The organism is Enterobacter sp. MG-EB028 (assembly GCF_056673305.1).
Window position 1 is genome coordinate 684,773 of the sequence record NZ_CP195079.1, and the last position, 57,671, is coordinate 742,443.

51 protein-coding genes, 1 pseudogene and 1 other annotated feature (2 of these 53 running past the window's edge) are annotated in these 57,671 nt (G+C 55.9%); of the genes and pseudogenes, 36 read left to right on the forward strand and 16 right to left on the reverse strand.

The genetic code is table 11. The features are described 5' to 3' along the window. The 6 genes from ACR42C_RS03205 to ACR42C_RS03230 form a co-directional block, all read right to left on the reverse strand. A protein-coding gene (locus ACR42C_RS03205) for a fimbrial biogenesis usher protein (protein ID WP_479984746.1) crosses the window boundary here: on the reverse strand, positions 1-440 show its start. It extends 1,984 nt beyond the left edge of the window; 440 of the gene's 2,424 nt are visible here — the first part of the coding sequence; its start codon is at positions 438-440; the stop codon falls past the left edge of the window. A 25-nt stretch (positions 441-465) separates the two neighbouring features. After that, a complete protein-coding gene (locus ACR42C_RS03210; RefSeq protein ID WP_479984747.1) occupies positions 466-1,173 on the reverse strand; it encodes a fimbria/pilus chaperone family protein in 708 nt (235 codons plus the stop codon). Positions 1,174-1,251: 78 nt separating this feature from the next. After that, a complete protein-coding gene (locus ACR42C_RS03215; protein ID WP_479984748.1) occupies positions 1,252-1,935 on the reverse strand; it encodes a DUF1120 domain-containing protein in 684 nt (227 codons plus the stop codon). A gap of 54 nt (positions 1,936-1,989) precedes the next feature. Further along, a complete protein-coding gene (locus tag ACR42C_RS03220) occupies positions 1,990-2,688 on the reverse strand; it encodes a DUF1120 domain-containing protein (protein ID WP_479984749.1) in 699 nt (232 codons plus the stop codon). Between the two features lie 238 nt (positions 2,689-2,926). Beyond that, positions 2,927-3,943: a lipoate--protein ligase gene (lplA, locus tag ACR42C_RS03225; protein ID WP_479984750.1), complete on the reverse strand. Its 1,017-nt coding sequence runs from the start codon at positions 3,941-3,943 to the stop codon at positions 2,927-2,929. 39 nt (positions 3,944-3,982) lie between these two features. Next, entirely contained in the window at positions 3,983-4,627 is a 645-nt protein-coding gene (locus ACR42C_RS03230; protein WP_116342397.1) for a YtjB family periplasmic protein, read from the reverse strand. A 117-nt stretch (positions 4,628-4,744) separates the two neighbouring features. Here ACR42C_RS03230 and serB point away from each other — a divergent pair, with 117 nt between their 5' ends. Genes serB through nadR form a run of 3 tightly spaced genes read left to right on the forward strand, consistent with a single transcriptional unit; the run spans position 4,745 to position 8,378 of the window. Beyond that, positions 4,745-5,713 (forward strand): phosphoserine phosphatase, encoded by a 969-nt coding sequence (gene serB, locus ACR42C_RS03235; protein ID WP_116342399.1) that lies wholly within the window; start codon positions 4,745-4,747, stop codon positions 5,711-5,713. A gap of 11 nt (positions 5,714-5,724) precedes the next feature. Next, positions 5,725-7,110 carry a DNA repair protein RadA gene (gene radA, locus ACR42C_RS03240; RefSeq protein WP_003856523.1) on the forward strand — a complete coding sequence of 462 codons (1,386 nt, stop codon included), beginning with the start codon at positions 5,725-5,727 and terminating at the stop codon, positions 7,108-7,110. Positions 7,111-7,145: 35 nt separating this feature from the next. Beyond that, positions 7,146-8,378 (forward strand): multifunctional transcriptional regulator/nicotinamide-nucleotide adenylyltransferase/ribosylnicotinamide kinase NadR, encoded by a 1,233-nt coding sequence (nadR, locus tag ACR42C_RS03245; protein WP_006810194.1) that lies wholly within the window; start codon positions 7,146-7,148, stop codon positions 8,376-8,378. A gap of 106 nt (positions 8,379-8,484) precedes the next feature. Here nadR and ACR42C_RS03250 read toward each other — a convergent pair whose 3' ends face one another. Then, positions 8,485-9,486 (reverse strand): zinc-binding alcohol dehydrogenase family protein, encoded by a 1,002-nt coding sequence (locus ACR42C_RS03250; protein WP_320720986.1) that lies wholly within the window; start codon positions 9,484-9,486, stop codon positions 8,485-8,487. A 108-nt stretch (positions 9,487-9,594) separates the two neighbouring features. Here ACR42C_RS03250 and ACR42C_RS03255 point away from each other — a divergent pair, with 108 nt between their 5' ends. After that, positions 9,595-10,494 (forward strand): LysR family transcriptional regulator, encoded by a 900-nt coding sequence (locus ACR42C_RS03255; protein WP_320720985.1) that lies wholly within the window; start codon positions 9,595-9,597, stop codon positions 10,492-10,494. Between the two features lie 92 nt (positions 10,495-10,586). Here the strand turns inward: ACR42C_RS03255 and ettA are convergent, their stop codons facing one another. Continuing rightward, entirely contained in the window at positions 10,587-12,254 is a 1,668-nt protein-coding gene (gene ettA / locus ACR42C_RS03260) for an energy-dependent translational throttle protein EttA (protein WP_320720984.1), read from the reverse strand. A gap of 226 nt (positions 12,255-12,480) precedes the next feature. On the opposite strand from ettA, the gene sltY reads away from it, so the two are divergent. Then, a complete protein-coding gene (sltY, locus tag ACR42C_RS03265; protein ID WP_233002939.1) occupies positions 12,481-14,418 on the forward strand; it encodes a murein transglycosylase in 1,938 nt (645 codons plus the stop codon). 55 nt (positions 14,419-14,473) lie between these two features. Continuing rightward, complete coding sequence (trpR, locus tag ACR42C_RS03270; protein WP_061099291.1) at positions 14,474-14,803, forward strand: trp operon repressor; 330 nt, start codon at positions 14,474-14,476, stop codon at positions 14,801-14,803. Here trpR and yjjX read toward each other — a convergent pair. Then, entirely contained in the window at positions 14,794-15,309 is a 516-nt protein-coding gene (gene yjjX, locus ACR42C_RS03275) for an inosine/xanthosine triphosphatase (protein WP_163330287.1), read from the reverse strand. The genes trpR and yjjX overlap by 10 nt on opposite strands. Positions 15,310-15,359: 50 nt before the next feature. On the opposite strand from yjjX, the gene gpmB reads away from it, so the two are divergent. Next, positions 15,360-16,007 carry a 2,3-diphosphoglycerate-dependent phosphoglycerate mutase GpmB gene (gpmB, locus tag ACR42C_RS03280; RefSeq protein WP_008502057.1) on the forward strand — a complete coding sequence of 216 codons (648 nt, stop codon included), beginning with the start codon at positions 15,360-15,362 and terminating at the stop codon, positions 16,005-16,007. On the opposite strand, the gene robA is transcribed toward gpmB, so the two are convergent. Then, the gene (robA, locus tag ACR42C_RS03285; RefSeq protein ID WP_116342407.1) at positions 16,004-16,873 is read right to left on the reverse strand and encodes an MDR efflux pump AcrAB transcriptional activator RobA; all 870 of its coding nucleotides are present in this window, start codon (positions 16,871-16,873) and stop codon (positions 16,004-16,006) included. The two genes, gpmB and robA, sit on opposite strands and share 4 nt — an antisense overlap. A 211-nt stretch (positions 16,874-17,084) precedes the next feature. Here robA and creA point away from each other — a divergent pair, with 211 nt between their 5' ends. The 4 genes from creA to creD are packed head-to-tail and all read left to right on the forward strand — an operon-like array spanning position 17,085 to position 21,092. Further along, positions 17,085-17,555, forward strand: coding sequence for a protein CreA (gene creA / locus ACR42C_RS03290; protein ID WP_014882476.1), 471 nt, complete (start codon positions 17,085-17,087; stop codon positions 17,553-17,555). Positions 17,556-17,569: 14 nt separating this feature from the next. Continuing rightward, a complete protein-coding gene (gene creB, locus ACR42C_RS03295; RefSeq protein WP_320720983.1) occupies positions 17,570-18,259 on the forward strand; it encodes a two-component system response regulator CreB in 690 nt (229 codons plus the stop codon). Further along, positions 18,259-19,683: a two-component system sensor histidine kinase CreC gene (gene creC / locus ACR42C_RS03300; protein WP_479984751.1), complete on the forward strand. Its 1,425-nt coding sequence runs from the start codon at positions 18,259-18,261 to the stop codon at positions 19,681-19,683. Before creB ends, creC begins: the two co-directional genes overlap by 1 nt. 56 nt (positions 19,684-19,739) lie before the next feature. Continuing rightward, entirely contained in the window at positions 19,740-21,092 is a 1,353-nt protein-coding gene (gene creD, locus ACR42C_RS03305) for a cell envelope integrity protein CreD (RefSeq protein ID WP_479984752.1), read from the forward strand. Between the two features lie 46 nt (positions 21,093-21,138). Here creD and arcA read toward each other — a convergent pair whose 3' ends face one another. Continuing rightward, entirely contained in the window at positions 21,139-21,855 is a 717-nt protein-coding gene (arcA, locus tag ACR42C_RS03310; protein WP_003856501.1) for a two-component system response regulator ArcA, read from the reverse strand. Between the two features lie 95 nt (positions 21,856-21,950). Between arcA and yjjY the strand changes: the two genes are divergently transcribed. The 6 genes from yjjY (at position 21,951) to thrC (ending at position 28,221) form a co-directional block, all read left to right on the forward strand. Beyond that, the gene (yjjY, locus tag ACR42C_RS03315; RefSeq protein ID WP_085928893.1) at positions 21,951-22,091 is read left to right on the forward strand and encodes a YjjY family protein; all 141 of its coding nucleotides are present in this window, start codon (positions 21,951-21,953) and stop codon (positions 22,089-22,091) included. Between the two features lie 399 nt (positions 22,092-22,490). Next, positions 22,491-23,177 carry a tRNA/rRNA methyltransferase gene (locus tag ACR42C_RS03320; RefSeq protein WP_116342413.1) on the forward strand — a complete coding sequence of 229 codons (687 nt, stop codon included), beginning with the start codon at positions 22,491-22,493 and terminating at the stop codon, positions 23,175-23,177. 211 nt (positions 23,178-23,388) lie between these two features. After that, complete coding sequence (gene thrL / locus ACR42C_RS03325) at positions 23,389-23,457, forward strand: thr operon leader peptide (RefSeq protein ID WP_015572623.1); 69 nt, start codon at positions 23,389-23,391, stop codon at positions 23,455-23,457. Beyond that, positions 23,396-23,513 (forward strand) — a sequence feature (Thr leader region). It overlaps the preceding gene by 62 nt. 24 nt (positions 23,514-23,537) lie before the next feature. After that, positions 23,538-26,000 carry a bifunctional aspartate kinase/homoserine dehydrogenase I gene (thrA, locus tag ACR42C_RS03330; protein WP_479984753.1) on the forward strand — a complete coding sequence of 821 codons (2,463 nt, stop codon included), beginning with the start codon at positions 23,538-23,540 and terminating at the stop codon, positions 25,998-26,000. Position 26,001: 1 nt separating this feature from the next. After that, positions 26,002-26,931: a homoserine kinase gene (thrB, locus tag ACR42C_RS03335; RefSeq protein WP_047957721.1), complete on the forward strand. Its 930-nt coding sequence runs from the start codon at positions 26,002-26,004 to the stop codon at positions 26,929-26,931. A gap of 3 nt (positions 26,932-26,934) precedes the next feature. Next, positions 26,935-28,221: a threonine synthase gene (gene thrC, locus ACR42C_RS03340; RefSeq protein WP_479984754.1), complete on the forward strand. Its 1,287-nt coding sequence runs from the start codon at positions 26,935-26,937 to the stop codon at positions 28,219-28,221. Between the two features lie 116 nt (positions 28,222-28,337). Here thrC and yaaA read toward each other — a convergent pair whose 3' ends face one another. Both yaaA and ACR42C_RS03350 read right to left on the reverse strand, forming a co-directional pair. Beyond that, positions 28,338-29,111, reverse strand: a complete 774-nt coding sequence (yaaA, locus tag ACR42C_RS03345; protein WP_061099284.1) for a peroxide stress protein YaaA — start codon at positions 29,109-29,111, stop codon at positions 28,338-28,340. Between the two features lie 66 nt (positions 29,112-29,177). After that, on the reverse strand, positions 29,178-30,608 hold the full coding sequence (locus tag ACR42C_RS03350) for an alanine/glycine:cation symporter family protein (protein ID WP_479984755.1): 1,431 nt from the start codon (positions 30,606-30,608) through the stop codon (positions 29,178-29,180). A gap of 262 nt (positions 30,609-30,870) precedes the next feature. Here ACR42C_RS03350 and tal point away from each other — a divergent pair, with 262 nt between their 5' ends. From tal to ACR42C_RS03365, 3 genes are all read left to right on the forward strand, one after another. Continuing rightward, entirely contained in the window at positions 30,871-31,824 is a 954-nt protein-coding gene (gene tal / locus ACR42C_RS03355) for a transaldolase (protein WP_474483069.1), read from the forward strand. Positions 31,825-31,934: 110 nt separating this feature from the next. Further along, positions 31,935-32,522 (forward strand): molybdopterin adenylyltransferase, encoded by a 588-nt coding sequence (gene mog, locus ACR42C_RS03360; RefSeq protein WP_479984756.1) that lies wholly within the window; start codon positions 31,935-31,937, stop codon positions 32,520-32,522. Between the two features lie 122 nt (positions 32,523-32,644). After that, positions 32,645-33,967 (forward strand): MFS transporter, encoded by a 1,323-nt coding sequence (locus ACR42C_RS03365; RefSeq protein WP_479984757.1) that lies wholly within the window; start codon positions 32,645-32,647, stop codon positions 33,965-33,967. Here the strand turns inward: ACR42C_RS03365 and satP are convergent. After that, a complete protein-coding gene (gene satP / locus ACR42C_RS03370; protein ID WP_061099280.1) occupies positions 33,944-34,510 on the reverse strand; it encodes an acetate uptake transporter in 567 nt (188 codons plus the stop codon). The genes ACR42C_RS03365 and satP overlap by 24 nt on opposite strands. A gap of 296 nt (positions 34,511-34,806) precedes the next feature. Here satP and dnaK point away from each other — a divergent pair, with 296 nt between their 5' ends. The 4 genes from dnaK (at position 34,807) to nhaR (ending at position 40,260) form a co-directional block, all read left to right on the forward strand. After that, positions 34,807-36,720: a molecular chaperone DnaK gene (dnaK, locus tag ACR42C_RS03375; protein WP_163330292.1), complete on the forward strand. Its 1,914-nt coding sequence runs from the start codon at positions 34,807-34,809 to the stop codon at positions 36,718-36,720. Positions 36,721-36,807: 87 nt separating this feature from the next. Beyond that, positions 36,808-37,953 carry a molecular chaperone DnaJ gene (gene dnaJ / locus ACR42C_RS03380; protein ID WP_008502040.1) on the forward strand — a complete coding sequence of 382 codons (1,146 nt, stop codon included), beginning with the start codon at positions 36,808-36,810 and terminating at the stop codon, positions 37,951-37,953. Positions 37,954-38,126: 173 nt separating this feature from the next. Continuing rightward, positions 38,127-39,302 carry a Na+/H+ antiporter NhaA gene (gene nhaA, locus ACR42C_RS03385; RefSeq protein WP_479984758.1) on the forward strand — a complete coding sequence of 392 codons (1,176 nt, stop codon included), beginning with the start codon at positions 38,127-38,129 and terminating at the stop codon, positions 39,300-39,302. A 58-nt stretch (positions 39,303-39,360) separates the two neighbouring features. After that, a complete protein-coding gene (gene nhaR, locus ACR42C_RS03390; protein ID WP_080328999.1) occupies positions 39,361-40,260 on the forward strand; it encodes a transcriptional activator NhaR in 900 nt (299 codons plus the stop codon). Positions 40,261-40,317: 57 nt separating this feature from the next. Here nhaR and rpsT read toward each other — a convergent pair whose 3' ends face one another. Then, positions 40,318-40,581 (reverse strand): 30S ribosomal protein S20, encoded by a 264-nt coding sequence (gene rpsT, locus ACR42C_RS03395; RefSeq protein ID WP_003856458.1) that lies wholly within the window; start codon positions 40,579-40,581, stop codon positions 40,318-40,320. Positions 40,582-40,682: 101 nt separating this feature from the next. Between rpsT and ACR42C_RS03400 the strand changes: the two are divergent. The 10 genes and pseudogenes from ACR42C_RS03400 (at position 40,683) to ACR42C_RS03445 (ending at position 52,897) form a co-directional block, all read left to right on the forward strand. After that, a pseudogene (locus ACR42C_RS03400) lies at positions 40,683-40,901 on the forward strand (DUF2575 domain-containing protein). Between the two features lie 7 nt (positions 40,902-40,908). Beyond that, positions 40,909-41,835: a bifunctional riboflavin kinase/FAD synthetase gene (gene ribF, locus ACR42C_RS03405; protein WP_116342430.1), complete on the forward strand. Its 927-nt coding sequence runs from the start codon at positions 40,909-40,911 to the stop codon at positions 41,833-41,835. 45 nt (positions 41,836-41,880) lie between these two features. Next, positions 41,881-44,697 carry an isoleucine--tRNA ligase gene (gene ileS / locus ACR42C_RS03410; protein ID WP_479984759.1) on the forward strand — a complete coding sequence of 939 codons (2,817 nt, stop codon included), beginning with the start codon at positions 41,881-41,883 and terminating at the stop codon, positions 44,695-44,697. Beyond that, the gene (lspA, locus tag ACR42C_RS03415) at positions 44,697-45,197 is read left to right on the forward strand and encodes a signal peptidase II (RefSeq protein ID WP_028015470.1); all 501 of its coding nucleotides are present in this window, start codon (positions 44,697-44,699) and stop codon (positions 45,195-45,197) included. Before ileS ends, lspA begins: the two co-directional genes overlap by 1 nt. Positions 45,198-45,249: 52 nt before the next feature. Next, the gene (gene fkpB, locus ACR42C_RS03420; RefSeq protein ID WP_003856450.1) at positions 45,250-45,699 is read left to right on the forward strand and encodes an FKBP-type peptidyl-prolyl cis-trans isomerase; all 450 of its coding nucleotides are present in this window, start codon (positions 45,250-45,252) and stop codon (positions 45,697-45,699) included. A 1-nt stretch (position 45,700) separates the two neighbouring features. After that, complete coding sequence (ispH, locus tag ACR42C_RS03425) at positions 45,701-46,651, forward strand: 4-hydroxy-3-methylbut-2-enyl diphosphate reductase (RefSeq protein WP_316379709.1); 951 nt, start codon at positions 45,701-45,703, stop codon at positions 46,649-46,651. 205 nt (positions 46,652-46,856) lie between these two features. Next, positions 46,857-47,678: a 4-hydroxy-tetrahydrodipicolinate reductase gene (dapB, locus tag ACR42C_RS03430; protein ID WP_163330295.1), complete on the forward strand. Its 822-nt coding sequence runs from the start codon at positions 46,857-46,859 to the stop codon at positions 47,676-47,678. Between the two features lie 454 nt (positions 47,679-48,132). Beyond that, complete coding sequence (carA, locus tag ACR42C_RS03435) at positions 48,133-49,281, forward strand: glutamine-hydrolyzing carbamoyl-phosphate synthase small subunit (protein WP_010427050.1); 1,149 nt, start codon at positions 48,133-48,135, stop codon at positions 49,279-49,281. An 18-nt stretch (positions 49,282-49,299) separates the two neighbouring features. Next, entirely contained in the window at positions 49,300-52,524 is a 3,225-nt protein-coding gene (gene carB, locus ACR42C_RS03440; protein ID WP_008502028.1) for a carbamoyl-phosphate synthase large subunit, read from the forward strand. A 139-nt stretch (positions 52,525-52,663) separates the two neighbouring features. Further along, positions 52,664-52,897, forward strand: a complete 234-nt coding sequence (locus ACR42C_RS03445) for a YgdI/YgdR family lipoprotein (RefSeq protein ID WP_116342438.1) — start codon at positions 52,664-52,666, stop codon at positions 52,895-52,897. 47 nt (positions 52,898-52,944) lie between these two features. Here ACR42C_RS03445 and ACR42C_RS03450 read toward each other — a convergent pair whose 3' ends face one another. Continuing rightward, positions 52,945-55,782 carry an autotransporter family protein gene (locus tag ACR42C_RS03450; RefSeq protein ID WP_479984760.1) on the reverse strand — a complete coding sequence of 946 codons (2,838 nt, stop codon included), beginning with the start codon at positions 55,780-55,782 and terminating at the stop codon, positions 52,945-52,947. A gap of 362 nt (positions 55,783-56,144) precedes the next feature. Here ACR42C_RS03450 and kefF point away from each other — a divergent pair, with 362 nt between their 5' ends. Both kefF and kefC read left to right on the forward strand, forming a co-directional pair. After that, complete coding sequence (gene kefF / locus ACR42C_RS03455; protein ID WP_116342440.1) at positions 56,145-56,675, forward strand: glutathione-regulated potassium-efflux system oxidoreductase KefF; 531 nt, start codon at positions 56,145-56,147, stop codon at positions 56,673-56,675. Continuing rightward, positions 56,668-57,671: the 5' portion of a glutathione-regulated potassium-efflux system protein KefC gene (gene kefC, locus ACR42C_RS03460; protein ID WP_192981971.1), read on the forward strand. It continues 862 nt past the right edge of the window; only the first 1,004 of its 1,866 coding nucleotides appear in the window; its start codon is at positions 56,668-56,670; its stop codon lies beyond the right edge, outside the window. The genes kefF and kefC overlap by 8 nt, the downstream gene beginning before the upstream one ends.

Here is a 57,671-nt window from a genome sequence, read left to right on the forward strand (position 1 = left end):
TTCAGAAAACCGTTATCCAGCGCTTCTGCCGGTAAATAAAACTCCAGCGTTTCGTTGCCGGGCATGGCGTTAATGACGGCAGAGGGATAATCCGCGAGCAAATTGTGGCAGGATTCATTCTTTCCGATGCGCAAGGGCATTAAGCCCATGGCGCTGAGAAAGTCCTCATCAGCGCACACCTGCCCTTTATCTCCAAAAAGCACTGCCAGTGACCCTTTGTCCACGCCGTTAATTTTGACCGAAACGGTATGTCTTCCAGGAAGAAAACGCGGCGCTTCGGCAAAGTAATCCGCCAGGTTTTTACTGATCCCGCGCGTGGCAAGAATATCCGTATCAAAGGTCACTTCCCTCGCCAGCAACGTCGAGCCTGGGATCAGTGAAACTGTCAGCGAGCAGTAAAGTGCTGCTCGAATCAAAGAGGCAAGGTTCAGGTTGTTCACGCATTAACTCTCATTATATTTATTATTATTGGCCTAACGGCGCGGTGAAATCCGGAACGCTAATGCCGTAGCGGCTGGCTGGATAGAAACGCACGGATTTATCACCGGTAATGCCTTTCGCCACGCTGACGTCCAGCGTCTGGCCCGGCAGGATATAGGTTTTCTGCAGCTTCCCTGTGGTATTGGACGGCAGGAAAGTGACGTTTTGCGCCAGGCGAACCACGTAAGCAGACGGGTTTTTCACTTTGATTGTCTGGCCGCTGCCGGACCAGGTCAGCAGCTTCCAGGCATCGGTGACCACGGGCAGGTTTTTAGGGCGAATAAGCACCGGCAGATCCTGGCGCATGTTGAAGCCAATCTTCATGTTTTTATCGGTGCTTTTTGGTGGAATGCCTTCAAACGTCACGCGTTTGAGGTGCTCAACCGTGAGCGGCTGCGTGTTTTGCATAATAAAGCGCAACTGCTGCTGTTGGCCTGGCTCGACGCGTACGACCGGCTGGGTCACGTCCAGCTTGATGCCGGTGTCATCGGGCAGATCGATAATGGTGGTGTACAGCAGCGCAGGGCCGTTATCGGTGTTTTTGACGTTCATCACGCCGCTGTGGGTGGATTCATCAATCACCAGCAGCGTTGTTTCCGGCACCATGCCCGCGGCATTCGCCTGCGTAACAAGGGCAGAAAACAGAAATGGGGCGGCAAGCGCCAGTTTGCAAAGAGAGGATGATATAGACATCGAGATTATTCCTTTAACCTGATAAAAAAGGCCTCCTCAATAAAAGGAGGCCTGGTTCATTCATTATCGCGTTGATAATTAGATATATTTCACGGTGATCGTGGCCTGGCCTGACAAGTTGGTATCATCCGTAATGGCCAGCGTAGTGGTGTCCTCAATCGCCAGAGAAACCTTCAGCGGGAATACTGCAGTGCTGTAAGCCAGAGGTGCAGTGGTACCGGTGGCCGCCACGGTCATCATTTCGGCATTGCCGTTTTTGATGATACCGGTGGTGGATTTCGCCCAGGTCGGAGTGGTTGCCGCACCGAAGATCGGATCCACTCTTACGCCGTCAGCCAGGACGTTGGCGACATCGGTATAAACCGAGTAAGCACCGATTTTCACGTCGCCTGCCAGACCTACGCCGTAAGACTGGTCTGCGCTGCTTACTGAACCGTTTGCGGCATCGCCGTTAGTGATGGTCACGCCAGTTGCGCGAGACGCCGCGCTGTCATCGGTAATGGTCCAGCCCGCTTTCGCACCGGCGTCCGGGCAATTGATGGTCAGGGAGATGTCTTTGGTGCCCAGCTGGTTGTCGGTGGTGGCAGACAGTTCAGACAGGTGGATACGGCCGTAGTCCACTACGCCGCCGCCGCTCAGGGTCGGGGTGCAGGCTTCAACAGAGAGCAGGCCGGTCACTTTCAGTACAGCGGTAGAGGCTGCGTTCGCGCCTGCGGCGGTCAGCGCCATCGCGACGGCACTGGCAAGTAAAATCTTTTTCATCGTTGTTCCTTAACGGTTAATTCATCGCGCCAATATCAGCAGCACGAAAAGGGATTACAGGTAATAAAGCGTAATGGTTGCCTGACCAGCAATTGGGGTATCGTCAGTAATCGCCAGCGTGCTGGTTTTATCCACGGCGAGGGCTACGCGCAACGGGAAGACGGCGTTGGTAAAGGCGATGGGTAGGTGTGCAGGCGTTCCCAGCGAATATACTTGTCCATCATGTGTAACGTAATCCCGGGGGTTACCGTCATAAAAGCCAGACCACCCCATGAAATTAGTGGAGGATGCCGAAATAACGTTCTGCGCGACGCCATCAGCCGTTGAGTTTGCTTTATCAATCGTAACGGCATAGGCGCCAATTTTGACTCCGCCAGTGGTACTGCCTACGCCAAACTGGACATCTGTTTGATCGTCATAAACATCGCCAGCCGTGGTGAAGCCAGGGTTGGTGATGCCTACCGCTGCAGGCGAACCGACGTTATCTTCTATGCCCCAGGCAACTGAGGTTGTGGGGGCCGAGCATGCGATAGACAGCGTGATGTCTTTTTTACCGAGCTGGTTGGTATCCGTTGACGAGAGCGTATCAACGTAGGTGGTGCCGAAATCAACGGTACCGCCGCCGCTCAGCGTTGGGGTACAGGCGTCGTTAGTCAGGACACCCTGAACTTTTAACTGTGCAGTAGAATCTGCAGCGTGTGCAGCCGCAGAAAGCGCCATAGCAACAGTTGTTGCAATTAATAACTTTTTCATCGTTAATCCTTAACGAAATTGTGAGGAGATCGCGGAGTGGATAATTAATATTATCTTGCGAACCTACATTCTCGTTTCGGATGGGGAAAGCATCTAGTTAGATTATTTGAAGCGTGTTTTAAGAAGGGCTAAATAAATAATGGAATGATAAAGTTAATTGTATTGCTGTTATTAAATGTAAATTAAATATAATTACCCCACTAAAGCTATTTCGTAGGCTTTAGTGGGATATTCAGTATTATTGAACCGCATTTATTATCCATTGCGATAATTCTCGCAACTCTTTTTCCTGCTCTGGAAAATCCCCAATCAACGCGTCGCATTCCTGCTGCAGCATATCTGCCCGATACAAACAGCCCTGCAAGCGGGCCGCCAGCGCTTCTAACGGTGCCGGGTTGAGGCTGTCCGTAAATACCTGCGTGCGGGTGATATGGCCTTTCTCCACGTCAAAATGCAGCTCTACACCGCCCCAGGTAAAACGTTCGTCCAGCAGGTGAGAAAACGCGGGGGCCTGACCGAAGTTCCACTCCCAGCTGCTCTGGCGGGCAAAGGTTTCGGCGAAGTTGGGCAGATCCGGGGTTTTATCCGGCGAAATCACTTCCGCATCCACGCGCTCGCCGTAATGTTTAAAGAACGCGTCACGGATCGCGTCGCAAATCTGCTCGTGCGTAATCCCCGGCAGCAGTTCAACCAGATTCGCCACGCGCCCGCGCACGGAGGTGATCCCTTTGGCCTGTAGCTTTTTCTTGTCCGGGTTGAGGTAGTTAGCGAGACGGCTGAGATCGGCGTTCAGCAGCAGGGTGCCGTGGTGGAACCCGCGATCCATGGTTTCGCGGTAGGCGGAGCCGGAGACTTTTCGGTCGCCCTCGGTCGTTTTCACTACCAGGTCGTTCCGCCCCGACGCCTCCGCCGTTACGCCGAGCGAATTCAGTGCGTTTAGCACGATGGAGGTTGAGATGGTTTTATCGTATTCAGGCTTGCCGGCCATAAAGGTAAAGCAGGTATTGCCCAGATCGTGAAACACCGCGCCGCCGCCGCTGCTGCGGCGCGCCAGACGGACGTTGTCCTCTTCCATACGCCGCGTATTGCACTCTTTCCACGGGTTTTGCGCGCGGCCAATGACCACTGTATCGGCGTTGCGCCAGAGAAACAGCACGCGCTGGGTGGCGGGCATCTGGCGGAAGATGCACTCTTCTACCGCGAGATTAAACCAGGGATCATAAGAGTCAGAGATAAGCAGGCGTAACGTCGTCATGGCAGAGTTCCTTTTCCGAATCGTTCGCCTACTTTATCACTATTCTTTCTTCTCGCTCTCTTCGTCTTCGGGAACCGATCTGCTGGCGGTCAGCAGGAACGGCGACTGCTGCCAGCGGGTGCGCTTGCCCTGAAGCAGGGTACGCGCCAGCACGACGCCAATGGCCAGCGAGAGCAGCAGCATCAGGCGCAAAATATTGGTGGTATTATCCACCTGTTTGGCTTCGGTCGGCAGAGTGTGAGTATCGAGCGTCAGGCGGAGATAGCCCAGCGGACCATTCTTGCCCTGAATGGGTTCGACGATCTGCTGGTTAAAATAGCCCCCGGCTTTTTTGCCGTCCAGCGCCAGTCTGTCGCGCACGTCGACGTGCTCTCCGGCGCGGGCAATCAGGTCACCTTTTTCATCGTATACACCCGCATCCAGAATGCGGCTGTTTTCCGTAAGCTGACGCAAGACCTGGCCTATCCGCTTATCGTCCGGCGTCTCGGTGCGCATCAGGGGCGCAACGTTGAGCGTCACCTGACGCGCCAGCGTGCGGGCCAGCTCTTCAAACTGCGGGTTGCGCTGCCGCTGATGGTTCTGACTAAACCACGATGCCCCCTGCATCAATGCCACTAACAGTGCGAGACAGGAAAGGACAATCACGGCGCGATGAAGCCGGAATTTCAGTTTTGCGCGAGCCATATTCCACCTGCTGAAAATTTAGGGCTTAATGTTGCCAGAAGTGATGGTTACAGGGTAGCCTCATGCGTTATTTTCCCTCTGGAACCTTCCGGCGCGAACGAAATTACAGGAGCTTTAATGCCGAACATTACCTGGTGTGACCTGCCAACGGATGTCTCTTTATGGCCAGGATTGCCGCTCTCGTTAAGTGGCGATGAGGTGATGCCTCTGGATTACCACGCTGGCCGTAGCGGCTGGCTGCTGTACGGACGCGGCCTGGATAAGCAACGCCTGACCCAGTATCAAACCAGGCTGGGCGCGGCGATGGTCATCGTAGCGGCCTGGTGCGTGGAAGATTACCAGGTCATCCGGCTGGCGGGTTCCCTGACGCAGCGCGCAACGCGTCTGGCGCATGACGCCGGGCTGGACGTTGCGCCGCTCGGCAAAATTCCGCACCTGAAAACGCCGGGTCTGCTGGTGATGGACATGGACTCCACCGCCATTCAGATCGAGTGTATTGACGAGATTGCGAAGCTGGCGGGCAGCGGCGAGCTGGTGGCGGAAGTCACCGAGCGTGCGATGCGCGGCGAGCTGGACTTCACCGCCAGCCTGCGCCAGCGCGTGGCGACCCTGAAAGGGGCCGACGCCAACATCCTTCGCCAGGTGCGCGACGTGCTGCCGCTCATGCCGGGACTGACGCAGCTGGTGCTGAAGCTGCAGTCCCTCGGCTGGAAAGTGGCGATCGCCTCTGGTGGCTTCACCTTCTTCGCGGATTACCTGCGGGAAAAACTGCATCTGACCACCGTGGTGGCCAATGAACTGGAGATCATGGACGGCAAGCTGACCGGCCAGGTCATCGGCGACATCGTGGATGCCCAGTACAAAGCCAACACCCTGACGCGCCTGGCGGAGAAATATGACATTCCTGTCGAGCAGACCGTCGGCATCGGTGATGGCGCGAACGATCTGCCGATGATCAAAGTTGCTGGCCTTGGCATTGCCTACCATGCCAAGCCAAAAGTGAATGAAAAGACGGAAGTGACTATCCGTCACGCTGACCTGATGGGGGTGTTCTGCATTCTCTCCGGCAGCCTTAATCAGAAATAACGAGGTAAACCGTGGCGAAAGCTCCAAAACGCGCATTTGTCTGTAATGAATGTGGTGCGGATTATCCGCGCTGGCAGGGGCAATGCAGCGCCTGTCATGCCTGGAACACCATCACCGAAGTGCGTGGTGTGGCGGCTTCGCCGAGCGTGGCCCGCAATGAACGCCTGAGTGGCTATGCGGGCAATGCAGGCGTGTCGAAGGTACAAAAACTTTCAGATATCAGCCTGGAGGCGCTGCCGCGCTTCTCCACCGGCTTCAAGGAATTTGACCGCGTGCTCGGCGGCGGCGTGGTGCCGGGCAGCGCGATCCTGATCGGCGGTAACCCGGGCGCGGGGAAATCGACCCTGCTGCTGCAAACGCTTTGCAAGCTCGCCGAACAGATGAAAACTCTGTACGTCACGGGGGAAGAGTCACTCCAGCAGGTGGCGATGCGCGCGCACCGTCTTGGCCTGCCGACCGGTAACCTGAACATGCTCTCCGAAACCAGCATCGAGCAGATCTGCATGATCGCCGAAGAAGAGCAGCCGAAGTTGATGGTGATCGACTCCATCCAGGTGATGCACATGGCGGACATTCAGTCCTCGCCGGGCAGCGTGGCGCAGGTGCGTGAAACCGCAGCTTACCTGACGCGCTTTGCCAAAACGCGCGGCGTGGCGATTGTGATGGTCGGCCACGTGACCAAAGACGGCTCGCTGGCGGGGCCGAAGGTGCTTGAGCACTGTATCGACTGCTCCGTGATGCTCGACGGCGACGCGGATTCCCGCTTCCGCACCCTGCGCAGCCATAAAAACCGTTTTGGGGCGGTGAACGAACTGGGCGTGTTTGCCATGACCGAGCAGGGGCTGCGCGAGGTCAGCAACCCGTCAGCCATCTTCCTGAGCCGTGGCGATGAGATCACCTCCGGCAGCTCGGTGATGGTGCTGTGGGAAGGCACGCGCCCGCTGCTCGTCGAAATTCAGGCGCTGGTGGATCACTCTATGATGGGTAACCCGCGGCGCGTGGCGGTCGGTCTGGAGCAGAACCGTCTGGCGATCCTGCTGGCGGTGCTGCACCGTCACGGCGGCCTGCAGATGGCGGATCAGGATGTGTTCGTTAACGTGGTTGGCGGCGTTAAAGTCACTGAAACCAGCGCAGATCTGGCGCTACTCCTGGCGATGGTCTCCAGCCTGCGCGACAGGCCGCTGCCGCAGGATCTGGTGGTGTTTGGCGAAGTGGGGCTGGCCGGGGAAATCCGTCCGGTGCCGAGCGGCCAGGAGCGTATCTCCGAGGCAGCAAAACACGGCTTCCGTCGGGCTATTGTTCCGGCAGCTAACGTGCCGAAAAAAATCCCGGAAGGGATGCAGGTCTTTGGTGTTAAGAAACTCGCAGATGCGTTAAATGTCTTTGACGACTTATAATTACGTATTCGATTTTGCAGGAGGCACCGTAATTTATGTCATCATTTGACTACATCAAAACCGCAATCCGTCAGAAAGGCTGCACGCTGCAGCAGGTGGCTGACGCCAGCGGCATGACCAAAGGCTACCTGAGCCAACTGCTGAACGCCAAAATCAAAAGCCCCAGCGCGCAGAAGCTCGAAGCGCTGCACCGTTTTCTGGGGCTCGAATTCCCGCGTATGCAAAAGAACATCGGCGTGGTGTTCGGCAAGTTTTACCCCCTGCATACCGGGCATATCTATCTGATCCAGCGCGCCTGTAGCCAGGTTGACGAGCTGCACATCATCATGGGTTACGACGAAACTCGCGACCGTCAGCTGTTTGAAGACAGCGCCATGTCGCAGCAGCCCACCGTGCCGGACCGCCTGCGCTGGCTGCTGCAGACCTTTAAGTACCAGAAAAACATTCGTATTCATGCCTTTAACGAAGAGGGCATGGAGCCGTACCCGCACGGCTGGGACGTGTGGAGCAACGGCATCAAAGCGTTTATGGAAGAGAAGGGCATTGCGCCTAACTGGATCTACACCTCTGAAGAGTCCGACGCGCCGCAGTTCCGCGAGCATCTGGGCATCGAGACGGTGCTGATCGATCCAAAACGCACCTTTATGAACATCAGCGGGGCGCAGATCCGCGAGAACCCGTTCCGCTACTGGGATTACATCCCGACCGAAGTGAAGCCGTTCTTCGTGCGCACGGTGGCTATTCTGGGCGGTGAATCGAGCGGTAAATCAACGCTGGTCAACAAGCTGGCGAACATCTTCAACACCACCAGCGCGTGGGAGTATGGCCGCGATTATGTGTTCTCGCACCTCGGCGGCGACGAGATGGCATTGCAGTATTCGGACTACGATAAAATTGCCCTCGGACACGCCCAGTACATTGATTTTGCCGTGAAATACGCCAATAAAGTGGCCTTTATCGATACCGATTTCGTCACCACGCAGGCGTTCTGTAAAAAGTACGAGGGGCGCGAACACCCGTTCGTGCAGGCGCTGATTGACGAATACCGCTTTGACCTGGTGATCCTGCTGGAAAATAATACCCCGTGGGTGGCCGACGGCATGCGCAGCCTCGGCAGCTCGGTGGACAGGCGAGAATTCCAGTCCATGCTGGTGGAGATGCTCAACGAAAACAACGTTGAGTTTGTGCATGTGGAAGAGTCGGACTACGACTCGCGTTTCCTGCGCTGTGTCGAGCTGGTGAAGGAGATGATGGGGGAGCAGGGGTAGTTTACCCCTCACCCTAACCCTCTCCCCAGAGGGGCGAGGGGATCGAACGGAGCCGTCTTTACCCTCTCCCCTCTGGGGAGAGGGCAGGGTGAGGGGGACCAACCACTCAGAACTCAACCACCACTTTCCCCCGCATATGCCCCTCCAGCACTTTACGGTGCGCTTCGGTAATGCTTTCCACGCTCAGCCCGTGCAGTGTTTCACTCAGCGAACTTTCTACCACGCCGTTATCCACCAACTTCGCCACCTCATTGAGGATCTCACCCTGCCGCGCCATATCAGCGGTCTGGTACATGCTGCGGGTGTACATAAACTCCCAGTGCAGCGCGGCGGATTTGGACTTGAGCTTGTCCTGGTTCAGCGGATGTTCATTCTCAACGATGGAACAGATATGCCCCTGCGGTGCAATCAGTTCGCTGACCGCATCCCAGTGCCCGTCGGTGTCGTTGAGGATGAAAATGTAATCCACAAAGGTGATGTCCTGTTTTGCCAGCTCGCCTTTCAGATCGCGGTAGTTCACCACCGCGTCAGCCCCACGATCGCGGCACCATTGGGCGGAATCTTCTCGTGAAGCGGTTGCGATGACCTTCACTTTGCTGTTGTGCTTCGCAAACGGGATCGCCAGCGAGCCCACGCCGCCCGCGCCGCCGATGATCAGCAGCGTTTTGTCCGCCCCTGCATCCTGAATGTTCAGCCGTTCAAACAGGCCTTCCCACGCGGTGAGCGCGGTTAAGGGCAGTGCTGCGGCAGCCGCCCAGCCGAGGCTGGCAGGCTTGTGCCCGACTATGCGCGCATCGATCAGCTGATGCGTGGTATTGCTGCCCGGGCGGGTGATGTCTCCCGCGTACCATACCTCGTCACCCGGTTTGAATCCGGTCACGCCAGTCCCCACGGCTTTGACGATCCCGCTGGCATCCCAGCCGAGCACGCGCGGATCTTTCAGCCCGTTTTTGGCAATGCCTGCGTGCACCTTGGTGTCTACAGGGTTTATGGAGACGGCTTTCACCTCCACCAGCAGATCGTGCTCGCCGGGCTGCGGCATAGGCGGGGTGATTTCAATGAAGGTGGATGGATTTTCTGGGTTAACGGCAATGGCTTTAACAGACATGGTGTGCTCCTCAATGGCATGCGTTTTGTTGAGGCTAGTCTATTAAGTGGCCAGCTGCATGATAAGATGGACAATCAAGAACTCAGCGTTCGCACAGGATGAACAATCATGTTTAAACAGCTGCAGGATATGGCTCTATTCGCGCTGGTGGCGGAGATGGGCAGCTTTACCGCGGCGGCGCAGAAGGCGGAACTGCCAAAATCCAGCGTGAGCCAGCGGATTAGTCAGCTGGAGCAGCAGGTGGGGATCCGCCTGCTCAACCGCACCACGCGCAGGATCAGCCTCACGTTCGCGGGCGAGCACTATCTGGTGCACTGTCGCGAGATGCTGGCGGCCAGTGAGCGGGCGGAGTACGCCATTCAACGGCTGCGTGAAAACCCCAGCGGGCGACTGCGGATCACCTGTCCGGCGGGGATTGGGGCGACGCTGCTGGCGCATATGAATGCCGAGTTCCAGCTTCGCTATCCTGACGTTTCGCTGGATGTGTCGATCTCTGACGACGTGGTGGATCTGGTCGAGTCCGGCTTTGACGTGGCGCTGCGCACCGGCAGGCCGCAGGACTCCTCCCTGATTGGCCGGATGATCGGGCATTGCCCGCGCTACATGCTGGCCTCGCCGGACTATCTGGCGCGCCGGGAGCCGCTGACGCATCCTCGCCAACTGGTGGATCACCGCAGTATTACGCACCGGGCGTGGTCGGAGTGGCTTCTGCGAAGCGAGGGCGAGGATTACCGCTACCTGCCGAATAACGCCCACTTGACCGATAATCTGGTGTACGCCCGCGAATGTGCGATTGCCGGTGCGGGGATCACGCTGTTACCCGCATTTCTGCTGGAAGATAAGATCGAAAAAGGTGCACTGGTTCAGGTGCTGCCGGAGTGGAGCGTTGAAGGTAACGATCTCTGGCTGGCCTACCCGAGCCGAAAGCTGAACTCGCCCGCGCTGATGAGCTATATCGAGTTTGCGATGCAGTTCGATGAGGTGAAGCGGTATTACGTGGGCAAATAAAAAAGCCGGGTGGCGCTCACGCTTACCCGGCCTACAAACTGCGCAGTACCGTAGGCCGGGTAAGGCGAAGCCGCCACCCGGCACTCAGGCACTTATTTCGCAATACGCTTGTACTTAATACGCTTCGGCTCCAGCGCGTCGGCGCCCAGCGTGCGTTTCTTGTACTCTTCGTATTCGGTGAAGTTACCTTCGAAGAACTCCACTTTACCTTCGTCCTGGTAGTCCAGGATGTGGGTGGCGATACGGTCCAGGAACCAGCGGTCGTGCGAGATAACCATCGCGCAGCCCGGGAACTCCAGCAGGGCGTTTTCCAGCGCGCGCAGGGTTTCGATATCCAGGTCGTTGGTTGGTTCATCGAGCAGCAGAACGTTACCGCCAACCTGCAGCAGCTTCGCCAGGTGCAGACGACCGCGCTCGCCGCCGGACAGCTCGCCCACGCGTTTGCCCTGGTCGGTGCCTTTGAAGTTAAAGCGGCCAACGTAGGCACGGCTTGGCATCTCGGTGTTGCCGATACGCATGATATCCAGACCGCCGGAGACTTCTTCCCACACGGTTTTGCTGTTATCCATCGCGTCACGGAACTGGTCAACGGAGGCCAGCTTCACGGTTTCACCCAGGGTGATAGAGCCGCTGTCAGGCTGTTCCTGACCGGACATCATGCGGAACAGGGTCGATTTACCCGCGCCGTTCGGACCGATGATCCCAACGATAGCGCCTTTCGGTACGGAGAAGCTCAGGTCGTCGATCAGCAGGCGGTCGCCGTAAGACTTGCGCAGGTTGCTGACTACAACCACTTTATCCCCCAGACGTGCTCCAGGTGGAATAAACAGTTCGTTGGTTTCGTTACGTTTCTGGTATTCGGTGTTGTTCAGCTCTTCGAAGCGTGCCAGACGGGCTTTGCCCTTAGACTGACGGCCTTTCGCGCCCTGACGCACCCACTCCAGCTCTTTCTCAATAGACTTACGACGGGCCGCTTCCTGAGAAGCTTCCTGCGCCAGGCGCTGATCTTTCTGCTCCAGCCAGGAGGAGTAGTTGCCTTCCCACGGAATGCCTTCGCCGCGGTCCAGCTCCAGGATCCAGCCTGCGACATTGTCGAGGAAGTAACGGTCGTGGGTAATCGCCACCACGGTGCCTTCGAAGTCGTGCAGGAAGCGCTCCAGCCATGCCACGGATTCCGCATCCAGGTGGTTAGTCGGTTCATCGAGCAGCAGCATGTCTGGTTTTTCCAGCAGCAGGCGGCACAGCGCCACGCGGCGGCGTTCACCACCGGAGAGGTTCGCGATTTTCGCATCCCAGTCCGGCAGACGCAGGGCATCAGCCGCACGCTCCAGCTGCACGTTCAGGTTGTGACCATCGTGCGCCTGGATAATCTCTTCATATTTGCCCTGCTGAGCGGCCAGCTTGTCGAAGTCCGCATCCGGCTCGGCGTATTTGGCATACACTTCATCCAGACCTTTCAGCGCGTTAACCACTTCGGACACCGCTTCTTCAACGGACTCACGTACGGTGTGTTCCGGGTTCAGCTGAGGTTCCTGCGGCAGGTAGCCGATCTTGATGCCAGGCTGCGGACGGGCTTCACCTTCGATGTCTGTATCGATGCCGGCCATGATGCGCAGCAGGGTGGACTTACCGGCACCGTTGAGACCCAGAACACCAATTTTTGCGCCCGGGAAGAAGCTCAGCGAGATATTTTTAAGAATATGACGTTTCGGCGGGACAACTTTGCCGACACGATGCATGGTATAAACGAATTGAGCCACGTGGACTTCGCCTCTTTTATCGTAATGAGAAGGAATTTCAGCCTCGAAGTGTAGCCTTTTTCACGCCCTAATCCCAGCCAGGAACGTCGGGAGTGTTAAAACGCGCAAGAAAGGTAAAAAAGTGTCCATGACGTGGCGCGTTGCAGGATGCCTGGTTAGCATAAGTTGTTGTGACTTTGACGTGGCAAGACGCTGCAATTGACGAAAAAACAATGAGGAAGAGCTTGTGGAAAAAGCCAAACGGGTGGTCTGGCGTCTGCTGGCTGCCAGCGTATGCGTAATGGCGGTAAGCCAGGCGGTGCATGCAGATTCACTGGATGAACAACGTAACCGCTACGCCCAGATTAAACAGGCGTGGGACAACAAGCAGATGGATACCGTGCAGGCGCTGATGCCGACGCTCAAGGATTATCCGCTGTATCCGTATCTGGAGTATCGCCAGATTACCGACGATCTGATGAACCAGCCGACCGTCACCGTGAATAATTTCATTAAGGCGAACCCGACCCTGCCGCCTGCCCGAAATCTCCAGTCTCGCTTTGTGAATGAGCTGGCGCGTCGTGAAGACTGGCGCGGCCTGCTGGCGTTTAGCCCTGACAAGCCGAATACCACCGAAGCGCAGTGTAATTACTACTATGCGAAATGGGCGACCGGACAGCAGGAAGAGGCATGGGCCGGGGCGAAAGATCTGTGGTTGACCGGCAAAAGCCAGCCGAACGCCTGTGATTCCCTGTTTGGCGCATGGCGCGCGTCCGGCAAGCAGGACCCGCTGGCCTACCTTGAGCGCATCCGCCTGGCGATGAAAGCCGGCAATACGCGTCTGGTGACCGCGCTGGCAGGGCAGATGCCGTCCGATTACCAGACTATCTCCTCGGCGGTTATCGCGCTGGCAAACGATCCGAACAGCGTGTTGACCTTTGCCCGCAGCACGGGCTCGACCGATTTTACCCGCCAGATGGCGGCGGTGGCTTTTGCCAGCGTGGCGCGCGACGATGTCGAAAATGCGCGGCTGATGATCCCGCAGCTGGTGCAGGCGCAGCAGCTGAATGAAGATCAAACCCAGGAGCTGCGCGACATCGTGGCGTGGCGACTGATGGGCACGGATGTGACCGACGAACAGGCGCGCTGGCGAGACGATGCCATTATGCGTTCTAACTCCACGTCGCTGGTGGAGCGCCGCGTGCGCATGGCGCTGGGTACCGGCGACCGCCGTGGCCTCAACACCTGGCTCGCGCGTTTGCCGATGGATGCCAAAGAGAAAGACGAATGGCGCTACTGGCAGGCGGATCTGCTGCTGGAGCGTGGTCGTGAAGGCGAAGCCAAAGATATTCTTCACTCGCTGATGCAGCAGCGTGGGTTCTACCCGATGGCGGCCGCCCAGCGTCTGGGCGAAGAGTACACGCTCAGGATCGACAAAGCGCCCGCTAATGCGAACCCGTCGCTGACGCAGGGGCCAGAGATGGCGCGTGTTCGCGAGCTGATGTACTGGAACATGGATAACACCGCGCGCAGCGAGTGGGCCAACCTGGTGACCAGCCGCACCACGGATGAAAAAGCGCAGCTTGCCCGCTATGCGTTTGATAATCACTGGTGGGATCTGAGCGTGCAGGCGACGATCGCCGGTAAGCTGTGGGATCATCTCGAAGAGCGTTTCCCGCTGGCGTATAAAGATCTGTTTGACCGCTACACCAGCGGCAAAGATATCCCGCAAAGCTACGCCATGGCGATTGCTCGTCAGGAGAGCGCCTGGAACCCGAAAGTCCGTTCCCCGGTGGGCGCCAGCGGTCTGATGCAGATTATGCCGGGCACGGCAACGCACACGGTGAAGATGTTTAATATCCCTGGGTACAGCAGCCCGTCACAGCTGTTGGATCCGGATACCAACATCAACATCGGCACCAGCTACCTGCAGTACGTGTATCAGCAGTTCGGCAATAACCGTATCTTCGCGTCGGCGGCGTATAACGCCGGCCCGGGTCGCGTGCGCACCTGGCTTGGCAATAGCGCCGGACGCATCGACGCCGTGGCGTTTGTCGAGAGCATCCCGTTCTCGGAAACGCGCGGCTACGTGAAGAACGTGCTGGCCTATGACGCCTACTATCGCTACTTCATGGGGCAGAAAGATACCCTGATGAGCGATGCTGAGTGGCAGAGACGTTACTGATCGGCATGGGTTGTGTTATGCTGTACTCGCTAATGAGTACAAGAGGCAGCATAACATGACCCAGCATTCCCCATATTCCTCGGCGATGGCCGAACAGCGTCACCAGGAGTGGCTTCGTTTTGTGGAGCTGCTTCGCCAGTCTTACGAGCAGGATTTGCACCTACCCCTCATGCAGCTGATGCTCACGCCGGACGAGCGTGAGGCGCTGGGCACGCGCGTGCGCATCATTGAAGAGCTATTGCGCGGTGAGATGAGCCAGCGCGAGCTGAAAAACGAGCTGGGCGCGGGCATCGCGACGATAACCCGTGGATCGAACAGCCTGAAGTCTGCGCCGGTCGAGCTGCGTCAGTGGCTTGAGTCAGTCTTATTGGGCGATCAACGATAAATGGCGTTATGAAACGGGCTTAACGCCAGGATCACCGCCTGATGGTAAACCCCTGAACGCGTGAGCTTACCCGCCGTAAAGACGCCAATTGCCCCTTCTTTACGGCCAATCTCATCAATGCCGGTGTAGTGCGACATTACCGGCCCGAGCGCTTCACCTGCGCGGACTTTTTCCAGAATGATCTCCGGCAGCGGCAGGGTGGCCGAGCGTGCTTCGCCGCGCTGCTCGCGGCTTTCAATCACCACCCAGCTAAAGGTTGCGCCTTCGTCGATGCCTGCTTCTATGGCGACCCAGAAGTCAGCCTTCGGGGCCGCGGCTTTTGCATTTGCCACGCGATTTCGTGCGCCAGCGCGCGTTTCCTCGCTGCCAAACGGCTGTTCAGGTACGCCACTCTCGACGCCGATGGCCTCAATATGGCAGGATCCTTCGCCGAAAATCTCTTCAAAAGCCTTTAGAATTGCCTGAATTTTGGCAGGATTGGTGGTAGCAGAGACAACATGGTGCATAATTAAGCTCGATTCAAAAAAAACTCATCGCAGTATAACGGAAAAAAAGCATGTTACAGGTATACCTTGTTCGCCACGGTGAAACGCAGTGGAACGCCGAGCGACGTATTCAAGGCCAGTCAGACAGTCCTCTCACCGAGAAGGGTGTGCAGCAAGCGTGGCAGGTGGCGGAACGCGCCAGAACGCTGGGCATTACCCACGTTATTACCAGCGATTTAGGTCGCACACAGCAGACGGCGCGCATCATTGCAGACGCCTGCGGCTGCGATGTGATGCTTGAGCCGCGCCTGCGCGAGCTGGATATGGGCGTGCTGGAAAAGCGCCATATCGATACGCTGACGGAAACGGAAGAGGGCTGGCGTCGCACACTGGTGAACGGTACCGAAGATGGCCGTATTCCTGAGGGCGAATCCATGCAGGAGCTGAGTGTGCGTATGCATGCGGCACTGGCGGAATGCCTCAAGCTTCCGGCAGGCAGCCGTCCGCTGCTGGTGAGTCACGGTATCGCCCTGGGCTGCCTGGTGAGCACCATTCTGGGATTGCCGGCTTATGCCGAGCGCCGTTTGCGTCTGCGCAACTGCTCCATTTCCCGGATTGATTACCAGGAAAGCGCGTGGCTAGCGTCGGGCTGGGTGGTGGAGATGGCAGGGGACATTTCGCATCTCGATGCCCCTGCGCTTGACGAACTGCAGCGTTAACGACGGATCGGAATCAAGAATTCCATACGCAGATTGATTGGGCCTTCTTCCGGTTTGGCATCCTGCGCCGGGTAGTAGCGCTCAATATCCTGACCTTTACGGCGATTCAGATTCAGCATTGGCATGCAGGTTCCGTAAACGGTCAGGATAAACTCCTGGACGCCCGTTCCTAAACCCTCGTATGAGAACATCACATACTCGCCGCCTTCCAGTACGACAGGTTTAGAGCCCTGAATGTAGCCGTTGGCCATGTCAGGGGTGAGGGCGGTGGTGTAAAACACCTCCTGCTCGTCGTCTTTTTCCTGGCTTGGATGCGTTTCGTTGAGGCCATACAGGATCGGCGGAATGGCCGGCGCATGGCTCAGAAAATCGCGCCAGAACTGGACGCGCATCTGATGACGGAACTCAGAAATCTGCTCCAGAGAGCAGGAATAGCTCTGGGTCGTACCGATCAGATGGGTTTCCGGCAGAGTGACCATTTCGTATTTCGGCATTGCGAACTCGCCCAGACGCAGCGGCGGACGCATACCAAACGAGCTCCAGTCAGGCGAGCGGCGATAGAGCGCTGGCGTCAACGAGAACTGTTTTTTAAAGGCGCGGGTGAAGGTCTGCTGCGAATCAAAACGGTACTGCAAAGCAATATCCAGAATGGGCCGCGCCGTCAGGCGCAACGCTACAGCAGATTTCGATAAACGACGTGCGCGAATATAGGCCCCGATAGCATGACCGGTGACATCCTTGAACATCCTTTGCAGATGCCACTTGGAATAGCCCGCTTTAGCCGCCACATTATCCAGTGACAAAGGCTGGTCGAGATGACCTTCCAGCCAGGTGAGCAGGTCGCGAATAATTCCAGCCTGATCCATATACTATCCTCATCCTTAAAACAGCAGGTGCCTGATAACAGGTTAGCGGATAATAGCATTTTTTGATGTTTTAGCATTCAGTGTTTTTTTTGCGCATTAATGCCTTTTCTCCTTCGTTTTGGGTGAATATATTCTAATCCTGTGATCTTGCTACATTTTTGACTAACGTGTTGAATAATTGCTCAGTGCAATTTTAAAGAATGGTAACAATATGAAATACAAGACTTTGCTTCTTACTGCCCTGTTGCTGGTAGCGGGCCGTGCGGCGCAGGCGGAACAGATTGGTTCTGTCGATACCGTGTTCAAAATGTTCGGTCCGGACCACAAAATTGTGGTGGAGGCGTTTGACGATCCGGACGTGAAAAACGTCACCTGCTACGTTAGCCGTGCGAAGACGGGCGGTATTAAAGGCGGCCTGGGGCTGGCGGAAGACACTTCCGATGCGGCGATCTCCTGTCAGCAGGTGGGGCCGGTTGAGCTGAGCGATAAAATCAAAAACGGCAAAGCGCAGGGCGATGTGGTATTCCAGAAACGGACTTCGCTGGTGTTTAAAAAGCTACAGGTGGTGCGTTTCTATGATGCCAAACGCAACACCCTGGCCTACCTGGCGTATTCCGACAAAGTCGTGGAAGGCTCACCGAAAAACGCGATCAGCGCGGTGCCGATTATGCCGTGGCATTAATGCAGGGATGAACCATGCAACAACCTGTGGTCTGGCTGGTTGAAGACGAAACCAGTATCGCTGATACGCTTATCTACATGCTTCAGCAGGAAGGGTTTGCGGTAAAGGCGTTTGAACGAGGGCTACCGGTGCTGGAGGCGGCGCGGCGGCAGGTTCCGGCGCTCGCCATTCTGGACGTCGGGCTGCCGGACATCAGTGGATTTGAGCTTTGCCGCCAGCTGCTGGCGCAGCATCCCTCACTGCCCGTGCTGTTTCTGACGGCGCGCAGTGATGAGGTAGACAAGCTGCTTGGCCTGGAAATGGGCGCTGATGACTACGTTGCGAAACCTTTCTCACCTCGTGAAGTCTGCGCCCGGGTGCGGACGATTTTACGGCGCATGCAAAAATCCGCCGCACCATCAGAAACGTTGCGTATCGGGCAGTTTGAACTGAACGAACCTGCAGCCCGAATCAGCTGGTGCGGTGAAGCATTGCCCCTGACTCGCTACGAATTCTTGCTGCTCAAAACCCTGTTACAGGAGCCCGGACGAGTATTTTCTCGCCAGCAACTCATGGACAAGGTATGGGGTGAAGACGGGGACAGTTTCGATCGTACCGTGGATACCCACATCAAAACCCTGCGCGCCAAGCTGCGGGCGGTGAACGAGGAACTTTCACCCATCAGCACCCATCGCGGTATGGGCTATAGTCTGGGCCTTTACTGATGCGCATTGGGATGCGGTTGTTGCTGGGATATTTCCTCATCGTGGCCATCGCCGCGTGGTTTGTGCTGTCGATCTTTGTTCAGGAAGTGAAGCCCGGCGTGCGCAGGGCAACCGAGGGCACGTTGATCGATACCGCGACCTTGCTCGCCGAAGTCGGGCGTGAGGATCTTCTTTCGGGCAATGCGCAGCAGGGCAAACTGGCGCAGGCCTTTTCCCAACTCCATCAGCGGCCTTTCCGCGCCAATATCGGCGGCATTCATAAGGTGCGCAACGAGTATCACGTCTATATGACCGATGCGCAGGGTAGAGTGGTTTTTGATTCCGCCGGTCTGGCCGTGGGGCAGGATTACTCTCGCTGGAACGACGTTTGGCTGACGCTTCGCGGCGAATACGGCGCGCGCAGTACTCAGATCAATCCCGAGGATACGGAGAGTACGGTGATGTATGTTGCCGCGCCGGTTGTGGAGCAGGGCAAAATCATCGGCGTGCTGTCGGTAGGGAAACCTAACAGCGCGATGGCACCGGTTATCCATCGCAGCGAGCGGCGAATTCTGTGGGCAGGCGGGGCGCTGCTCGGCATTGCTTTGCTGATCGGTCTTTTTGTCGCCTGGTGGATCAACCGTTCCATCAGTACGTTATCGCGCTACGCCGACTCGGTGACCACTGACACGCCTCTCCCGCTGCCCAATCCAGGTAGTAGCGAACTGCACAAGCTGGCCCTGGCGCTGGAAAATATGCGCATTCGCCTCGAAGGGAAAAACTATATTGAACGCTATGTCCATGCGCTCACCCACGAGCTGAAAAGCCCGATCGCCGCCATACGCGGCGCGGCGGAAATACTCGCCGAGCAGCCGCCGCCGCAGGTGGCTGCTCGTTTCATCGATAATATTCTGGTACAAAACGCGCGAATGCAGTCGCTGGTTGAAAAACTGCTCGCTCAGGCTCGGCTTGAAAATCGGGTCGAGATTACGCCCGAGGCCGTCCGGGTCGACTCGCTGTTTACCCGGCTTGCCGACGCGCGATCGGCGCAGCTGGCGACAAAAGAGATTGCGCTGACCCTCCAGCCTGCTTCGCTTTATGTTGAAGGCGATCCCGATCTGCTCGAACAGGCGCTCGGCAATTTACTGGATAACGCTATCGATTTTACGCCGCAGGGCGGATCCATAGAACTGGCGGCCCGGGAAGAGCGCGGGCAGATACAGCTGATCGTCACCGACAGCGGAAGCGGGATCCCGAATTACGCGCAGGATCGTATTTTTGAACGCTTCTATTCCCTGCCGCGGGAGAACGGGTTTAAGAGCAGCGGGCTTGGGCTGGCCTTTGTCCGGGAGGTGGCTCGTCTGCATCAGGGAGACATTACATTGCGCAATCGTGATGAAGGTGGCGTGATGGCCACGCTGACACTTCACCGTCCCTTCACATAACTTCAAACTGCCCCCACACAGCCTGGTTACGCTCTCCTCATCACAAAGGAGACGTAATGATGAAATCCCCCCTGTTCTGGAAAGTAAGCACCCTGCTGGGGTGCATTCTGCTGCTGTTAGTTCCGCTGTTTATGGTGAGTAACCTCATTTCAGAGCGTGAAAGCTACCGTAACGATGTCGAAAATACGCTTCGCCAGAGTACCAGTGGACCGCAAAAACTGGTCGGCCCACTGATTGCGATCCCGGTGACGGAGGTCTTCTACAAGTTAGAGGATGAGAAGAACGTCGAATACAAGAAAAGCTATATGCGCTTTATTCTGCCGGAGTCTCTGCTGGTTGAGGGTAACCAGCACGTTGAGTCCCGAAATATCGGTATTTATGACGGGCAGATCTGGAACACTAAACTCAACATAAAAGCACGGTTCAACACCGAAAAAATCACGCAGCTGAAAGGGGAGGCGATGACCCTGGGGCAGCCGTTTATCGTTGTTGGCGTGGGCGACGCTCGCGGTATTGGCACGGTGAACGTCTCCAGTATCAACGGTGAGACACTGGGCGTAGAGCCGGGTTCAGGCGTGTATGGGGGGCTTTCAGGGATTCATATCCCGCTGACGGACAAAGCGCTGGAGCCAAAAACGTTTGTCATGGAGATGTCGCTGAATCTGGCAGGGACGGGAAGCTTTGCCGTGGTGCCTGTGGGACGTAACAGTGAAATGGCGCTGAACAGCAACTGGCCACATCCAGGCTTTATGGGTAACTATCTGCCGGTGAAGCACAAAATTGGTGATTCCGGTTTTCAGGCGAACTGGCAGAGCAGCTGGTTTGCGAACAACCTTGAGAGCTGGTTCAACGGCAGTGAATCTCCGGCGTGGGAGTCGATCCCCGCTTTCAGCGTCACGGTAGCCACGCCCGCCGATCAGTATCAACTGACTGACCGGGCGATCAAGTACGCTATTTTACTGATTGCTCTGACGTTTATGGCCTTCTTTGTTTTCGAAACTCTGACCGGGCTGCGCCTGCACCCGATGCAGTATCTGCTGGTGGGGCTGTCGCTGGTGCTGTTCTATCTGGTGCTGCTGGCGCTGTCAGAACACGTCGGCTTTACGCCAGCCTGGGTTGTTGCAAGTCTGGTTGGCGCGGCGATGAACGGGATGTACCTGCGGGCTGTGCTGAAAAGCTGGAAGCGTAGCGGGCTGTTCGTGCTGGCCCTGCTGGGGCTGGACGTGGTGATGTGGTTCTTGCTGCGCTCGGAGGATAGCGCGCTGCTGTTGGGGTCAGCGGTGCTGGCGCTGGCACTGTTCGCCGTGATGTACCTGACCCGACATCTCGACTGGTATTCACTTTCACAGCCGAAGCGCCCTGAGCCACCTGCATCGCCGGATGACGGTACGATGCGGATCTGGAAATAAAAAAAACGGCGCAAATGCGCCGTTTTTTCATGCGTAAACTGCCGGATTACTCCTGCAGGTCTCCGCAGAAGCGGTACCCTTCGCCGTGGATCGTGGCGATAATTTCCGGCGTATCAGGCGTAGATTCGAAATGTTTACGAATACGACGGATGGTCACGTCTACGGTACGGTCATGAGGCTTCAGCTCACGGCCGGTCATTTTCTTCAGCAGCTCTGCACGGGACTGAATTTTGCCCGGGTTTTCGCAGAAGTGCAGCATCGCGCGGAATTCACTGCGCGGCAGTTTATACTGCTCACCGTTCGGGCTAATCAGCGAACGGCTATTGATATCAAGTTCCCAGCCGTTGAATTTGTAGCTGTCGACGCTACGGCGCTCTTCGCTGACCGTGCCCAGGTTCATGGTGCGGGACAGCAGGTTGCGTGCACGAATGGTTAACTCGCGAGGATTGAACGGCTTGGTGATGTAGTCATCCGCACCGATTTCCAGGCCAAGGATCTTATCAACTTCGTTGTCACGGCCCGTCAGGAACATTAACGCGACGTTCGCCTGCTCGCGCAGTTCGCGCGCCAGAAGAAGACCGTTTTTGCCCGGCAGGTTGATATCCATGATCACCAGGTTGATATCATTTTCAGAAAGGATCTGATGCATCTCTGCGCCATCGGTCGCTTCAAAGACATCGTAGCCTTCTGCTTCGAAAATGCTCTTTAACGTGTTGCGTGTTACCAACTCGTCTTCAACGATAAGAATGTGCGGGGTCTGCATGTTTGCTACCTAAATTGCCAACTAAATCGAAACAGGAAGTACAAAAGTCCCTGACCTGCCTGATACATGTCGCAAATTAACATGATCGGCTTAACGTGACTAAAGTACGTAATTGCGTTCTTGATGCACTTTCCATCAACGTCAACAACATCATTAGCTTGGTCTTGGGTACTTTCCCTTTGGACCCGACAGTGTCAAAAACGGCTGTCATCCTAACCATTTTAACAGCAACATAACAGGCTAAGTGACACCAGACACCCAATAAAACTACGCTTCGTTGACATATATCAAGTTCAATTGTAGCACGTTAACAGTTTGATGAAATCATCGTAGCCGAATGCTAGCCTTTGTCACAATTTTTCAATAAACCAACTAGTTGCGGAGATTGATTTATAAACGAAGCGAATCCAATCAGAATAGGGTATTCATGTTGCCATTATCATTATAAAACATAGGGATAATAGGCTCCTGTTAACATTCTAACTGATTGTTCAGACACAAAATAGTTTAGCGTCTTTAATTTATTATGAAACGCTATTTCGGTGATTTGTGTTGCAAATTTGTAAATTCGCGCTGCGTAATATGTTGAAGTGCATCACATTTTTACCCGCTAACTGATTAAAAAGAGAGCATAAATGCATCTGTCGATTGTACTGGTCGCTCCAGCCAGAGCCGAAAATATAGGCGCTGCGGCGCGCGCCATGAAGACCATGGGTTTTACCGATTTACGTATTGTGGACAGCACTGCGCACCTGGAGCCTGCCGCCCGCTGGGTGGCGCACGGTTCGGGTGATATTCTCGATAATATAAAGACTTACGCTACGCTTGCCGACGCGCTGCACGATATTTCGTTTACCGTTGCGACCACCGCACGCAGCCGGGCGAAGTTCCACTACTACGTCACGCCTGCTGAACTGGTACCCATGCTGGAGGAGAAAAGCCAGTGGCTGGAGAAAGCCGCGCTGGTATTTGGTCGCGAAGATTCCGGGCTCACCAACGAAGAGCTTGAGCTGGCGGACGTTCTCACCGGTGCGCCGATGGTAGCCGATTATCCTTCCCTGAATTTAGGCCAGGCGGTCATGGTCTATTGCTATCAATTAGCCTCCCTAATGCAAATCCCCCAACCTCAGGCAGAAGCGGCAAATGAAAATCAGCTGGCCGCGCTTCGTGCTCGCGTGGAGAGTCTGCTATCGAGCCTTGGCGTTGCGGACGATCAAAAAATGGCCGACTGGCTACAGCAGCGCCTTGGACGTCTTGAGCAGCGGGACACTGCCATGTTGCACCGTTTGCTGCACGATATTGAAAAAAAATTGGCCGAGTAAAATGCTGCCATAAGTTTTTAGTATGGCGAAAAGGTCTGTCGTGGAGGGTTGCAGTTGGGGGATTCGGATGAAAATAAAACGGCGCGCAGCGTGACGTGAACGTCTGCGGAATTGTGATCAAATTAAAAATTCATTGACTTAAGGTGCCCGATCCTTTAACCCTAAAAGAATACAGCACAGACAGATAATAATGACAGAGTACACAACATCCATGAAACGCATCAGCATTACCACCATTACCACAACCATCATCATTACCACAGGTAACGATGCGGGCTGACGCGTACAGGAAAAACAGAAAAAAGCCCGCACCTGAACAGTGCGGGCTTTTTTTTCGGCTAAAGGAAACGAGGTAGAACCATGCGAGTGTTGAAGTTCGGCGGTACATCAGTGGCAAATGCAGAACGCTTTCTGCGTGTTGCCGATATCCTGGAGAGCAACGCCAGGCAGGGGCAGGTTGCGACCGTCCTCTCTGCCCCGGCAAAAATCACAAACCATCTGGTGGCGATGATTGAAAAGACCATCGGTGGCCAGGATGCACTCCCGAACATCAGCGACGCAGAGCGTATCTTCGCTGAGCTGCTGCAGGGGCTGGCAGAGGCACAGCCTGGTTTCCCGCTCGCGCAGCTGAAGTCTTTCGTTGAGCAGGAGTTTGCTCAGATCAAACATGTGCTGCACGGCATCAGCCTGCTGGGCCAGTGCCCGGACAGCGTCAACGCGGCGCTGATCTGCCGGGGCGAAAAACTCTCCATCGCCATCATGGCGGGTGTGCTGGAAGCGCGCGGCCATAGCGTGACCGTTATCAACCCGGTTGAGAAACTGCTGGCGGTGGGTCACTACCTCGAATCTACCGTTGATATTGCCGAATCAACCCGCCGTATTGCCGCGAGCAAAATCCCCTCTGACCATATGATCCTGATGGCAGGTTTCACCGCCGGAAATGAGAAGGGTGAACTGGTGGTGCTGGGCCGCAACGGCTCCGACTACTCTGCCGCCGTGCTGGCTGCCTGTTTACGCGCGGACTGTTGTGAGATCTGGACTGACGTCGACGGCGTCTATACCTGCGACCCGCGCCAGGTGCCGGACGCCAGGCTGCTGAAGTCGATGTCGTATCAGGAAGCGATGGAGCTTTCTTACTTCGGCGCCAAAGTGCTTCACCCGCGTACCATCTCCCCGATTGCCCAGTTCCAGATCCCTTGCCTGATTAAAAACACCGGTAACCCACAGGCGCCAGGCACGCTGATTGGTGCCAGCAGCGATGAAGATGGCCTGCCGGTGAAAGGTATTTCCAACCTGAACAATATGGCGATGTTCAGCGTCTCCGGTCCGGGGATGAAGGGGATGGTCGGCATGGCGGCGCGCGTTTTTGCGGCCATGTCACGCAACGGTATCTCGGTGGTGCTGATCACCCAGTCCTCTTCCGAGTACAGCATTAGCTTCTGCGTGCCGCAGGTCGACTGTCTGCGCGCCCGCCGCGCGCTGGAAGAAGAGTTCTACCTGGAGTTGAAAGAGGAACTGCTGGAGCCGCTCTCCATTCAGGAGCGCCTGGCCGTGATCTCTGTGGTCGGTGACGGTATGCGCACTCTGCGCGGTATCTCCGCCAAATTCTTTGCCGCGCTGGCGCGGGCCAATATCAATATCGTGGCGATTGCCCAGGGCTCGTCCGAGCGTTCAATTTCCGTTGTTGTGGATAACGACGATGCGACCACCGGCGTTCGCGTGGTGCACCAGATGCTGTTCAACACCGATCAGGTGATCGAGCTGTTCCTGATTGGCGTGGGCGGCGTAGGTGGCGCATTGCTGGAGCAGGTGAAGCGCCAGCAGGAGTGGCTTAAGAAAAAGCATATCGACCTGCGCGTCTGCGGTATCGCCAACTCCAGGGCGCTGCTGACCAACGTCCACGGTCTTAACCTGGAAAACTGGCAGGCGGAGCTGGAGGAGGCGAAAGAGCCGTACAACCTGGGGCGCCTGATCCGTCTGGTGAAAGAGTATCACCTGCTTAACCCGGTGATCGTTGACTGTACCTCAAACCAGGCTGTGGCCGACCAGTACGCCGACTTCCTGCGCGAAGGCTTCCACGTGGTGACGCCGAACAAAAAGGCCAACACCTCGTCGATGGATTACTATCACCAGATGCGTCTGGCGGCGAGCAAGTCGCGCCGCAAGTTCCTCTACGACACTAACGTCGGTGCCGGCCTGCCGGTTATCGAAAATCTGCAAAACCTGCTGAACGCGGGCGACGAACTGCAGCGTTTCTCCGGCATTCTCTCCGGCTCCCTGTCGTTTATTTTCGGCAAGCTGGATGAGGGCATGAGCCTCTCGGAAGCGACCCGTGCCGCGCGCGAGCTGGGCTATACCGAGCCGGACCCGCGTGACGATCTCTCCGGTATGGACGTGGCGCGTAAGCTGCTGATCCTGGTGCGTGAAACGGGGCGCGAGCTTGAGCTTTCCGATATCGTGATTGAACCCGTGTTGCCAGCCGAGTTTGACAGCAGCGGCGATGTCAGCACCTTTATGGCGAATTTGCCCCAGCTTGACGACGCTTTTGCCGCGCGAGTGGCGAAAGCCCGTGATGAAGGTAAGGTATTGCGCTATGTTGGCAACATTGAAGAAGATGGCGTGTGCCGGGTGAAGATTGCCGAAGTGGATGGCAACGACCCGCTGTACAAAGTTAAAAACGGCGAAAACGCCCTCGCGTTTTACAGCCACTATTATCAGCCATTGCCGCTGGTGCTTCGCGGCTATGGCGCAGGGAACGATGTTACGGCGGCGGGTGTGTTTGCCGATCTGCTGCGTACCCTGTCATGGAAGTTAGGAGTTTAACATGGTCAAAGTTTATGCCCCGGCTTCCAGCGCCAATATGAGCGTCGGATTTGACGTGCTGGGTGCGGCGGTGACGCCGGTAGATGGTTCGCTGCTGGGCGATACGGTCACGGTTGAAGCGGCAGAGAGCTTCAGCTTGAATAACGTGGGCCGCTTCGCCAGCAAGCTGCCGTCTGAGCCGCGCGAGAATATTGTCTATCAGTGCTGGGAACGCTTCTGTCAGGAGATCGGCAAAAATGTGCCGGTCGCCATGACGCTGGAAAAAAGTATGCCGATTGGCTCGGGCCTGGGCTCCAGCGCCTGTTCGGTGGTTGCCGCACTGGTGGCGATGAACGAGCACTGCGGTAAGCCGCTGAATAACAGCCGTCTGCTGGGGCTGATGGGCGAGCTCGAAGGACGCATCTCCGGCAGTATTCATTACGATAACGTGGCGCCGTGCTTCCTCGGCGGCATGCAGCTGATGATCGAAGAAAATGGCATCATCAGCCAGCAGGTGCCAGGGTTTGATGAGTGGCTATGGGTGCTGGCGTATCCGGGCATTAAGGTCTCTACCGCGGAAGCGCGTGCGATCCTGCCTGCGCAGTATCGTCGCCAGGACTGCATCGCCCACGGGCGTCATCTGGCGGGCTTTATCCACGCCTGCTACACCCGTCAGCCGCAGCTGGCGGCGAAGCTAATGAAGGACGTCATTGCCGAGCCGTACCGCACGAAGCTGCTGCCCGGCTTTAACGAGGCGCGACAGGCCTCGATGGATATCGGCGCGCAGGCGTGCGGCATCTCCGGCTCCGGCCCGACGCTGTTCGCCCTGTGCGATAAGCCAGACACCGCGCAGCGCGTGGCGGACTGGCTCTCTAAACACTACCTGCAAAATCAGGAAGGCTTTGTTCATATTTGCCGTCTGGACACGGCTGGCGCACGAGTACTGGGATAATTAATGAAACTCTACAACCTTAAAGATCATAACGAGCAGGTCAGCTTCGCGCAGGCGGTGACTCAGGGGCTGGGCAAAAATCAGGGACTGTTTTTCCCGCATGACCTGCCGGAATTTCAGCTGACCGAGATTGACGAACTGCTGAAACAGGATTTTGTCACCCGCAGCACCAAAATTCTTTCCGCATTTATCGGCGATGAAATCCCGCGGGAGCTGCTGGAAGAGCGCGTGCGCGCGGCGTTTGCTTTCCCGGCTCCGGTTAAGCAGGTGGAGCCTGACGTTGGCTGTCTGGAGCTGTTCCACGGCCCGACCCTGGCGTTTAAAGATTTCGGCGGCCGCTTTATGGCGCAGATGCTGACCCACATCAGCGGCGACAAACCGGTGACCATCCTGACCGCCACCTCCGGCGATACCGGCGCGGCGGTGGCGCACGCGTTCTACGGCCTGAAAAACGTCCGCGTGGTGATCCTCTATCCAAAAGGCAAGATCAGCCCGCTGCAGGAAAAACTGTTCTGCACCCTCGGCGGCAACATTGAAACCGTGGCGATCGACGGCGATTTCGATGCCTGCCAGGCGCTGGTCAAGCAGGCGTTCGATGATGAAGAGCTGAAGGCCGCGCTGGGGCTGAACTCGGCGAACTCCATCAATATCAGCCGTCTGCTGGCGCAGATCTGCTACTACTTCGAAGCGGTGGCGCAGCTGCCGCAGGAAGCGCGCAATCAGCTGGTAGTTTCCGTACCAAGCGGTAACTTTGGTGACCTGACGGCGGGCCTGCTGGCGAAATCTCTGGGGCTGCCGGTCAAACGCTTTATCGCTGCTACCAACGCCAATGACACCGTGCCGCGCTTCCTGAAAGACGGCAAATGGGCACCTAACGCCACGCAGGCCACGCTCTCCAATGCCATGGACGTGTCACAGCCGAACAACTGGCCGCGCGTGGAAGAGCTGTTCCGCCGTAAGATCTGGCGTCTGGGTGACCTGGGCTACGCCGCGGTGACGGACGAAACCACCAAAGCCACCATGCGCGAGCTGAAGGCGGTGGGGTACACCTCTGAGCCGCACGCGGCAATTGCCTACCGCGCGCTGCGCGACCAGCTTAACCCGGGTGAATATGGCCTGTTCCTGGGCACCGCGCATCCGGCGAAGTTCAAAGAGAGCGTGGAAGCGATCCTGGGCGAAACGCTGCCGCTGCCGAAAGAGCTGGCCGAGCGTGCTGACCTGCCGCTGCTGTCTCATGAGCTGCCGGCGGACTTTGCGGCGCTGCGTAAGTTGATGATGACGCGCGCGTGATTGTGTTGCCCGGTGGCGGCTACGCCTTACCGGGCCTGCAACGACCGCGACCACCGTCCGGGACCGGACTGGAAACACCATTAACGCAAAACCCCGCCAGCAGGCGGGGGTGTGTTTTACTGCTCGTGGCGCTTAAACACCAGTTCGCCTTTCCCCGACGCCTCTTCGTCAAAGAAATACCCTTCACTGTTAAACCCGGTCAGCTGCTCCGGCTTCGTCAGGCGGTTCTGAATGATGTAGCGGCTCATCAGGCCACGCGCTTTTTTGGCGTAGAAGCTGATGACCTTGAACTTGCCGTTCTTCTCATCAAGGAAGACCGGCTTAACGATCTCCGCGTTCAGCTTTTTCGGTTTCACCGACTTGTAGTACTCATCGGATGCCAGGTTAACCACCACGTTATCGCCCTGAGCGTGCAGCGCCGCGTTCAGCTTGTCGGTGATGATGTCGCCCCAGAAATGGTACAGGTCTTTGCCTTTGGCGTTTTCCAGGCGAATCCCCATCTCCAGACGATATGGCTGCATCAGATCCAGCGGGCGCAGCACGCCATACAGACCCGACAGCATGCGCAGATGCTGCTGGGCAAAATCAAAGTCGGCTTCGCTAAAATCTTCCGCCTGCAGGCCGGTGTAGACATCGCCCTTAAACGCCAGGATCGCCTGGCGCGCGTTGGCGGGGGTGAAATCCGGGTGCCACTCATGGAATCGGGTCGCGTTAAGGTCTGCCAGCTTGTCGCTGATGCTCATCAGCGAGGCGATTTGCGGCGCCGAGAGCTTACGCGCTTCGCGGATCAGCTGTTGCGAGTAGTCCAGCAGTTCTGGCTGGGTATAACGCTCGGTGGCGAGCGGGCTCTGGTAGTCGAGCGTTTTTGCAGGTGAAATCAGAATCAGCATATCCAGTCCTTGCAGGAAATTTAGAGCGACTTTAACAAAAAATCGCCCTGAATTGATCGATAGCTGTTATCGCCGGGGCAAATCATCCCAGGTGCCGGGGGCGAGTTGTGACTGAATTTCGGGATAGCGTGCGGCATCAAAAACCGGGGGGACGCCCAACTTGCGCTGGCGCAGATAATCCCTGGCAATAAGGTTCACAACGGGCGAGAGCAGCAGGATCGCCGTCAGGTTAGTGATTGCCATTAGCGCCATAATGACATCCGCCAGCTGCCAGACCAGCGGCATGTTCAGAAGGGAGCCCGCGATCACCATCAGTATCACGCCCAGGCGAAGCAAGAGGATGGCCGGACGAGAGTCGAATTTCAGGAAGATGAGGTTGTTTTCGGCGTACAGGTAATTCACCACAATCGAGCTGAAGGCGAATAGCATCAGAATGAGCGAGACAAATCCTGCCCCCCTGCCTCCAGTAAGATTCACCAGCGCCTGCTGGAGAAATTGGATCCCGACGGCGTCCGAGGTATGGGGTACCGGGCCGGCCAGCAGGAGGATCATGGCGCTGGCAGAACAGATAATAACGGTATCCATAAAAACGCCTATCATCTGCACGATACCCTGCGCTGCCGGGTGTGGCGGCCAGGAAGAGGCGGCCGCGGCGGCGTTGGGAGTGGAGCCCATTCCGGCTTCATTGGAGAACATGCCTCGCTGAAAACCTGCCATCAGCGCCTGGCTCAGGGTGTAACCCAGGGCGCCAGACGCGACCTCACGCCAGCCAAAGGCGCTTTTAAAGATGGTCGCAATCACGCCCGGAACCTGGTCGGCATGCAGCGCAGCGACGACCAGACTCGCGGCAACCCAGAGCAGCGCCATGATGGGAACCAGCCACTGCATCAGACGGGCGACGCCTTTGATGCCGGCAGAAATGGTGAGCAACACAAAGAGGGCTAAAACGATGCCGGTGATCCACTCCGGGCAGGAGAAGGTATAGCGCAGGGCATGGGCGACGGAGTTTGACTGCACGGTATTAAAGATTAGGCCGTACGCGAGAAGTAAAAAAAGCGAGAACAGAACGCCCATCCAGCGCATTCCTAAGCCACGCGCCATATACCAGGCCGGACCGCCGCGAAACTGCCCGTTTCTGTCTTTCTCTTTGTAAAGCTGCGCCAGCGAGCTTTCGGCAAAAGAGGTAGCCATTCCGAGAAGCGCCGTGACCCACATCCAGAACACCGCGCCTGGCCCACCGGCGCTGATGGCCAGCGCAACGCCCGCCAGATTACCGCTGCCAAGGCGTGCCGCCAGGCTGGTACAGAGCGCCTGGAACGACGTTAATCCCCCCGGCTGGGGCGTGACGCTGTTTTTCAGACTTCTGCCAAACTTGCGGATATAACGAAACTGGATAAACCCACTGCGTAGCGTAAACCAGATACCTGCTCCCAGAAGCAGGTAGATCATTATCGAACCCCAGAGGACTTCGTTAATAAAGAAAAAGAAATCAGGCATTAACGTCCCTCTTGTTGATGCCAACGTGAATATGTAAGCGCTACCACTGATTGGGCATGCTGTTGCTTAGCAGCCTGTTAATATTCTGAGTTTATCATACTCTGCCTAAGCGCACTGTCTGCGGTTGCGCTACCCCTCCGTCGTGTTATCATCAGGGCAGACCGGTTACATCCCCCTAACAAGTAAACCTGTCATTTTTCCGCTGCAGGCATGCTGTCGGTAGCGTGAATTATCCAGGGCACGTTAAAAGAGAAACACTATCATGACGGATAAATTGACCTCCCTTCGTCAGTTCACCACTGTCGTAGCTGACACCGGAGATATCGCGGCAATGAAGCTGTACCAGCCGCAGGATGCCACAACTAACCCTTCTCTGATCCTTAACGCCGCACAGATCCCTGAGTATCGCAAACTGATTGACGAGGCTGTGACCTGGGCGAAAGCACAGAGCAATGACCGCGCGCAGCAGGTTGTGGATGCTACTGATAAACTGGCAGTGAACATCGGTCTGGAAATTCTGAAGCTGGTTCCGGGCCGTATCTCTACCGAAGTGGATGCACGTCTCTCCTACGACACCGAAGCGTCAATCGCGAAAGCAAAACGCCTGATCAAACTTTACAACGATGCGGGTATCAGCAATGACCGTATCCTGATCAAACTGGCGTCGACCTGGCAGGGCATTCGCGCTGCTGAGCAGCTGGAAAAAGAAGGCATCAACTGTAACCTGACCCTGCTGTTCTCCTTCGCACAGGCACGTGCGTGTGCGGAAGCAGGCGTGTACCTGATTTCTCCGTTCGTGGGCCGTATTCTGGACTGGTACAAAGCCAACACCGATAAGAAAGAGTACGCACCGGCTGAAGATCCAGGCGTGATTTCTGTGACTGAAATCTACGAATACTACAAACAGCATGGCTATGAGACTGTGGTTATGGGCGCAAGCTTCCGTAACGTCGGTGAAATCATCGAGCTGGCTGGCTGTGACCGCCTGACCATCGCGCCTGCGCTGCTGAAAGAGCTGGCAGAGAGCGAAGGTTCCCTGGAGCGTAAACTGTCCTACACCGGTGAAGTGAAAGCACGCCCAGAGCGCATCACCGAATCCGAGTTCCTGTGGCAGCACAACCAGGATCCAATGGCCGTAGACAAACTGGCGGACGGTATCCGTAAGTTTGCTGTTGACCAGGAAAAACTGGAAAAAATGATCGGCGACCTGCTGTAATCATTCTGCGTGACCGGGCTCCCGGTCACGCGTCTTCTTCTGATCCCTGTCTGAATTTTCCCTCTGCGTGTATCATTCCCTTTAATCAGTACTTTTTGAATGGAATGGATATGAATACCTTACGCATCGGCTTAGTGTCGATTTCTGACCGCGCCTCCAGCGGCGTTTACCAGGATAAAGGCATCCCCGCTCTGGAAGCGTGGCTGGCGAGTGCGCTGACCACCCCGTTTGAGATCCAGACTCGCCTTATCCCCGACGAACAACCGATCATCGAGCAGACCTTGTGTGAGCTGGTGGATGAGATGAGCTGTCACCTTGTGCTGACCACGGGCGGAACCGGCCCCGCGCGCCGGGATGTGACGCCAGACGCGACGCTGGCTATCGCCGATCGTGAAATGCCGGGCTTCGGTGAACAGATGCGCCAGATCAGTCTACACTTTGTCCCGACGGCGTTCCTTTCCCGGCAGGTGGGGGTGATCCGCAAGCAGGCGCTGATTCTGAACCTGCCGGGACAGCCGAAGTCGATCAAAGAGACGCTGGAAGGATTAAAAGCCGAGGACGGCAGCGTCATTGTGCACGGCATATTTGCAAGTGTACCGTATTGTATACAGTTGCTTGATGGGCCGTACGTGGAAACTGACGACAAAGTGGTAGCAACATTTCGTCCTAAAAGCGCACGCCGCGAGACAATCTCCTGAAATTAACTAAAATGTGACATTAGCGCCAGCCGCAGTAGCGTGTAAATGGATTTACGATATAGTAATTTTTTATTTACGATTGCTGTAAAAAATAATCCACAACACATGCACAATGGTTCGCTATGTCACATAACACCCGACCTCTGAATCGACAGGACTACAAAACCCTCACGCTCGCCGCCTTAGGCGGCGCGCTGGAGTTTTACGACTTCATCATCTTTGTCTTCTTCGCCGCCGTGGTGGGGGCGCTCTTCTTCCCGGCTGATATTCCGGAATGGCTGCGTCAGGTGCAAACCTTCGGCATTTTTGCTGCCGGGTATCTGGCGCGTCCGCTGGGCGGCATCATCATGGCCCACTTTGGCGATCTTGTCGGGCGTAAGAAGATGTTTACCCTGAGCATCCTGCTGATGGCGGTGCCGACGCTGGCCATTGGCCTGCTGCCAACTTATACCTCAATGGGCATTCTCGCCCCACTATTGCTGCTGCTGATGCGCATTCTCCAGGGCGCGGCTATCGGCGGGGAAGTGCCGGGGGCCTGGGTGTTTGTGGCGGAGCACGTTCCTGCCCGCCGCATCGGTATCGCCTGCGGAACGTTAACGGCGGGGCTGACCGTCGGGATCCTGCTGGGGTCGGTGGTGGCGACGATAGTCAACACCAGCATGACGCAGCAGGCCGTGCACGACTGGGGCTGGCGTATTCCGTTCCTGCTGGGTGGGGCGTTTGGCCTGGTGGCAATGTACCTGCGTCGCTGGCTGCAGGAGACGCCTATTTTCCTCGAAATGCAGCAGCGCAAAGCGCTGGCGCAGGAGCTGCCGGTCAAAGCCGTCGTGGTGCGTCATAAAAAAGCGGTGGTGGTGTCGATGCTGCTCACCTGGCTGCTGTCGGCGGGCATTGTGGTGGTGATTTTGATGTCGCCGGTGTGGCTGCAGAAACAGTACGGTTTCGCCCCTGCCGTGACCTTACAGGCGAACAGTATCGCGACAATCATGCTCTGCTTTGGCTGTCTGGCCGCCGGGCTGGCGGCGGATCGTTTCGGTGCCAGCCTGACTTTTATTGTCGGCAGCCTGCTACTGGCCGCGTCGAGCTGGGCGTTCTACCATCTGGCGGGCACTCATCCTGAACAGCTGTTCCTGCTGTACGGTATCGTGGGGCTGTGCGTGGGCGTAGTGGGTGCTGTGCCTTACGTCATGGTGCGCGCCTTCCCGCCGGAGGTTCGCTTCACCGGGATCTCGTTCTCTTATAACGTCGCGTATGCCATTTTCGGCGGGCTGACGCCGATAGTGGTCACGGTGATGATGGGGGTGTCGCCGATGGCGCCTGCCTGGTATGTACTCGCGCTCTCGCTGATGGGGCTGGGATTAGGCGTTTGGCTTCGTCAGGCGGGAGAATATCGTGCCCGCGAGGCGGGCACGACAGAGGGCTCAGTGTTTTTCACCAATCGGTAAAATGGTGCGGTCAAACTGTTCGTTCAGCACTTCACCCATTGCCAGGTAAATAGCGCTTGCGCCGCACACCAGGCCAATCCAGCCTGCTACGTGAACGATGCCTTCGTTATCCGCCAGGTGGCCAATCGCCAGCAGGGCGAACAGCACGGTCAGGCTCAGGAAGACGAACTGCAGCGCGCGGTTGCCTTTCAGGGTGCCGAAGAACATGAACAGGGTGAAGACGCCCCACAGGCCCAGGTAGACGCCCAGGAAGTGGGCGTTTGCCGCGTCTGCCAGGCCCATTTTAGGCATCAGCAGGATGGCGACCAGGGTCAGCCAGAACGAGCCGTAAGAGGTGAAGGCGGTTAAGCCGAAGGTGTTGCCTTTCTTATATTCCAGCAGGCCCGCGAAGATTTGCGCGATACCGCCGTAAAAAATGCCCATCGCCAGGATAATGCCGTCCATCGGGAACATCCCGATGTTGTGCAGGTTCAGCAGAATGGTGGTCATGCCAAAACCCATCAGGCCCAGCGGAGCCGGATTAGCCAACTTAGTGTTGCCCATAAGTCCTCAAAAAAATCATCATTAATATGGTGAAATGGTTAAACCCGCGTCAATTCTCCCTGACGGGGCGCGGCATCATAATGGGCGGCATCGACGCCGTCTATGATCTCATCAGGGTGAAATTAAAATTTTTTTTATCGCTCCCCCTTGATGGATGCCGTCGCGACCCCATCTTGTAGTCAACCGCAGTGTGTGGACCTGAAAAAAATCAAATCTGGGCAGTTGAAAAAGCACGTTCTGCCCTTATTACAGGTACACAACCACATGTTGACTGAATTTTTAGTGGAGACGTTTAGATGGGTAAAATTATTGGTATCGACCTGGGTACTACCAACTCTTGTGTAGCGATTATGGACGGCACTACTGCACGCGTGCTTGAGAACGCCGAGGGCGATCGCACCACGCCTTCTATCATTGCTTATACCCAGGATGGTGAAACTCTGGTTGGTCAGCCGGCTAAACGTCAGGCAGTGACAAACCCGCAAAACACCCTGTTTGCGATCAAACGCCTGATTGGCCGCCGCTTCCAGGACGAAGAAGTTCAGCGTGACGTTTCTATCATGCCTTACAAAATCATCGCGGCAGATAACGGCGATGCGTGGCTTGATGTGAAAGGCACCAAAACGGCGCCACCGCAGATTTCTGCTGAAGTGCTGAAAAAAATGAAGAAAACCGCTGAAGATTATCTGGGTGAGCCGGTAACTGAAGCTGTTATTACCGTTCCTGCGTACTTCAACGATGCTCAGCGTCAGGCAACTAAAGATGCTGGCCGTATCGCAGGTCTGGAAGTAAAACGTATCATCAACGAACCAACCGCGGCTGCGCTGGCTTACGGTCTGGATAAAGAAGTCGGCAACCGTACTATCGCGGTTTACGACCTGGGTGGTGGTACCTTCGATATCTCTATTATCGAAATCGACGAAGTTGACGGCGAAAAAACCTTCGAAGTTCTGGCAACCAACGGTGATACCCACCTGGGTGGTGAAGACTTCGATACCCGTCTGATCAACTACCTCGTTGACGAGTTCAAGAAAGATCAGGGCATTGACCTGCGTAACGATCCGCTGGCAATGCAGCGCCTGAAAGAAGCCGCTGAGAAAGCGAAGATCGAACTGTCTTCCGCTCAGCAGACCGACGTGAACCTGCCGTACATCACTGCAGACGCGACCGGTCCTAAACACATGAACATCAAAGTGACCCGTGCGAAACTGGAAAGCCTGGTAGAAGACCTGGTGAACCGTTCTATCGAGCCGCTGAAAGTTGCACTGCAGGATGCTGGCCTGTCTGTATCTGATATCCAGGACGTTATCCTGGTGGGTGGTCAGACTCGTATGCCAATGGTTCAGAAGAAAGTGGCTGAATTCTTTGGTAAAGAGCCACGTAAAGACGTGAACCCGGACGAAGCGGTTGCTATCGGTGCTGCGGTTCAGGGCGGCGTTCTGACCGGTGAAGTGAAAGATGTACTGCTGCTGGACGTTACCCCGCTGTCTCTGGGTATCGAAACCATGGGCGGTGTGATGACTGCGCTCATCAACAAAAACACCACCATCCCAACCAAGCATAGCCAGGTGTTCTCTACCGCTGAAGACAACCAGTCTGCGGTAACCATCCATGTGCTGCAGGGTGAGCGTAAGCGTGCGTCTGATAACAAATCTCTGGGTCAGTTCAACCTGGATGGTATTAACCCGGCACCGCGCGGCATGCCGCAGATCGAAGTCACCTTCGATATCGATGCTGACGGTATCCTGCACGTGTCTGCGAAAGACAAAAACAGCGGTAAAGAGCAGAAGATCACCATCAAGGCATCTTCTGGCCTGAACGAAGCGGAAATCGAAAAAATGGTTCGTGATGCCGAAGCTAACGCGGAATCCGACCGTAAGTTCGAAGAGCTGGTTCAGACCCGTAACCAGGGTGACCATCTGCTGCACAGCACCCGTAAGCAGGTTGAAGAAGCGGGCGATAAACTGCCAGCGGAAGACAAAACTGCTATCGAAGCTGCACTGAGCGCGCTGGAAACGTCTCTGAAAGGCGAAGACAAAGCGGATATCGAAGCGAAGATGCAGGAGCTGGCACAGGCTTCCCAGAAGCTGATGGAAATCGCTCAGCAGCAGCACGCACAGCAGCAGGCGGGCGCTGACGCTTCTGCGAACAACGCGAAAGACGACGACGTTGTCGACGCTGAGTTCGAAGAAGTTAAAGACAAAAAATAATCGCCCTGATGCAGGGTAATTAATCGGCACGGGCGTAGGAGAACTCTCCACGCCCGTGCTCGCATGTTAAGGGGCTTAAAAAAACCAATGGCAAAGCAAGACTATTACGAGATTTTAGGCGTTCCGAAAACTGCGGAAGAGCGTGAAATCAAAAAGGCGTATAAGCGCCTGGCCATGAAATTCCACCCGGACCGTAACCAGGGTGACAAAGAGGCTGAAGCAAAATTTAAAGAGATCAAAGAAGCCTACGAAGTCCTGACCGATGCACAAAAACGTGCGGCCTATGACCAGTACGGCCACGCAGCCTTTGAACAGGGCGGCATGGGCGGCGGTGGATTCGGTGGCGGCGGCTTTGGCGGCGGTGCGGATTTCAGCGACATCTTTGGCGATGTGTTCGGCGATATCTTTGGCGGCGGTCGTGGTCGTCAGCGCGCGGCGCGCGGCGCAGACCTGCGCTACAACATGGATCTCACTCTTGAAGAGGCCGTTCGTGGCGTCACGAAAGAGATCCGTATTCCGACGCTGGAAGAGTGTGATGTTTGCCACGGCAGCGGCGCGAAGGCGGGTACCCAGCCACAGACCTGTCCAACCTGTCACGGCTCCGGCCAGGTACAGATGCGTCAGGGCTTCTTCGCGGTACAGCAGGCCTGTCCGCACTGTCACGGTCGCGGTACGCTGATTAAAGATCCGTGCACCAAGTGTCACGGCCATGGTCGCGTTGAGAAAACCAAGACCCTGTCCGTTAAGATCCCGGCTGGCGTTGATACGGGCGACCGCATCCGTCTGGCGGGTGAAGGTGAAGCAGGCGAGCACGGCGCGCCGGCAGGCGATCTGTACGTTCAGGTACAGGTGAAACAGCACGCCATCTTCGAGCGTGAAGGCAACAACCTGTACTGTGAAGTGCCGATCAACTTCGCGATGGCGGCTCTCGGCGGTGAAATCGAAGTGCCGACGCTGGACGGTCGCGTCAATCTGAAAATCCCTGGCGAAACCCAGACCGGCAAGCTGTTCCGCATGCGCGGCAAAGGCGTGAAATCCGTTCGCGGTGGTGCTCAGGGCGACCTGCTGTGCCGCGTCGTCGTGGAAACGCCGGTTGGCCTGAACGACAAGCAGAAACAGCTGTTGAAAGAGCTTCAGGAGAGCTTTGGCGGCCCAACGGGTGAGAAAAACAGCCCGCGCTCCAAAAGCTTCTTTGATGGCGTCAAAAAATTCTTCGATGATTTGACCCGCTAGCTCGTTAGCTGGTGTTCATCTTCAAAAAGCCCGGAAGCGATTCCGGGCTTTTTTTATTTGCCGATATAGATCGGTAAAACTGAGTCTATACTCAATATTAATCTGTTTTTGCCGAGTTATTTGGCTTGGTATTATGGTTTTATCGAGGTATTGTTGTAAAAGAGAGAACATAAATGAAATTACTACACCGTTTCTTTAGCAGTGAGGCGTCTGGTGGTGTGATCCTGATTATTGCCGCGGCGGCCGCGATGGGGCTGGCTAACCTGGGCATGACCCGCGATCTCTATCACGCATTTCTGGAAACACCCGTCGAGCTGAAGGTCGGGGCGCTGGAAATTAACAAGAACATGCTGCTGTGGATCAACGATGCGCTGATGGCGGTGTTCTTCCTGTTGGTAGGACTGGAAGTTAAGCGCGAGCTGGTGCTCGGCTCGCTCGCCAGCCGCCAGCGCGCGGCGTTTCCGGTGATCGCTGCCATTGGCGGGATGGTCGTTCCGGCGCTGCTCTTCCTCGTATTTACCTGGCAGGATCCTGTCGCGCGTGACGGCTGGGCTATCCCGGCCGCAACGGATATCGCCTTTGCGCTCGGTGTCTTAGCCCTGCTCGGTAGCCGTGTTCCGGTTGCGCTGAAAATCTTCCTGATGGCGCTGGCGATTATTGATGACCTGGGCGCCATTGTGATTATCGCGCTGTTCTACACCAGCGATCTGTCGATCCTGTCCCTGAGCGTGGCCGCCGGGGCGATTGCAGTGCTGGCGCTGCTGAACATCTTCAATGTTCGCCGCATCGGTATCTATATTCTGGTGGGGATGGTGCTGTGGACGGCAGTGCTGAAATCCGGCGTGCACGCCACGCTGGCAGGCGTGATTGTCGGCTTTTTCGTGCCGCTTAAGCCGCAGGACGGAAAGTCTCCCGCTAAACAGCTGGAACACGTACTACATCCGTGGGTCGCCTTTATGATCCTGCCGCTGTTTGCGTTTGCCAACGCGGGCGTTTCCCTGCAGGGCGTTACGCTGGACGGGCTGACGTCTGTCCTGCCGCTGGGCATTATTGCCGGGCTGTTTATCGGTAAGCCACTAGGGATCAGTCTCTTCTGCTGGCTGGCGCTGAAGATGAAGCTGGCGTCGTTGCCGAACGGTACAAGCTTTGGTCAGATTATGGCCGTCGGCGTGCTGTGCGGCATTGGATTTACCATGTCGATCTTTATCTCGACGCTGGCGTTTGGCGCAAACGCGCCTGAGCTCATCGTCTGGGCGAAGCTCGGCATTCTCATCGGGTCATTACTGGCCGCAGTGATTGGCTATACCTTGTTGAAGGTGAAGTTGTCCGGACAGGCCGTCCAGGCATAGCGGAACACCGGGAGGAGGCGATCCTTCTCCCGATACACACTCAGGGAGAGAAGACGCGATGTCTCATTTAAATTACAACCACCTGTACTACTTCTGGCACGTCTATAAACAGGGCTCGGTCGTGGGGGCCGCAGAGGCGCTTTACCTGACGCCGCAAACCATCACCGGGCAAATTAAAGCCCTGGAAGAACGTCTGCAGGGTAAGCTCTTCAAGCGAAAGGGCCGTGGGATTGAGCCGAGCGAGCTGGGTGAACTGGTTTTCCGCTATGCGGACAAAATGTTCACCCTGAGCCAGGAGATGCTGGATATCGTCAACTACCGCAAAGAGTCGAACCTGCTCTTTGACGTGGGCGTGGCGGATGCGCTCTCCAAACGGCTGGTGAGCGGCGTGCTGGATGCCGCTGTGGTAGAAGATGAACAAATCCACCTGCGCTGCTTTGAATCCACCCACGAGATGCTGCTGGAGCAGCTGAGCCAGCATAAGCTGGACATGATTATCTCGGACTGCCCCATCGACTCCACACAGCAGGAGGGGCTGTTCTCAGTGAAAATTGGCGAATGCGGCGTGAGCTTCTGGTGCATCAATCCGCCGCCGGAGAAACCTTTCCCGGCCTGTCTCGAAGAGCGTCGCCTGCTGGTGCCGGGAAGGCGTTCCATGCTGGGACGCAAGCTGCTGAACTGGTTTAACTCACAGGGGCTGAACGTGGAGATCCTCGGTGAGTTTGACGATGCTGCGCTGATGAAAGCCTTCGGCGAAGCGCATAATGCGATCTTCGTGGCACCAACGCTCTATGCGCACGATCTCTATTCAGACGATAAGATCACGGAGATTGGCAGGGTAGATAACGTGATGGAAGAGTACCACGCCATATTCGCCGAAAGGATGATTCAGCATCCGGCGGTGCAGCGAATCTGCAACCGTGACTACTCGGCGCTATTTACGCCACCGGCATTCTGAAGACATAAAAAAACCCGCGTTAAGCGGGTTCTTTAAACAAGCAACAACAAGTGGCGATTAAGCCAGTTTGTTGATCTGCGCGGTCAGGTTTGCTTTATGACGCGCTGCTTTGTTTTTGTGGATCAGACCTTTAGCAGCCTGACGATCCACGATTGGTTGCATTTCGTTAAATGCGTTCTGCGCTGCAGCTTTGTCGCCAGCTTCGATTGCTGCGTATACTTTCTTGATGAAAGTACGCATCATAGAGCGACGGCTTGCGTTGTGCTTACGAGCCTTTTCAGACTGAACGGCACGTTTCTTAGCTGATTTGATATTAGCCAAGTCCAACTCCCAAATATGTTCTATGTGGACAATTCAAAGGCCGAGGAATATGCCCTCTTTGCCTTCTTTTGTCAATGGATTTGTGCAAATAAGCGCCGTTAATTAGCGACGCTACGTTACGTAGTGATGGCGCAGGATTCTACCAGCTTGTCTTTCGTGAATACAGCCTTTCGGCGTAAAAATCGCAGTTCACGGGCAGATTTTTTCGCTGTGAAAGGTCAGCCTGATGAAATCATTACGGCTTTCTGTTTTGCGCGAACAATCGCCGGTTAACCTTAACCGCTGTACAAGGTATACTTTGGCGATTTTCACTGTTTTGAGCCAGACATGAAGCTGATACGCGGCATACATAATCTCAGCAGAGCCCCACACGGGTGCGTGCTGACTATTGGTAATTTCGACGGCGTGCATCGTGGTCATCAGGCGCTGTTGCAGGGATTGCGTAAAGAAGGGGAGGCCCGTGGCCTGCCCGTTGTGGTGATGATTTTCGAGCCACAGCCGCTGGAGCTGTTCGCGGGCGATAAATCTCCCGCCCGCCTCACTCGCCTGCGCGAAAAGTTGCGCTACCTGGCAGAGTCCGGCGTGGACTACGTATTGTGCGTGCGTTTCGATCGTCGCTTTGCCGCACTGACAGCACAAAATTTCGTCAGCGACCTGCTGGTTAAGCGTCTTGGCGTACAGTTTCTCGCCGTGGGGGATGATTTCCGCTTTGGCGCTGGTCGTCAGGGCGATTTCTTGCTATTACAGAAGGCTGGTCTGGAGTACGGTTTTGACGTCACCAGCGCGATGACCTTCTGTGAAGGCGGCGTGCGCGTCAGCAGCACGGCGGTGCGTCAGGCGCTGGCTAATGATGAACTGGAGACGGCAGAAACTCTGCTGGGACATCCATTTACCATCTCTGGCCGCGTGGTCCATGGCGACGCGCTGGGCCGCACGATAGGTTTCCCGACGGCGAATATACCGCTGCGTCGTCAGGTTTCCCCGGTTAAAGGGGTCTATGCGGTGGAAGTAGCAGGACTTGGCGATAAGCCGTTTTACGGCGTTGCCAACATTGGCACGCGTCCGACCGTTGCAGGTGTGCGTCAACAGCTAGAAGTGCACCTGCTGGACGTTGTAATGGACCTTTATGGTCGCCATATAGATGTGATACTGCGTAAAAAAATACGCAACGAGCAGCGATTTGCTTCGCTGGATGAACTTAAGGCGCAAATCGCGCGAGATGAATTGACGGCCCGCGAGTATTTTGGGCTATAGAACCGGCTTAACTGCCTACGTGATAAATACGGAACCGAGAATCTGATGAGTGACTATAAATCAACCCTGAATTTGCCGGAAACAGGGTTCCCGATGCGCGGCGATCTCGCCAAGCGCGAACCGGGAATGCTGGCGCGTTGGACCGATGATGACCTGTACGGCATCATTCGTGCAGCTAAAAAAGGCAAAAAAACCTTCATTCTGCATGATGGCCCTCCATATGCGAATGGCAGCATTCATATTGGTCACTCTGTAAACAAGATTCTGAAAGACATTATCGTGAAGTCCAAAGGACTCGCGGGATATGACTCGCCTTACGTTCCGGGCTGGGACTGCCACGGTCTGCCCATTGAGCTGAAAGTGGAGCAAGAGTTTGGCAAGCCTGGCGAGAAGTTTACCGCTGCAGAGTTCCGCGCGAAGTGCCGCGAATACGCTGCCACCCAGGTTGAAGGCCAGCGCGCTGACTTTATCCGTCTGGGCGTGCTGGGCGACTGGTCGCACCCGTACCTGACCATGGACTTCAAAACCGAAGCCAACATCATCCGTGCGCTGGGCAAAATCATCGGTAACGGCCACCTGCACAAAGGCGCGAAGCCGGTGCACTGGTGCGTGGACTGCCGCTCTGCGCTGGCAGAAGCGGAAGTGGAGTATTACGACAAAACTTCACCTTCTATCGATGTGGCCTTCGAAGCGGTCGATCAGGATGCCATTAAAGGTAAATTCGGTCTGCCTGGCGTTAGCGGCCCGATCTCTCTGGTGATCTGGACAACTACCCCATGGACGCTGCCAGCCAACCGTGCAATCTCGCTCTCCGGCGAGTTCGAATACGCGCTGGTGCAGATTGATGGCCGCGCGGTTATCCTGGCGAAAGATCTGGTTGAAAGCGTGCTGAAACGCGCGAATATCACCGACTACACCGTGCTGGGTACCGTAAAAGGCGACGCGCTGGAGCTGATGCGCTTCAAACACCCGTTCCTGGACTTCGACGTTCCGGCGATCCTGGGCGACCACGTGACGCTGGACGCGGGTACCGGTGCGGTACATACCGCCGGTGGCCACGGTCCTGACGACTACAACATCAGCCTGAAGTACGGTCTTGAAATCGCCAATCCGGTTGGCCCGGACGGTTCTTACCTGCCTGGCACCTATCCGGCGCTGGACGGCATCAACGTCTTCAAAGCGAACGACATTATCGTTGACATGCTGCGCACCAGCGGCGCGCTGCTGCACGTCGAGAAAATGCAGCACAGCTATCCGTGCTGCTGGCGTCACAAGACGCCAATCATCTTCCGTGCGACCCCGCAGTGGTTCGTTAGCATGGATCAGAAAGGCCTGCGCGAGCAGTCTCTGAAAGAGATCAAAGGCGTGCAGTGGATCCCGGACTGGGGCCAGGCGCGTATCGAATCCATGGTGGCTAACCGTCCTGACTGGTGTATCTCCCGTCAGCGTACCTGGGGCGTGCCGATGTCTCTTTTCGTGCATAAAGAGACGCAGGAACTGCATCCGAACACCCTGGAACTGATTGAAGAAGTGGCGAAGCGCGTTGAAGTTGACGGAATTCAGGCGTGGTGGGATCTCGACGCCCGTGACATCCTGGGCGCGGACGCGGACAACTACGAGAAAGTGCCGGATACCCTGGACGTGTGGTTCGACTCCGGGTCTACTCACGCCTCCGTGGTCGATGTGCGTCCGGAGTTTGCCGGTCACGCTGCCGATATGTATCTGGAAGGCTCTGACCAACACCGCGGCTGGTTCATGTCATCTTTGATGATCTCCACCGCGATGAAGGGTAAAGCGCCTTACCGTCAGGTACTGACTCACGGCTTCACCGTGGATGGACAGGGCCGTAAGATGTCCAAATCCATCGGTAACACCGTCTCTCCGCAGGACGTGATGAACAAGCTGGGCGCGGATATCCTGCGCCTGTGGGTAGCCTCTACCGACTACACCGGCGAAATGGCGGTATCTGACGAGATCCTGAAGCGTGCTGCTGACAGCTATCGTCGTATCCGTAACACCGCGCGCTTCCTGCTGGCGAACCTGAACGGTTTTGATCCAGTGAAAGACATGGTGAAACCGGAAGAGATGGTCGTGCTGGACCGCTGGGCGGTAGGCTGCGCGAAAGCGGCACAGGAAGACATCGTTAAGGCGTATGAGTCCTACGACTTCCACGAAGTGGTGCAGCGCCTGATGCGCTTCTGCTCCATCGAGATGGGCTCGTTCTACCTCGACATCATCAAAGACCGCCAGTACACCGCGAAGGCGGACAGCGTGGCGCGCCGTAGCTGCCAGTCCGCGCTGTTCCATATCGCAGAAGCGCTGGTGCGCTGGATGGCGCCGATAATGTCCTTCACCGCAGATGAAATCTGGGGCTATCTGCCTGGCGACCGTGAGAAATATGTCTTCACCGGCGAGTGGTATGAAGGTCTGTTCGATCTCTCCAGCACCGAAGCAATGAACGATGCCTTCTGGGACGAGCTGCTGAAAGTGCGTGGCGAAGTGAACAAGGTGATCGAGCAGGCGCGTGCTGATAAGAAAGTTGGTGGCTCTCTGGAAGCGGCAGTGACTCTGTACGCCGAACCTGAGCTGGCGGCGAAGCTGACCGCGCTGGGCGATGAATTGCGATTTGTCCTGTTGACCTCCGGTGCAAAAGTTGCGGATTATGCCGAGGCTTCTGCTGATGCTCAGCAGAGCGAGCTGCTCAAAGGGCTGAAAGTCGCGCTGAGCAAAGCCGAAGGTGAGAAGTGCCCGCGCTGCTGGCATTACACTACCGATATCGGCCAGGTGGCGGAACACGCAGACATCTGCGGACGCTGTGTAAGCAACGTCGCCGGTGACGGCGAAAAACGTAAGTTTGCCTGATGAGTAAAACTCTCTGTTCAACAGGACTGCGCTGGCTGTGGCTGGTTGTGGTGGTGCTGATTATCGATCTGGGCAGCAAGTTCCTGATCCTCCAAAATTTTGCTCTGGGGGAGACGGTTTCGCTGTTCCCGTCGCTTAACCTGCACTATGCACGCAACTACGGCGCGGCGTTTAGCTTCCTTGCCGACAGCGGTGGCTGGCAGCGCTGGTTCTTTGCGGGTATCGCTCTCGGTATCTGCGTGGTGCTGGCCGTGCTGATGTACCGCTCAAAGGCCACGCAAAAGCTGAATAACATTGCCTACGCGCTGATCATTGGCGGCGCGCTGGGCAACCTGTTTGACCGCCTGTGGCACGGCTTTGTGGTCGATATGATCGACTTCTACGTCGGCGACTGGCACTTCGCGACCTTTAACCTGGCCGATACCGCAATTTGCATCGGTGCGGCGTTAATCGTGCTGGAAGGCTTCTTGCCTAAACCGGCCGCGAAAGAGCAGGCGTAACACACTCGCCCGGTGGTGTAATGCCACCGGGCAAAACAAGCGAGCAATTTGCATGTCTAAATCCGTACAGAGCAACAGCGCGGTTCTCGTTCACTTCACGCTGAAGCTGGATGACGGCTCCACCGCCGAATCCACCCGCAATAACGGCAAACCTGCCCTGTTTCGTCTCGGCGATACCTCCTTGTCTGAAGGTCTTGAGCAGCAGCTCCTGGGCCTGAAAGAGGGGGAGAAAAAAGCGTTCTCGCTGGAGCCGGATGCCGCGTTTGGCGTGCCAAGCCCGGACCTGATCCAGTATTTCTCGCGCCGCGAGTTTATGGACGCGGGCGAACCGGAAATCGGGGCGATTATGCTCTTTACCGCTATGGACGGCAGCGAAATGCCTGGCGTGATCCGCGAGATTAACGGCGACTCTATCACCGTTGACTTCAACCATCCGCTTGCCGGGCGTACCGTTCATTTTGATGTTGAAGTGCTGGAGATCGATCCGGCACTGGAGGCCTGAAATGCAGATCCTGTTGGCTAACCCGCGCGGCTTCTGCGCCGGTGTAGACCGCGCTATCAGCATTGTTGAAAATGCGCTGGAGATTTACGGCGCGCCAATTTACGTGCGTCACGAAGTGGTGCATAACCGCTACGTGGTGGACAGCCTGCGCGAGCGCGGCGCTATTTTCATCGAGCAGATCAGCGAAGTGCCGGACGGTGCGATCCTGATCTTCTCCGCGCACGGCGTCTCTCAGGCGGTGCGTAACGAAGCGAAAAGCCGCGATTTAACCGTTTTCGACGCAACCTGCCCATTAGTGACGAAAGTGCATATGGAAGTGGCGCGTGCCAGCCGTCGCGGAGAAGAGTCGATTCTGATTGGCCATGCGGGTCATCCGGAAGTCGAAGGTACCATGGGCCAGTACAGCAATCCGGAAGGGGGAATGTATCTGGTTGAGTCGCCGGAAGATGTCTTTACGCTGAACGTGAAAAATGAAGCCCGTCTGTCGTTTATGACCCAGACGACGCTCTCGGTTGATGATACCTCGGATGTGATTGACGCCCTGCGCCAGCGCTTCCCGAAAATCGTCGGGCCGCGTAAGGATGACATCTGCTACGCGACCACCAACCGCCAGGAAGCGGTGCGTGCGCTGGCTGAACAGGCGGACGTGGTGCTGGTGGTCGGCTCCAAAAACTCGTCTAACTCCAACCGTCTGGCCGAACTGGCGCAGCGCATGGGTAAAGCGGCGTTCCTGATCGACGACGCGGCGGACATCCAGGAAGCGTGGGTTAAAAATGCGGTCTGCGTTGGCGTTACCGCAGGCGCTTCCGCGCCGGATATCCTGGTGCAGAACGTGATAACCCGTCTGCAGGAGCTGGGCGGTGGCGAAGCGGTTCCGCTGGAAGGACGCGAAGAGAATATCGTCTTCGAAGTGCCGAAAGAGCTGCGTATCGACGCCCGCGAAGTGGAATAACCCCTAAACAGCGAAAAGGCCAGCATCTCATGTGCTGGCCTTTTTTTTGCCCCGTACTTTATCGTGACCACAAAATCATGTCTTTTACTGATATTTAAGTCGGTTTCACGTTAAATTCTAATTATTGGTGTTTTCAGTTGGCAGCCTCCGCGAAGGCTGGTTAATCTGAAAACGATTTACATCATTTTAACGTAAGAGAATAACTATGCATGATGCACAGATCCGTGTCGCCATTGCGGGCGCGGGTGGACGTATGGGCCGTCAGCTGATTCAGGCGGCACTTCAGATGGATGGCGTAGCGCTGGGCGCGGCGCTGGAGCGTGAAGGCTCATCGCTTTTGGGGGCCGACGCAGGTGAACTGGCGGGTGCAGGAAAGACGGGCGTTACTGTCCAGAGCAGCCTGGATGCGGTTAAAGATGACTTCGATGTGTTTATCGACTTTACCCGCCCGGAAGGTACGTTGACGCACCTGGCATTTTGCCGCCAGCACGGCAAGGGGATGGTGATCGGCACCACCGGTTTTGACGACGCGGGTAAGCAGGCCATCCAGGACGCATCAAAAGAGATCGCGATTGTCTTCGCGGCGAACTTTAGCGTGGGCGTTAACGTCATGCTCAAGCTGCTGGAGAAAGCAGCGAAGGTCATGGGCGACTATACCGATATTGAAATTGTCGAAGCCCACCACCGCTACAAGGTAGATGCGCCGTCAGGCACGGCGCTGGCGATGGGCGAGGCGATTGCTCATGCACTCGATAAAGATTTAAAAGACTGCGCGGTTTATGCCCGCGAAGGTCACACTGGCGAACGCGTACCGGGCACTATTGGTTTCGCAACGGTACGTGCGGGTGACATCGTCGGCGAACATACGGCGATGTTCGCCGATATTGGTGAACGCGTGGAGATTACTCATAAAGCCTCAAGCCGCATGACGTTTGCCAACGGCGCGGTACGTTCCGCTTTGTGGCTTAAAAACAAGAAAGATGGACTTTTTGATATGCGAGATGTGCTCGATCTCAACAATTTGTAAGTATTATTACCCATCGTGATGTGGTTATTGCAGTCGTAATTCTTTGATTGCATAGGGCAATATTTTATTGCCCTTATATTTTACCTGTTTAGCTCTTGTTTTGTTTGTTGAGCCATGAAAACACAACTATTCTTCCTGGTTTTCGTTACTGAAATGTAAATTTTGACCATTTGGTCCACTTTTTGATGCTGTGTCGACTCATTTTTCATTAAATTCGGCGCGCAAGCGTTTTCCGCAGTGATTTACCTGATCTTTTTGTCGCTTAAGCTTCACTCGCCTCACCAGATGCGCAAAAGACTAAACAAAATATCCGTTTTAAGTTGACTTTTACCCACCAAATCTCCAGAATGCCGCCGTTTGCCAAAAATCCGCTGGCAACACATTTGCATTGATCCATGACATGGTTATGAATTAATATGCAAATAAAGTGAGTGAATATTCTCTGGAGGGTGTTTTGATTAAGTCAGCGCTATTGGTTCTGGAAGACGGAACCCAGTTTATCGGTCGGGCCATAGGGGCAACGGGTTCGGCGGTTGGGGAAGTCGTTTTCAATACTTCAATGACCGGTTATCAAGAAATCCTCACTGATCCTTCCTATTCTCGCCAAATCGTTACTCTTACTTATCCTCATATCGGCAATGTCGGCACCAACGCGGCTGACGAAGAATCTTCTCAGGTACATGCGCAAGGCCTGGTCATTCGCGACCTGCCGCTGATTGCCAGCAACTTCCGCAATACCGAAGACCTCTCTTCTTACCTGAAGCGCCATAACATCGTGGCGATTGCCGATATTGATACCCGTAAGTTAACGCGTCTGCTGCGCGAGAAGGGTGCACAGAACGGCTGCATCATCGCGGGTGATAACCTCGATGCGACGCTGGCGCTGGAAAAAGCGAAAGCCTTCCCGGGCCTGAACGGCATGGACCTGGCGAAAGAAGTGACGACCGCGGAAGCCTACAGCTGGACACAGGGTAGCTGGACGCTGGAAGGCGACCTGCCGGAAGCGAAAAAAGAGAGCGAGCTGCCGTTCCACGTGGTGGCCTACGATTTTGGCGCCAAGCGCAACATTCTGCGCATGCTGGTTGACCGCGGCTGCCGCCTGACGGTGGTGCCGGCTCAGACCTCTGCCGAAGACGTATTGAAGATGAATCCGGACGGTATTTTCCTGTCCAACGGTCCTGGCGACCCGGCACCGTGCGATTACGCCATCGCCGCCATTAAGTCCTTCCTGGAAACCGACATCCCGGTATTCGGCATCTGCCTCGGCCATCAGCTGCTGGCGCTGGCGAGCGGTGCGAACACCGTTAAGATGAAGTTCGGCCACCACGGTGGTAACCACCCGGTGAAAGACATCGATAACAACACGGTAATGATCACCGCGCAGAACCACGGCTTTGCCGTCGATGAAGCCTCAATGCCGGCTAACCTGCGCGTGACCCATAAGTCGCTGTTCGATGGCACCCTGCAGGGGATTCATCGCACCGATAAGCCAGCATTCAGCTTCCAGGGTCACCCGGAAGCCAGCCCGGGCCCGCACGACGCCGCGCCGCTGTTCGATCACTTCATCGAACTTATCGAGCAATACCGTAAGACCGCTAAATAATCAGGAGCCGAGAAGACCATGCCAAAACGTACAGACATAAAAAGCATCCTGATCCTTGGCGCTGGCCCGATTGTCATCGGCCAGGCCTGTGAATTCGACTACTCCGGCGCTCAGGCGTGTAAAGCCCTGCGTGAAGAGGGCTACCGCGTTATCCTGGTGAACTCTAACCCGGCAACCATCATGACCGACCCGGAAATGGCCGATGCAACCTACATCGAGCCGATTCACTGGGAAGTGGTGCGTAAAATCATCGAGAAAGAGCGTCCGGACGCGGTCCTGCCAACCATGGGCGGCCAGACGGCGCTGAACTGTGCGCTGGAGCTGGAGCGTCAGGGCGTGCTGGCCGAGTTCGGCGTAACCATGATTGGTGCGACCGCCGACGCGATTGATAAAGCAGAAGACCGTCGCCGCTTCGACGTGGCGATGAAGAAAATCGGCCTCGACACCGCGCGTTCCGGTATTGCACACAACATGGAAGAGGCGCTGGCCGTTGCGGCTGAAGTGGGTTATCCATGCATCATCCGCCCATCGTTCACCATGGGCGGCACCGGCGGCGGTATTGCCTACAACCGCGAAGAGTTCGAAGAGATTTGCGAACGCGGTCTGGATCTTTCCCCAACCAAAGAGCTGCTGATTGATGAATCGCTGATTGGCTGGAAAGAGTACGAGATGGAAGTGGTGCGTGATAAAAACGACAACTGCATCATCGTCTGCTCCATCGAAAACTTCGATGCGATGGGTATCCACACCGGCGATTCCATCACCGTTGCGCCAGCCCAGACGCTGACCGACAAAGAGTATCAAATCATGCGTAACGCCTCGATGGCGGTACTGCGTGAAATCGGCGTGGAAACCGGCGGCTCTAACGTGCAGTTCTCCGTTAACCCGAAAACCGGCCGTCTGATTGTTATCGAAATGAACCCGCGTGTGTCCCGCTCCTCCGCGCTGGCCTCCAAAGCGACCGGCTTCCCGATTGCGAAAGTGGCGGCGAAACTGGCGGTGGGTTATACCCTCGACGAGCTGATGAACGACATCACCGGTGGCCGCACCCCTGCGTCCTTCGAGCCGTCCATCGACTACGTTGTGACTAAAATTCCTCGCTTTAACTTCGAGAAGTTCGCAGGCGCGAACGACCGTCTGACCACCCAGATGAAATCCGTCGGTGAAGTGATGGCGATTGGCCGCACGCAGCAGGAATCCCTGCAGAAAGCGCTGCGCGGCCTCGAAGTGGGCGCGACCGGCTTTGACCCGAAAGTGAGCCTGGACGACCCGGAAGCGCTGACCAAAATCCGCCGCGAGCTGAAAGACGCGGGCGCGGAGCGCATCTGGTACATCGCCGATGCCTTCCGTGCTGGCCTGTCCGTCGACGGCGTGTTCAACCTGACCAACATCGACCGCTGGTTCCTGGTGCAGATTGAAGAGCTGGTGCGTCTGGAAGAGAAAGTGGCAGAGCTGGGCATCAACGGCCTGGACGCAGACTTCCTGCGCATGCTGAAGCGTAAAGGCTTCGCCGACGCGCGTCTGGCTAAGCTGGCGGGCGTGCGCGAAGCGGAAATCCGTAAGCTGCGCGACCAGTATGACCTGCACCCGGTTTACAAGCGCGTCGACACCTGTGCGGCAGAGTTTTCTACCGACACCGCGTACATGTACTCCACCTATGAAGACGAGTGCGAAGCGAATCCGTCCGTCGACCGCGACAAGATTATGGTGCTGGGCGGCGGTCCAAACCGTATCGGCCAGGGCATCGAGTTTGACTACTGCTGCGTACACGCCTCGCTGGCGCTGCGCGAAGACGGTTACGAGACCATCATGGTCAACTGTAACCCGGAAACCGTCTCCACCGACTACGACACCTCTGACCGTCTCTACTTCGAGCCGGTTACCCTGGAAGACGTGCTGGAAATCGTGCGCATCGAGAAGCCAAAAGGTGTTATCGTGCAGTACGGCGGCCAGACCCCGCTGAAGCTGGCGCGCGCGCTGGAAGCGGCAGGCGTGCCGGTTATCGGCACCAGTCCGGATGCGATTGACCGTGCGGAGGACCGCGAGCGTTTCCAGCAGGCGGTTGACCGTCTGAAGCTGAAACAGCCTGCGAACGCCACCGTGACCGCTATCGAACAGGCTGTCGAGAAGGCGAAAGAGATTGGCTACCCGCTGGTGGTGCGTCCTTCCTACGTACTGGGCGGCCGCGCGATGGAAATCGTTTATGACGAAGCCGACCTGCGACGCTACTTCCAGACCGCGGTGAGCGTCTCCAACGATGCGCCTGTGCTGCTCGACCGCTTCCTCGACGACGCGGTAGAAGTGGACGTGGACGCCATCTGCGACGGCGAAATGGTGCTGATTGGCGGCATCATGGAGCACATCGAGCAGGCGGGCGTACACTCCGGCGACTCCGCCTGCTCTCTGCCAGCGTACACGCTGAGCCAGGAAATTCAGGACGTGATGCGTCAGCAGGTGCAAAAGCTGGCCTTCGAACTGCAGGTCCGCGGCCTGATGAACGTTCAGTTCGCGGTAAAAGACAACGAAGTTTACCTGATTGAAGTGAACCCGCGTGCGGCACGTACCGTACCGTTCGTCTCTAAAGCCACTGGTATTCCGCTGGCGAAAGTGGCGGCACGCGTGATGGCAGGCCAGACGCTGGCTCAGCAGGGCGTGACAAAAGAGATCATCCCACCGTACTACTCGGTGAAAGAAGTGGTGCTGCCGTTCAACAAATTCCCGGGCGTTGACCCGCTGTTAGGGCCAGAAATGCGCTCTACCGGGGAAGTGATGGGCGTGGGCCGCACCTTCGCAGAAGCGTTCGCGAAGGCGCAGCTGGGCAGTAGCTCCACCATGAGAAAATCAGGCCGTGCGCTGCTCTCCGTTCGTGAAGGTGACAAAGAGCGCGTGGTTGACCTGGCCGCCAAGCTGCTGAAACAGGGCTTCGAGCTGGATGCAACCCACGGTACGGCGATTGTGTTGGGCGAAGCCGGCATCAACCCGCGTCTTGTGAACAAGGTGCATGAAGGTCGTCCGCACATTCAGGATCGTATCAAGAATGGCGAATACACCTACATCATCAACACCACCGCAGGCCGCCAGGCGATTGAAGACTCCAAGCTGATTCGCCGCAGCGCGCTGCAGTACAAAGTGCACTACGACACCACCCTGAACGGCGGTTTCGCGACGGCCATGGCGCTGAACGCGGACGCCACCGAGAAGGTGATTTCGGTGCAGGAAATGCACGCGCAGATTAGCAAGTAAGACAAATTGCCCGGTGCCGTTCGGTAACCGGGCATTCTTCCTCTCTTCAGAACCTTCTGGTTTTTCATCCGCTTTCAGTCAGTTAGCCTAAAATAGTTAGGTCGATAACGAAATTCATCTGAGAGCAGGGGAAAACACCATGCAAAATAAATTACTGATCGCTTCCGTTCTGGCTGCCACGACAATGTTTACCGTGGCGGGCTGTTCGTCTAATCAGGCCGTAAAAACCACCGATGGCAGAACCATTGTCACCGACGGCAAACCGCAGGTGGATGACGATACCGGTCTGGTGTCTTACAAAAACGCTGAAACCGGCCAAACTGAGCAGATTAACCGTGACCAGGTTAAATCGATGGGCGAACTGGATAATTAAAAAAAAGCAGTGGCATCAGCCACTGCTTTTTGCTTCGCGCTGACAGATTACCAGCGGTGATTTAACAGAATATGACCGCCGTAAGCGGCATAGCTGTTTTCGCCCCATTCGCCGCTGGCACGCAGGGAGATCGTCGTGGTTTCGTTCAGGTTGCCGGTGACGCCCAGCTCTAACTGACCACGATCTTCTGGCGTATCGTTACTGACGGTTTCGTCGTTGAATGCCAGATCGTTTTGACCAGCACCTTTCAGCCAGTTAACCGCAACGTACGGCTGCCATGCGGTGACGTCTTTCTGCTGGAAGTAACTGGATTTCACGCCCAGACGACCGAAGACGCTGTCATTGTCCAGCGTGGTGACGCGAACGCCGTCGCGATCGGTATGATTTTCCTGATCGAGATAGCTGTAGATCACCTGCGCCTGCGGCTCGATCTTCCAGGTACGTTCGTTTTCAGACTGGATAACCCACGCGTGACCGACTTCAACAGACGCGGCAAAGCCTTCGCTTTCGTAGTCTTCATCGTTGCGATTGCTGGTCACTTTGTTGTTATACCAGCTATATGCGGCCCAGGTATCAATGTAGCTGCCAAGACGTAATTTCTGATCTTCCTGCCAGGTGGCGTACATCCCAACGTTGAAACCATCTACCTTGCCCTGCGCATCACGCACGTTGTGCTTCGCATCAGAGTGGGTTTTCGCCTGGCCAGCACCGAACATGCCGCCGGCTCGCAGGATACCGTTGTCCATCGGCTTGCTCATAAAATCGCTGCCGACTTGCAGAACGGTGGTGGTGGTGTCGTAGCTGACCTTATCGCCACCTGCGTCGTTCTCATGATAACGGCCTTTAACGTACATCCAGGTGTTTAGATCGTCTTCATTGCGGAAGGTGATCTGGTCACGGTCATCACGCTTATGCAGGAACATGCTTTGTGCGGCAAGGTAGTTGCCTAAATAAGCTCCCACTTCAGGGGCCATGACTTCCGGAGCATTGCTACCGTCGCTATCGGTGTTGCCGCCGTTGTCTGGGTTGCCACCGTTGTCGGTATTATCGGTGTTGTCGCCATCCGCGTTTCCACCTTCATCGGTATCATCTGCCGGTTCATCAGAAGGGGTCGCTTTTGATTCCAGATACCAGTTGCCGTCGCCGTGCTGATAGAGATTGTATTCATAAGCCCCGGCAACAACCGGTGCTGCCAGCGTCAGCTCGGCTTCAGAACTGCCGCCGACGCTCACAATTTCCATACCATTTACCGTCTGCGCACCCAAACCGCCTATATTCGTGACGCTAACACCAGACTGACCAAAGCTGCTGCCTGTAATAGTGAGATGGTCGGTTGGAGAGTTATCTTCACCAACGCTGCTGTTCAATACGATCTGGCTACCAGACGAGCCGGTGTAGTCACCGTTAATCGTAAAATTATTGCCAACGCTATTATCAGCCGCACTGAGCAACAGCGTGCCGCTATTTGTGACGTTGCCGTTTACGGTATCGATCCCGGAAACGCTTAACGTTGAGTTACCCTGAACGGCATTCCATGCTGCCAGCGTACCGCCGGTAAGAATCGCGATATTGTTGTTAACTTCGCCTGCGGTAGCAAAAGTCGCACCATTTTCAACGGTGACGGTGGCGTTACTGCCTTTGACACCGAGCGTTGCTCCGGTAGAGACCAGCGTGGTTCCGCTGTGCAGGACCGTATTTCCTGTATAGCTATTTTTGCCGGTCAGCGTCAGAGTATTGGAGTCCGTTTTTTCTACGTTACCGCTACCTGTCATGCTGGTGGCGAAGGTGGAATCGCTGCCCTGATTAAAGATGACGGTACCGTTGTTGGTCAGTCCACCGCTGAGCGTCGCTGTTTTTTGGCTATCACCCAGCTGCAGCGATGCGCCTTTTGCAACGAGGGTATTACCCGTATTGGATACCGCGCCCGACAGGGTTAACGTGCCGGTTTCTACCTGCAGAGAATCACCAGAGCCGATAATGTCGAGATTGCCCGCCAGCGTCCAGCTTTCTCCTTCCATTTTCACGCTGGCAAAGCCGTCGCCCTCATTCAGGCCAACGAAGTTGCTGTCTTCCGTGCCGGTGCCGACCAGTGTGAGGGTATTTCCTTTTGAACCAGTGGAAATAACGTCACCCTCCAGGGAGGAACCCGTGTCGAGAACCAGTGTGTTATTTTTATCGCTGGCAAACGTAATTGCGTTGGTATCACCGCCGATCGTTCCGCTATTCGTAATATCTACTTTTGCAGTATCTTTAACGTTAATACCATTTTGGGTGCCCTTCACGGTAGCGCTGTTTATAACCTTGGTATTGCCATCACTTAACGTAATAGCATCGCCGCTTGTACCGATTATTGTGCCGCTGTTATTAATACCAATGCCAATCTGAGACGTCAGGCCTGTTTTACCTTTGATCGTTGCCGTGCTGGTATTGGTTATGTTAACTGCTGAGGAGTTCTCGCTGACAAATATGCCGTTTTCCGCGCCGGTAATACCGCCATCATTATTAAAATCACCGAGTATTGACTGAATGTTTACTGCATTCCCGTTGGTAGAGGAAATGGTTGCGCCGCTCTCATTGTTAATAACGACACGTTGTGCACCAGTATTAATGTCCAGACCATTGCCTGTACCGGAAATATTGCCGTTGTTTGTGACAGTGGTGACATTAAATCCGGTTACTGACACGCCCGATTCATTACCAGCGGAGGAAATCGTGACGTCTTTACTAATAACATATTCTGAATCGGCTGAAAAATCTTGAGGTACAGAAGTTGATTGGTCAATCGTTGCAGAAAACGCAACGACAGGAGTACACATTAATAAGGCAGGAAATAGCTTGCCCAGAGTTTTGGTTGTATTGTTCAATTTAAAAAATTTGTTGCTCATGTACACATCCATTTGATTGAGAAGTAATATCAGGTAACGTATGTAAGAACGTATATTGATTTGGAAATAATGAGCTCACAGAAAAGAGCGTAAAATTATTATTTTTTCAATGAGTTATGTACAGGTTGATTTATTAAATGGTAATTTAAGATTCTCTAAAAATATCTGTAAACACTATGGTTATGTATTATTATTTTGTTGGGTGAATTTGTCGTAGCTGCATCTTAGTGCCAGCAATGCTCGCAAGGCGGCGTCGGTTGCCAATACTTGCGTTTTACTTTGGGGTGTTAGTTTGCCCCTTTCAGTCGGGAAGGTAACTGTCTACACTCACTGCTACAGAAAAGAAGAAGACAGGCATATTCATGATTCTGATAATTTATGCGCATCCCTATCCGCACCATTCGCATGCGAATAAGCGGATGCTTGAGCAGGTAAGGACGCTTGATAACGTAGAGATACGTTCCCTCTATGAACTCTATCCCGATTTTAATATCGATATCGCTGCCGAACAGGAGGCACTTTCCCGTGCCGATCTGATTATCTGGCAGCATCCCATGCAGTGGTACAGCACGCCCCCGCTCCTGAAACTGTGGATTGATAAAGTCTTCTCCCACGGCTGGGCGTATGGTCACAATGGCCATGCGCTGAAAGGCAAAAGCCTGATGTGGGCGGTCACTACCGGCGGTGGGGAAAGCCACTTTGATATTGGTTCCTTTCCGGGGTTTGACGTGCTGGCGCAGCCGCTGCAGGCTACTGCGCTTTACTGTGGACTGAACTGGCTCCCGCCGTTTGCGATGCACTGCACCTTTGTTTGCGACGATGAAACGCTGCAGGCGCAGGCTCGCCATTATAAACAACGCTTACTTGAGTGGCAGGAGACGCACCATGGATAGCCATACGCTGATACAGGCGCTGATTTATCTCGGCGCGGCGGCACTGATTGTGCCCGTGGCGGTACGTCTGGGGCTGGGCTCTGTTCTCGGCTACCTGATTGCGGGCTGCGTCATTGGGCCGTGGGGATTTCGACTGGTCACGGATGCGGAGGCGATCCTCCATTTCGCTGAAATTGGCGTTGTGCTGATGCTGTTTGTGATTGGCCTGGAGCTGGATCCGCAGAGATTATGGAAGCTTCGCGCCTCGGTATTTGGCGGAGGCGCGCTGCAGATGGTGGCCTGCGGCCTGCTGCTCGGCGGGTTCTGTATCCTGTTGGGTATGGACTGGAAAGTGGCAGAGCTTATCGGCATGACGCTGGCGCTCTCCTCAACGGCCATTGCCATGCAGGCGATGAACGAGCGAAATCTGACGGTATCCCAGATGGGACGCAGCGCGTTCTCGGTGCTGCTGTTTCAGGATATTGCCGCTATTCCGCTGGTGGCGATGATTCCGCTGCTGGCGGCAAGCGGCTCGTCCACGACGCTGGGTGCGTTCGCACTTTCGGCATTAAAAGTCGTGGGGGCGCTGGCGCTGGTGGTCCTGCTGGGGCGTTACGTGACCCGTCCGTTACTGCGGTTTGTTGCCCGCTCGGGCCTGCGCGAAGTGTTCAGCGCCGTGGCGCTGTTCCTGGTGTTTGGCTTTGGTTTGCTGCTTGAGGAAGCCGGATTGTCGATGGCGATGGGGGCCTTCCTCGCAGGCGTTCTGCTGGCGAGCTCTGAATACCGTCACGCGCTGGAAAGCGATATCGAGCCGTTCAAAGGGTTGCTGCTGGGGCTGTTTTTCATCGGGGTGGGGATGTCCGTCGACTTCGGCACGCTGGTCACGCACCCGCTGCGGATTGTCATCCTGCTCGTCGGTTTCCTCGTCATTAAAATGGTGATGCTGTGGCTGATTGCGCGCCCATTGAAGGTGCCGAACAAGCAGCGCCGCTGGTTTGCCGTGCTGCTGGGTCAGGG

Bases quoted from the DNA above. Each gene is read 5' to 3' on its own strand.
- ACR42C_RS03210 (WP_479984747.1), bottom strand. From the start codon at position 1,173: ATGTCTATATCATCCTCTCTTTGCAAACTGGCGCTTGCCGCCCCATTT.
- ACR42C_RS03215 (WP_479984748.1), bottom strand. From the start codon at position 1,935: ATGAAAAAGATTTTACTTGCCAGTGCCGTCGCGATGGCGCTGACCGCC.
- ACR42C_RS03220 (WP_479984749.1), bottom strand. From the start codon at position 2,688: ATGAAAAAGTTATTAATTGCAACAACTGTTGCTATGGCGCTTTCTGCG.
- lplA (WP_479984750.1), bottom strand. From the start codon at position 3,943: ATGACGACGTTACGCCTGCTTATCTCTGACTCTTATGATCCCTGGTTT.
- ACR42C_RS03230 (WP_116342397.1), bottom strand. From the start codon at position 4,627: ATGGCTCGCGCAAAACTGAAATTCCGGCTTCATCGCGCCGTGATTGTC.
- serB (WP_116342399.1), top strand. From the start codon at position 4,745: ATGCCGAACATTACCTGGTGTGACCTGCCAACGGATGTCTCTTTATGG.
- nadR (WP_006810194.1), top strand. From the start codon at position 7,146: ATGTCATCATTTGACTACATCAAAACCGCAATCCGTCAGAAAGGCTGC.
- ACR42C_RS03250 (WP_320720986.1), bottom strand. From the start codon at position 9,486: ATGTCTGTTAAAGCCATTGCCGTTAACCCAGAAAATCCATCCACCTTC.
- ACR42C_RS03255 (WP_320720985.1), top strand. From the start codon at position 9,595: ATGTTTAAACAGCTGCAGGATATGGCTCTATTCGCGCTGGTGGCGGAG.
- trpR (WP_061099291.1), top strand. From the start codon at position 14,474: ATGACCCAGCATTCCCCATATTCCTCGGCGATGGCCGAACAGCGTCAC.
- yjjX (WP_163330287.1), bottom strand. From the start codon at position 15,309: ATGCACCATGTTGTCTCTGCTACCACCAATCCTGCCAAAATTCAGGCA.
- gpmB (WP_008502057.1), top strand. From the start codon at position 15,360: ATGTTACAGGTATACCTTGTTCGCCACGGTGAAACGCAGTGGAACGCC.
- robA (WP_116342407.1), bottom strand. From the start codon at position 16,873: ATGGATCAGGCTGGAATTATTCGCGACCTGCTCACCTGGCTGGAAGGT.
- creA (WP_014882476.1), top strand. From the start codon at position 17,085: ATGAAATACAAGACTTTGCTTCTTACTGCCCTGTTGCTGGTAGCGGGC.
- creB (WP_320720983.1), top strand. From the start codon at position 17,570: ATGCAACAACCTGTGGTCTGGCTGGTTGAAGACGAAACCAGTATCGCT.
- creC (WP_479984751.1), top strand. From the start codon at position 18,259: ATGCGCATTGGGATGCGGTTGTTGCTGGGATATTTCCTCATCGTGGCC.
- creD (WP_479984752.1), top strand. From the start codon at position 19,740: ATGATGAAATCCCCCCTGTTCTGGAAAGTAAGCACCCTGCTGGGGTGC.
- arcA (WP_003856501.1), bottom strand. From the start codon at position 21,855: ATGCAGACCCCGCACATTCTTATCGTTGAAGACGAGTTGGTAACACGC.
- ACR42C_RS03320 (WP_116342413.1), top strand. From the start codon at position 22,491: ATGCATCTGTCGATTGTACTGGTCGCTCCAGCCAGAGCCGAAAATATA.
- thrA (WP_479984753.1), top strand. From the start codon at position 23,538: ATGCGAGTGTTGAAGTTCGGCGGTACATCAGTGGCAAATGCAGAACGC.
- thrB (WP_047957721.1), top strand. From the start codon at position 26,002: ATGGTCAAAGTTTATGCCCCGGCTTCCAGCGCCAATATGAGCGTCGGA.
- thrC (WP_479984754.1), top strand. From the start codon at position 26,935: ATGAAACTCTACAACCTTAAAGATCATAACGAGCAGGTCAGCTTCGCG.
- yaaA (WP_061099284.1), bottom strand. From the start codon at position 29,111: ATGCTGATTCTGATTTCACCTGCAAAAACGCTCGACTACCAGAGCCCG.
- ACR42C_RS03350 (WP_479984755.1), bottom strand. From the start codon at position 30,608: ATGCCTGATTTCTTTTTCTTTATTAACGAAGTCCTCTGGGGTTCGATA.
- tal (WP_474483069.1), top strand. From the start codon at position 30,871: ATGACGGATAAATTGACCTCCCTTCGTCAGTTCACCACTGTCGTAGCT.
- mog (WP_479984756.1), top strand. From the start codon at position 31,935: ATGAATACCTTACGCATCGGCTTAGTGTCGATTTCTGACCGCGCCTCC.
- ACR42C_RS03365 (WP_479984757.1), top strand. From the start codon at position 32,645: ATGTCACATAACACCCGACCTCTGAATCGACAGGACTACAAAACCCTC.
- satP (WP_061099280.1), bottom strand. From the start codon at position 34,510: ATGGGCAACACTAAGTTGGCTAATCCGGCTCCGCTGGGCCTGATGGGT.
- dnaK (WP_163330292.1), top strand. From the start codon at position 34,807: ATGGGTAAAATTATTGGTATCGACCTGGGTACTACCAACTCTTGTGTA.
- dnaJ (WP_008502040.1), top strand. From the start codon at position 36,808: ATGGCAAAGCAAGACTATTACGAGATTTTAGGCGTTCCGAAAACTGCG.
- nhaA (WP_479984758.1), top strand. From the start codon at position 38,127: ATGAAATTACTACACCGTTTCTTTAGCAGTGAGGCGTCTGGTGGTGTG.
- nhaR (WP_080328999.1), top strand. From the start codon at position 39,361: ATGTCTCATTTAAATTACAACCACCTGTACTACTTCTGGCACGTCTAT.
- ribF (WP_116342430.1), top strand. From the start codon at position 40,909: ATGAAGCTGATACGCGGCATACATAATCTCAGCAGAGCCCCACACGGG.
- ileS (WP_479984759.1), top strand. From the start codon at position 41,881: ATGAGTGACTATAAATCAACCCTGAATTTGCCGGAAACAGGGTTCCCG.
- lspA (WP_028015470.1), top strand. From the start codon at position 44,697: ATGAGTAAAACTCTCTGTTCAACAGGACTGCGCTGGCTGTGGCTGGTT.
- fkpB (WP_003856450.1), top strand. From the start codon at position 45,250: ATGTCTAAATCCGTACAGAGCAACAGCGCGGTTCTCGTTCACTTCACG.
- ispH (WP_316379709.1), top strand. From the start codon at position 45,701: ATGCAGATCCTGTTGGCTAACCCGCGCGGCTTCTGCGCCGGTGTAGAC.
- dapB (WP_163330295.1), top strand. From the start codon at position 46,857: ATGCATGATGCACAGATCCGTGTCGCCATTGCGGGCGCGGGTGGACGT.
- carB (WP_008502028.1), top strand. From the start codon at position 49,300: ATGCCAAAACGTACAGACATAAAAAGCATCCTGATCCTTGGCGCTGGC.
- ACR42C_RS03445 (WP_116342438.1), top strand. From the start codon at position 52,664: ATGCAAAATAAATTACTGATCGCTTCCGTTCTGGCTGCCACGACAATG.
- ACR42C_RS03450 (WP_479984760.1), bottom strand. From the start codon at position 55,782: ATGAGCAACAAATTTTTTAAATTGAACAATACAACCAAAACTCTGGGC.
- kefF (WP_116342440.1), top strand. From the start codon at position 56,145: ATGATTCTGATAATTTATGCGCATCCCTATCCGCACCATTCGCATGCG.